Source organism: Vibrio mytili (assembly GCF_000830505.1).
GTDB classification, from domain to species: Bacteria; Pseudomonadota; Gammaproteobacteria; order Enterobacterales; family Vibrionaceae; genus Vibrio; species Vibrio mytili.
In genome coordinates, this window is the sequence record NZ_JXOK01000019.1 from 1 (window position 1) to 57671 (window position 57671).

At 44.7% G+C, this 57671-nt stretch carries 49 protein-coding genes, 3 pseudogenes and 1 riboswitch (1 of these 53 running past the window's edge); of the genes and pseudogenes, 18 read left to right on the plus strand and 34 right to left on the minus strand.

Annotated features, from left to right (window positions below; genetic code table 11):
• Positions 1 to 218: 218 nt before the first annotated feature.
• Positions 219 to 668 carry an L-alanine exporter AlaE gene (locus SU60_RS06670; protein WP_041154830.1) on the minus strand — a complete coding sequence of 150 codons (450 nt, stop codon included), beginning with the start codon at positions 666 to 668 and terminating at the stop codon, positions 219 to 221.
• A gap of 566 nt (positions 669 to 1234) precedes the next feature.
• Here SU60_RS06670 and SU60_RS06675 point away from each other — a divergent pair.
• The gene (locus SU60_RS06675; protein ID WP_041154933.1) at positions 1235 to 1804 is read left to right on the plus strand and encodes a YecA/YgfB family protein; all 570 of its coding nucleotides are present in this window, start codon (positions 1235 to 1237) and stop codon (positions 1802 to 1804) included.
• 133 nt (positions 1805 to 1937) lie between these two features.
• Here the strand turns inward: SU60_RS06675 and SU60_RS06680 are convergent, their stop codons facing one another.
• From SU60_RS06680 to aspS, 20 genes and pseudogenes are all read right to left on the minus strand, one after another.
• Complete coding sequence (locus tag SU60_RS06680) at positions 1938 to 2984, minus strand: potassium channel family protein (RefSeq protein ID WP_041154831.1); 1047 nt, start codon at positions 2982 to 2984, stop codon at positions 1938 to 1940.
• A 128-nt stretch (positions 2985 to 3112) separates the two neighbouring features.
• Positions 3113 to 4174: a quinolinate synthase NadA gene (gene nadA / locus SU60_RS06685; protein ID WP_041154832.1), complete on the minus strand. Its 1062-nt coding sequence runs from the start codon at positions 4172 to 4174 to the stop codon at positions 3113 to 3115.
• 221 nt (positions 4175 to 4395) lie between these two features.
• Positions 4396 to 5148 carry a tol-pal system protein YbgF gene (gene ybgF / locus SU60_RS06690; RefSeq protein WP_041154833.1) on the minus strand — a complete coding sequence of 251 codons (753 nt, stop codon included), beginning with the start codon at positions 5146 to 5148 and terminating at the stop codon, positions 4396 to 4398.
• 15 nt (positions 5149 to 5163) lie between these two features.
• On the minus strand, positions 5164 to 5691 hold the full coding sequence (pal, locus tag SU60_RS06695; RefSeq protein WP_041154834.1) for a peptidoglycan-associated lipoprotein Pal: 528 nt from the start codon (positions 5689 to 5691) through the stop codon (positions 5164 to 5166).
• A gap of 30 nt (positions 5692 to 5721) precedes the next feature.
• Positions 5722 to 7074, minus strand: coding sequence for a Tol-Pal system beta propeller repeat protein TolB (gene tolB / locus SU60_RS06700; protein ID WP_041154835.1), 1353 nt, complete (start codon positions 7072 to 7074; stop codon positions 5722 to 5724).
• A gap of 12 nt (positions 7075 to 7086) precedes the next feature.
• Positions 7087 to 8112, minus strand: coding sequence for a cell envelope integrity protein TolA (gene tolA / locus SU60_RS06705; protein WP_041154836.1), 1026 nt, complete (start codon positions 8110 to 8112; stop codon positions 7087 to 7089).
• Between the two features lie 13 nt (positions 8113 to 8125).
• Entirely contained in the window at positions 8126 to 8569 is a 444-nt protein-coding gene (locus SU60_RS06710) for an ExbD/TolR family protein (RefSeq protein WP_041154837.1), read from the minus strand.
• Between the two features lie 3 nt (positions 8570 to 8572).
• Complete coding sequence (tolQ, locus tag SU60_RS06715; protein ID WP_041154838.1) at positions 8573 to 9271, minus strand: protein TolQ; 699 nt, start codon at positions 9269 to 9271, stop codon at positions 8573 to 8575.
• The gene (gene ybgC / locus SU60_RS06720; RefSeq protein ID WP_041154839.1) at positions 9261 to 9680 is read right to left on the minus strand and encodes a tol-pal system-associated acyl-CoA thioesterase; all 420 of its coding nucleotides are present in this window, start codon (positions 9678 to 9680) and stop codon (positions 9261 to 9263) included. The genes tolQ and ybgC overlap by 11 nt, the downstream gene beginning before the upstream one ends.
• A gap of 193 nt (positions 9681 to 9873) precedes the next feature.
• Positions 9874 to 10176: a cyd operon protein YbgE gene (gene ybgE / locus SU60_RS06725; RefSeq protein ID WP_041154840.1), complete on the minus strand. Its 303-nt coding sequence runs from the start codon at positions 10174 to 10176 to the stop codon at positions 9874 to 9876.
• On the minus strand, positions 10169 to 10276 hold the full coding sequence (gene cydX, locus SU60_RS21275; protein ID WP_006075291.1) for a cytochrome bd-I oxidase subunit CydX: 108 nt from the start codon (positions 10274 to 10276) through the stop codon (positions 10169 to 10171). Before cydX ends, ybgE begins: the two co-directional genes overlap by 8 nt.
• Before the next feature lie 12 nt (positions 10277 to 10288).
• Positions 10289 to 11425 (minus strand): cytochrome d ubiquinol oxidase subunit II, encoded by a 1137-nt coding sequence (gene cydB / locus SU60_RS06735; RefSeq protein WP_041154841.1) that lies wholly within the window; start codon positions 11423 to 11425, stop codon positions 10289 to 10291.
• Positions 11426 to 11442: 17 nt separating this feature from the next.
• Entirely contained in the window at positions 11443 to 13029 is a 1587-nt protein-coding gene (gene cydA / locus SU60_RS06740; protein ID WP_041154842.1) for a cytochrome ubiquinol oxidase subunit I, read from the minus strand.
• A 548-nt stretch (positions 13030 to 13577) separates the two neighbouring features.
• Positions 13578 to 14582 (minus strand): Holliday junction branch migration DNA helicase RuvB, encoded by a 1005-nt coding sequence (gene ruvB, locus SU60_RS06745; RefSeq protein WP_041154843.1) that lies wholly within the window; start codon positions 14580 to 14582, stop codon positions 13578 to 13580.
• Positions 14583 to 14683: 101 nt separating this feature from the next.
• Entirely contained in the window at positions 14684 to 15298 is a 615-nt protein-coding gene (gene ruvA, locus SU60_RS06750; protein ID WP_041154844.1) for a Holliday junction branch migration protein RuvA, read from the minus strand.
• Positions 15299 to 15365: 67 nt separating this feature from the next.
• Positions 15366 to 15886: pseudogene (ruvC, locus tag SU60_RS06755) on the minus strand (crossover junction endodeoxyribonuclease RuvC).
• A gap of 177 nt (positions 15887 to 16063) precedes the next feature.
• A complete protein-coding gene (locus SU60_RS06760) occupies positions 16064 to 16966 on the minus strand; it encodes a hypothetical protein (protein ID WP_041154845.1) in 903 nt (300 codons plus the stop codon).
• Positions 16963 to 18048 carry a hypothetical protein gene (locus SU60_RS06765; RefSeq protein ID WP_041154846.1) on the minus strand — a complete coding sequence of 362 codons (1086 nt, stop codon included), beginning with the start codon at positions 18046 to 18048 and terminating at the stop codon, positions 16963 to 16965. Before SU60_RS06765 ends, SU60_RS06760 begins: the two co-directional genes overlap by 4 nt.
• A 26-nt stretch (positions 18049 to 18074) precedes the next feature.
• On the minus strand, positions 18075 to 20633 hold the full coding sequence (locus SU60_RS06770; RefSeq protein WP_041154847.1) for a WD40 repeat domain-containing protein: 2559 nt from the start codon (positions 20631 to 20633) through the stop codon (positions 18075 to 18077).
• 318 nt (positions 20634 to 20951) lie between these two features.
• A pseudogene (gene aspS, locus SU60_RS06775) lies at positions 20952 to 22741 on the minus strand (aspartate--tRNA ligase).
• Positions 22742 to 23139: 398 nt separating this feature from the next.
• Between aspS and SU60_RS06780 the strand changes: the two are divergent.
• From SU60_RS06780 to SU60_RS21970, 7 genes are all read left to right on the plus strand, one after another.
• A complete protein-coding gene (locus SU60_RS06780; RefSeq protein WP_245228384.1) occupies positions 23140 to 23973 on the plus strand; it encodes a DUF72 domain-containing protein in 834 nt (277 codons plus the stop codon).
• A 115-nt stretch (positions 23974 to 24088) separates the two neighbouring features.
• The gene (gene cmoA, locus SU60_RS06785; RefSeq protein ID WP_041154849.1) at positions 24089 to 24826 is read left to right on the plus strand and encodes a carboxy-S-adenosyl-L-methionine synthase CmoA; all 738 of its coding nucleotides are present in this window, start codon (positions 24089 to 24091) and stop codon (positions 24824 to 24826) included.
• A gap of 62 nt (positions 24827 to 24888) precedes the next feature.
• Positions 24889 to 25860: a tRNA 5-methoxyuridine(34)/uridine 5-oxyacetic acid(34) synthase CmoB gene (cmoB, locus tag SU60_RS06790; protein ID WP_041154850.1), complete on the plus strand. Its 972-nt coding sequence runs from the start codon at positions 24889 to 24891 to the stop codon at positions 25858 to 25860.
• Positions 25861 to 26189: 329 nt separating this feature from the next.
• The gene (locus SU60_RS06795; protein ID WP_041154851.1) at positions 26190 to 26954 is read left to right on the plus strand and encodes an ATP-dependent zinc protease family protein; all 765 of its coding nucleotides are present in this window, start codon (positions 26190 to 26192) and stop codon (positions 26952 to 26954) included.
• Positions 26955 to 26962: 8 nt separating this feature from the next.
• Positions 26963 to 28468: an inactive transglutaminase family protein gene (locus SU60_RS06800; RefSeq protein ID WP_041154852.1), complete on the plus strand. Its 1506-nt coding sequence runs from the start codon at positions 26963 to 26965 to the stop codon at positions 28466 to 28468.
• 3 nt (positions 28469 to 28471) lie between these two features.
• Positions 28472 to 29440: an alpha-L-glutamate ligase-like protein gene (locus tag SU60_RS06805; RefSeq protein ID WP_041154853.1), complete on the plus strand. Its 969-nt coding sequence runs from the start codon at positions 28472 to 28474 to the stop codon at positions 29438 to 29440.
• 266 nt (positions 29441 to 29706) lie between these two features.
• The gene (locus tag SU60_RS21970) at positions 29707 to 29877 is read left to right on the plus strand and encodes a hypothetical protein (protein WP_164833038.1); all 171 of its coding nucleotides are present in this window, start codon (positions 29707 to 29709) and stop codon (positions 29875 to 29877) included.
• 188 nt (positions 29878 to 30065) lie between these two features.
• Here SU60_RS21970 and SU60_RS06810 read toward each other — a convergent pair whose 3' ends face one another.
• The 5 genes and pseudogenes from SU60_RS06810 to cmoM form a co-directional block, all read right to left on the minus strand.
• Entirely contained in the window at positions 30066 to 31538 is a 1473-nt protein-coding gene (locus SU60_RS06810; RefSeq protein WP_041154854.1) for a coniferyl aldehyde dehydrogenase, read from the minus strand.
• Between the two features lie 297 nt (positions 31539 to 31835).
• Positions 31836 to 36298: pseudogene (mukB, locus tag SU60_RS06815) on the minus strand (chromosome partition protein MukB).
• Positions 36299 to 36300: 2 nt separating this feature from the next.
• Entirely contained in the window at positions 36301 to 37032 is a 732-nt protein-coding gene (gene mukE, locus SU60_RS06820) for a chromosome partition protein MukE (protein ID WP_041154855.1), read from the minus strand.
• Entirely contained in the window at positions 37013 to 38350 is a 1338-nt protein-coding gene (gene mukF, locus SU60_RS06825) for a chromosome partition protein MukF (RefSeq protein WP_041154856.1), read from the minus strand. The genes mukE and mukF overlap by 20 nt, the downstream gene beginning before the upstream one ends.
• Positions 38351 to 38352: 2 nt before the next feature.
• Positions 38353 to 39144 carry a tRNA uridine 5-oxyacetic acid(34) methyltransferase CmoM gene (gene cmoM / locus SU60_RS06830; protein ID WP_041154934.1) on the minus strand — a complete coding sequence of 264 codons (792 nt, stop codon included), beginning with the start codon at positions 39142 to 39144 and terminating at the stop codon, positions 38353 to 38355.
• A 114-nt stretch (positions 39145 to 39258) separates the two neighbouring features.
• On the opposite strand from cmoM, the gene elyC reads away from it, so the two are divergent.
• Positions 39259 to 40059: an envelope biogenesis factor ElyC gene (gene elyC, locus SU60_RS06835; protein ID WP_041154857.1), complete on the plus strand. Its 801-nt coding sequence runs from the start codon at positions 39259 to 39261 to the stop codon at positions 40057 to 40059.
• A 107-nt stretch (positions 40060 to 40166) separates the two neighbouring features.
• On the opposite strand, the gene torR is transcribed toward elyC, so the two are convergent.
• Positions 40167 to 40883 carry a two-component system response regulator TorR gene (gene torR, locus SU60_RS06840; protein WP_041154858.1) on the minus strand — a complete coding sequence of 239 codons (717 nt, stop codon included), beginning with the start codon at positions 40881 to 40883 and terminating at the stop codon, positions 40167 to 40169.
• 264 nt (positions 40884 to 41147) lie between these two features.
• On the opposite strand from torR, the gene torD reads away from it, so the two are divergent.
• The 5 genes from torD to SU60_RS06865 all read left to right on the plus strand — a co-directional run bounded on the left by torD (position 41148) and on the right by SU60_RS06865 (position 45380).
• Entirely contained in the window at positions 41148 to 41795 is a 648-nt protein-coding gene (torD, locus tag SU60_RS06845) for a molecular chaperone TorD (protein WP_041154859.1), read from the plus strand.
• Between the two features lie 378 nt (positions 41796 to 42173).
• Entirely contained in the window at positions 42174 to 43178 is a 1005-nt protein-coding gene (gene purR, locus SU60_RS06850; RefSeq protein ID WP_041154860.1) for an HTH-type transcriptional repressor PurR, read from the plus strand.
• A gap of 278 nt (positions 43179 to 43456) precedes the next feature.
• Positions 43457 to 43546: riboswitch (cyclic di-GMP riboswitch) on the plus strand.
• Between the two features lie 116 nt (positions 43547 to 43662).
• Positions 43663 to 44253, plus strand: a complete 591-nt coding sequence (locus tag SU60_RS06855; protein ID WP_041154861.1) for a TfoX/Sxy family DNA transformation protein — start codon at positions 43663 to 43665, stop codon at positions 44251 to 44253.
• A gap of 114 nt (positions 44254 to 44367) precedes the next feature.
• Positions 44368 to 45057 carry a TVP38/TMEM64 family protein gene (locus SU60_RS06860; RefSeq protein WP_041154862.1) on the plus strand — a complete coding sequence of 230 codons (690 nt, stop codon included), beginning with the start codon at positions 44368 to 44370 and terminating at the stop codon, positions 45055 to 45057.
• A complete protein-coding gene (locus SU60_RS06865; protein ID WP_041154863.1) occupies positions 45057 to 45380 on the plus strand; it encodes a putative signal transducing protein in 324 nt (107 codons plus the stop codon). Before SU60_RS06860 ends, SU60_RS06865 begins: the two co-directional genes overlap by 1 nt.
• A gap of 316 nt (positions 45381 to 45696) precedes the next feature.
• Here the strand turns inward: SU60_RS06865 and SU60_RS06870 are convergent, their stop codons facing one another.
• The 4 genes from SU60_RS06870 to topA all read right to left on the minus strand — a co-directional run bounded on the left by SU60_RS06870 (position 45697) and on the right by topA (position 52899).
• Positions 45697 to 46500: an alpha/beta fold hydrolase gene (locus tag SU60_RS06870; RefSeq protein ID WP_041154864.1), complete on the minus strand. Its 804-nt coding sequence runs from the start codon at positions 46498 to 46500 to the stop codon at positions 45697 to 45699.
• Positions 46501 to 46630: 130 nt separating this feature from the next.
• Complete coding sequence (gene glgA, locus SU60_RS06875) at positions 46631 to 48103, minus strand: glycogen synthase GlgA (protein WP_041154865.1); 1473 nt, start codon at positions 48101 to 48103, stop codon at positions 46631 to 46633.
• Positions 48093 to 49310, minus strand: coding sequence for a glucose-1-phosphate adenylyltransferase (gene glgC, locus SU60_RS06880; protein WP_041154866.1), 1218 nt, complete (start codon positions 49308 to 49310; stop codon positions 48093 to 48095). The genes glgA and glgC overlap by 11 nt, the downstream gene beginning before the upstream one ends.
• A gap of 958 nt (positions 49311 to 50268) precedes the next feature.
• Positions 50269 to 52899, minus strand: a complete 2631-nt coding sequence (topA, locus tag SU60_RS06885; RefSeq protein ID WP_041154867.1) for a type I DNA topoisomerase — start codon at positions 52897 to 52899, stop codon at positions 50269 to 50271.
• A 556-nt stretch (positions 52900 to 53455) separates the two neighbouring features.
• Between topA and SU60_RS06890 the strand changes: the two genes are divergently transcribed.
• The gene (locus SU60_RS06890) at positions 53456 to 53704 is read left to right on the plus strand and encodes a YciN family protein (RefSeq protein WP_041154868.1); all 249 of its coding nucleotides are present in this window, start codon (positions 53456 to 53458) and stop codon (positions 53702 to 53704) included.
• A 79-nt stretch (positions 53705 to 53783) separates the two neighbouring features.
• Here the strand turns inward: SU60_RS06890 and aroA are convergent, their stop codons facing one another.
• Together aroA and SU60_RS06900 are read right to left on the minus strand one after the other, a co-directional pair.
• Positions 53784 to 55064: a 3-phosphoshikimate 1-carboxyvinyltransferase gene (gene aroA / locus SU60_RS06895; RefSeq protein ID WP_041154869.1), complete on the minus strand. Its 1281-nt coding sequence runs from the start codon at positions 55062 to 55064 to the stop codon at positions 53784 to 53786.
• A 149-nt stretch (positions 55065 to 55213) separates the two neighbouring features.
• A complete protein-coding gene (locus tag SU60_RS06900) occupies positions 55214 to 55690 on the minus strand; it encodes an outer membrane lipoprotein (protein ID WP_041154870.1) in 477 nt (158 codons plus the stop codon).
• 57 nt (positions 55691 to 55747) lie between these two features.
• Here SU60_RS06900 and aat point away from each other — a divergent pair, with 57 nt between their 5' ends.
• The 3 genes from aat to infA all read left to right on the plus strand — a co-directional run bounded on the left by aat (position 55748) and on the right by infA (position 57456).
• The gene (gene aat, locus SU60_RS06905) at positions 55748 to 56458 is read left to right on the plus strand and encodes a leucyl/phenylalanyl-tRNA--protein transferase (RefSeq protein ID WP_041154871.1); all 711 of its coding nucleotides are present in this window, start codon (positions 55748 to 55750) and stop codon (positions 56456 to 56458) included.
• Complete coding sequence (locus tag SU60_RS06910) at positions 56455 to 57156, plus strand: arginyltransferase (protein WP_041154872.1); 702 nt, start codon at positions 56455 to 56457, stop codon at positions 57154 to 57156. The genes aat and SU60_RS06910 overlap by 4 nt, the downstream gene beginning before the upstream one ends.
• Positions 57157 to 57237: 81 nt before the next feature.
• On the plus strand, positions 57238 to 57456 hold the full coding sequence (gene infA / locus SU60_RS06915) for a translation initiation factor IF-1 (protein WP_001040192.1): 219 nt from the start codon (positions 57238 to 57240) through the stop codon (positions 57454 to 57456).
• Positions 57457 to 57646: 190 nt separating this feature from the next.
• Here the strand turns inward: infA and clpA are convergent, their stop codons facing one another.
• Positions 57647 to 57671 carry the 3' end of an ATP-dependent Clp protease ATP-binding subunit ClpA gene (gene clpA, locus SU60_RS06920; RefSeq protein WP_041154873.1) on the minus strand. Its footprint extends 2246 nt past the window's final position, so only the last 25 of its 2271 coding nucleotides appear in the window; the start codon falls outside the window, past its right edge — the gene reads right to left on this strand; the stop codon is at positions 57647 to 57649.

Here is a 57671-nt window from a genome sequence, read left to right on the forward strand (position 1 = left end):
AGATTCGAACTCTCGATACGTTGCCGTATACACACTTTCCAGGCGTGCTCCTTCAGCCACTCGGACAACTCACCGAATCAAATTGTGGTTAGCATCATTGGCTAACGAGGCGCTAATTTAATGATTATGCGCCCTGTGGTCAAGGCTAAACATAAAAAAAAGCCCTGTTTTTCTGTTGTTTGCTCACTAAGTAACTAAATTGAACAAAACAGGGTCAATTATGCCCCTTGGTAATAACCCGGAACACGGAACCAACGGCGACACATGTCTAGGAAGTAACCATATAAAACGCCCATCCCACACGATACGACTGCGTTACTCGCAACCGCAGTGATGATTTGGTCAGTTGATGCGCCGACGGCCAGCAAAATGCCTGCGTAAACGGGTGATTGGAAAAGCACGTAAGCCAATAAGTCAGAGACATTCTTCATAAACGAAGAAGATGAAACTTTATTACCTTGACGCAGGACCCAGTCGCGGAACAGGCCGTAAGGAAAGGCGATAGCAATATTCACGGGGATCGATAAAGTTCGCGACGCCAGAGACTGCTCAAACGTCATTCCAGAAACGACGATCTCGATGATCATGCCAGTAACAAAACAAAACACTACCATAGCAAACGTATCCGCTGCGGCATTACGAATACAAAACGGTCCGCGAGACTTCATTGACTGCTCTCCAACATCAAACACCACGGTTAATAAATAATTAAATACGTTCAACTGGACTATGGAATACAACCAGTTAATGTCGCTATTAGAACATATTTTATATAGTTTAATATTTCATTTTTAAATTAAGAGTGTAAATTAACCACTACTTTTTAAAATAAAACTAGTGAAATTCACCTATTAGTCAGAATTCGTCCTTTTATTCGTCTAAACTTGTTGATATTACCGGAAGTTTCTTACTTTTTAGACAGTTACAAAATAAGCAACACCAGAAAAGCAGAAGAATATTTGGATATGCAAATGAACAATTAGAGGTTTATGCTAGTAACACCCTAAAATTCGGACTAATAGAAAATGCATAGTTATGCAGTCACTATCTAGCACCGCACTGAATAAGGGGAGTCTGCGTTATAAACCAATAGAGATTGCGTAAATGAATGCTGATTTATGGCTTTATATAAAAAAGGCGCACAAGTAACACTGTGATTTGAGAATCATTCCCTAATGCTGATTATTCCCGTAAGATGGGCGCCGAACCACCCATCAACAATTGGTATTCTATTTTGAAACTACAAGACATTCTTTCTCTTCCAGAACTTGACGGAAAACTACTCAATTTAGCGAAAACTCAAGGCTTTGTAACGGCAATGGCGTCTGCGCCAAATGTTTTAATGCCTCAAGAATGGTTACCTTTCCTTTGGGGTGGTGAAGAGACAGCACCTTTTACCGATGGTGAGCAATTAGAACTTTATATTGATGAAATCGTGAAGATGTGGAACCAAACGCGACCAGACCTCATCAAAGGTACTTGGGAATGGCCGGTCGGCTGTGCGTTAGATGAACAAGATATCGTGACAACGGCAACTCGTGATTTTAGTGAGGGAGTACTACAAGGCTGGCAACTGGCACGTGATGATTGGGAAACCTTGATGCCTGAAGACAGCGAAGACAGCGCTTTACTGGGTGGCGTGTTGCTTTCTCTTACGATGCTCTACGATCCAGAAACCACTATCGAGACGCTGGCAGAACAAGGTATTGAAGGGCTTGAGCAGTTTGAAGAAATCTTTAATGCGATGCCTATGATGCTGTGTGTTTTGACTCAGCGCGGTATTACGCTAGCTGAAGAGCAGTAATCTTCCCCTATCCTCTTTAGCTGAATAATTCCGTTGCTGAAAAACAAAGCTCTCCAACACCGGAGAGCTTTTTGATCGTACTTTATCTCGAGTTTATGGCAAGAAAACTAACCTAAGACCGCTCACCAATGCCTTAACCCTGCACTTTATTGAGTTCATCCCAAGCAAAACCTTCCACTCGCTCGTCCGCGATATAAAACAGTTTGGTGTTAGGTGGGACAACTGCGTTTAAGTCCGGGTTCAGTTCAATACCATTGCCAAAATCAAACGCGATCAAAGTGGCTTGATGATGTTTTTTTATGAAGCCGAATATGTGCTCGACCTTAGTGGTTGGCTGATTACTTGGATAGACGACCGAATACTGAGTCATACCACGTGTCGATGCCAATAACTCTTGGTGCAACGCGCTCGAACCAGGGTCTACTGCCGCTTTGGCTAGCATCTCGGCCCCCACTGCGGGTATACATTCTGCTTTTGGACAATGCTGACTTAATAGGCGGCCTAACGCTTCATCCTTAAAGTAAGCGAGCAAATGGGCATTGGGGTTGACAGAAGCGCAATAGAGAGAAGCAGACAAGGTAATATCGTCGGATAGGTTATCGACAATGATACAGCTTGCGCCTGTGATGTTGGCGTTTTTCATCTCTTGTGCATCGGTGTAACTGGTTACTCTCACAAAATGAATCTCACCAGGTAAAGGGTTTTCTATATCGGATCGGCTGCAGAGCACAATTGGGCGTTTACCAGCTTCTTCATGTTGCAGCATCCTTATCAAGTTCATGGTTCGTTGGCCATTCCAGCCCAATAAAACTATATGATTTTCCACCCGTATTCTCCGTTTACCTAAAATGCCCGCTCGCCAATAATCAATCGCTGTTCCTGCTACCCGCCCTAACAAAGCCGCAAATAAACTTAACCCGCCCGGAATGACAAACAATACCACGACCCATTTACCCAAGTCGGTCACAGGTGAATGATCGCCATACCCAACCGTGCTTGCCGTTACCATGAGGTAGTAGATAAAACTGGAAAAGTTCTCAGTGAGCTCGTTTTCTCCTGCCAGGGTGAGTAGCCCCCAAGACAGGGTGATGTACAACACGCTAATAATGAGCAAGTTACGATTGCTCAATTTAAACAGGTGCGAATTGAGCCACTTTTTTACTACCAGCCATACAGCCATTCGTTTCCATTCCTTAGCTTTGTTTGTTGACGTTAATTGTAATCTATTGATTCTAAGAAACAAAAAAACCAGCCGATTATGACTGGTTTTTGAGATTGTATCTGCTGTTTTGAGATAGCGTCGCTGTTTTATGCGTTGCCTTTGACTTGCAGATTAAGCTGCTCGGCAAAGTCTAACATGCGATTGAGCGGGATAAGCGATTTCACACGTAATGCTTCGTCAACGAAGATTTCGTGCTCTTCTCCGCCTTCGCTCAAGGCTTTTTCGATTGCTTTAAGGCCATTCATCGCCATCCAAGGGCAATGCGCACAGCTGCGGCATGTTGCGCCCGCACCTGCGGTTGGCGCCTCGATCAACTCTTTCTCTGGAACAAGTTGTTGCATCTTGAAGAAGATACCTTTGTCGGTTGCAACAATCATTTGCTTATGTGGGAGCGCTTTCGCTGCTTTGATTAGCTGACTGGTTGAACCAACCGCATCCGCTAACTCAACAACGCTCGCAGGAGACTCGGGGTGAACAAGAACCGCAGCGTCAGGATAAACGCTCTTCATTTTACGCAATGCGTCAGCAGAGAATTCATCGTGCACCACGCATTCACCTTGCCATAACAGCATATCTGCGCCTGTTTTGTTCGCAATGTAAGAGCCAAGGTGACGATCAGGACCCCAGATGATAGGTTTATCTTCTGAATCTAGGTGCTCAACGATTTCTAGTGCGATACTCGATGTAACGACCCAATCCGCACGCGCTTTAACCGCAGCCGAGGTGTTGGCATAAACGACGACGGTATGGTCAGGATGCGCATCGCAGAACTCACTAAATTTGTCAGCGGGACAACCTAGATCCAGCGAGCACTCCGCTTCCAATGTTGGCATCAGAATGCGTTTTTCTGGAGTCAGAATCTTCGCGGATTCTCCCATGAAACGCACACCACCGATAATCAGGGTGCTGGCTGGATGACGATTACCAAACTTCGCCATTTCTAGTGAATCACCCACGAACCCGCCGGTTTCTTCCGCCAAAGCCTGAATTTCAGGGTCGGTATAGTAGTGCGCGATCAGTACCGCGTCTTTTTCTTTGAGCAGTGCTTTGATGCGCTCAATATAAGACGCTTTTTCATCTGCGCTTAACGGAACAGGTTTCGGAGGGAATGGGTAAACAGTGTCGATTTTATCTAGTATGTGGCTCATTGCTCTTGCTCTACGCAACTTCCTTTAATCCGAGTATTGTAACCTCGTTAAATTTTAAAAACCAATATCTATACCCAAATAACCTAAAGCCCGTGATATCAGGAGCGATAGGCAATTGTTAACCAACGATTTAATTGATGACGAAAGGAAAGAAGAAGCGTTGAAGCTAAAAAGAAAAAGGAGCCAAAGGCCCCTTTTCAAAAGTCATATCGTCAAGCGTGTTATTGAAGCTTAGAACCCGCCAATTTAGCAGACGAACTATTTGGATATTCATCAACCACTTGCTGATAGTATTTAGTCGCTTGTTTCGCGTTGTTGTTACGCTCGGCAATATCGCCCAACTTAACCAAGGCGTCAGCACGTTTGTTGGAGTCTTTGTAAGACACCACCGCTGCAAAGCTCTTCGCTGCTTCTTTATCCTGCTTCTTAGCAAAGTACAGTTGACCTAGCCAGTAGTGTGAATTGGCAGAATACGTGGAGTCTGGGTAATCTTTTTGGAACTGCTGGAAAGCAGCAATTGCCCCCGCGTAATCGCGCTTTTTAAGAATAAGATCGACCGCATCTTGGTAAGCAGTTTGTTCATCCGCATTAGAAGTGTACTTACCTTCTGGTGCTTCTGGTTGCGCCTCTTCTACAGCAGGTTTGGCTGTTTTAGCTTCGCTGCGCATACGATCAAGTTCGACAAATAATTCACGCTGACGCGTCATCATTTGTTTCATTTCGTAGTTGCTGCGTTCCAATTTACCGCGCAAGTCATTAATCTCTTGCGACATTTGGTCGATTTGCTCCTGCATACGAAGCTGGACATGATTACGGCTTTGTAACAAGCGCTCTAAGCGTTGTACGTCGCTTTCAGATGCGCTGCGACTTGATGTGCTGCTGAGATCGGATACTGGAGCTGGTGCAGCGAACGAAAGGCTCGCTGCACTTGCCAGTAACGCAAGCGTAACAGCACGCTTGGTGTTACTGAACATGAGGTTTACCTCGAATTAGTATGCTAGAACCGCACGACGGTTTTTCGCGTAGACGTCGTCAGATTGGCCTAGAACAAGTGGTTTTTCTTCACCGTAACTAACGATTGAGATTTGGTCAGCCTGTACACCCAACGCTTGTAGGTAGTTAGAAACCGCTTGTGCACGGCGTTCACCAAGTGCGATGTTGTACTCTGGCGTACCACGCTCGTCCGCGTGTCCCTCGATAGTTACGCTAAATGCTGGGTTCTTAGTTAAGTAAGCAGCATGAGCGGCTAGCATTTCTTCGTAGTCACCTGCAATTGTGGAGTTATCAAATGCGAAGTAAATAGTATTGGTTTCACGAAGAGCTTGCTCTTTAAGCTCTTGCTCTGTCATTTGATCTTGTTGATCAATTGTACTTGCTACCGTTGACTCAACGTAAGCGCCATCGTTCGTTTCAGTAGAACCAGCACCAGACGCTGCATCATCGCTCGAACTACATGCAGTCATTGCCATTACAGGCAGTGCAATCATTAGCCCTTTCAGAACCTTGTTCAGTTGCATTTTATTTTCCTTCATTAATCAAATTTATAACTACAAAAACGGTGACCAAGCAGGCGCTCTTACTCGCCCGTTTGTTGCCGGTAATCTAGCTTTAAATCGTCCATCAATTGACACCATCGATAGTACGTTTTTCTTGTTGTACATGGAGCTATAGATAACCATACCGCCATTTGGGGCTATACTTGGTGATTCATCAAGTAGGGTATTTGTTAACACCTGTAGCGCCCCTGTTTCCAAGTCTTGCTTGGCGAGGTGAAAACCTGCATCACTGCGATTCACCATGACCAGGAATCGGCCATCTGGAGTGACTTGCGCACTCAAATTTTGACTGCCTTGCCAAGTCAAGCGAGTGGTTTCACCGTCGCCCAAATTTACTCGATAAATCTGTGGGTTACCACCCCTATCAGAGGTAAATGCCAGTGATTTACCATCTGGGTACCAAGATGGCTCAGTGTTATTTGATCTGCCACGCGTAATCTGAGTAAGCTGTTTGGTTTTTAGATCAAACGTGTAAACCTGCAACGATCCGGTTTTAGACAACACCAACGCTAACTTACTGCCATCAGGCGAGAAAACTGGCGCCCCGTTATGACGAGGGAAAGCGGTGATTTTTTCTCGTTTACCGGTATAGATGTTAATTGTATGAATTTCGGAGTTTTGATTCTCAAAGGTTACATACGCTAAGGTTTGACCATCTGGTGACCAAGAAGGTGACATTAGTGGCTGTCGAGAACGCAGCACCAATTGCTCATCATGACCATCGTAATCTGCGACACGTAACTGGTACGGGAAACGGTCTTGTTCGTTCACCACGACGTACGCAATTCTTGTCATGAACGCGCCGCGATCACCTGTCAATTCTTGATAAACAAGATCGGAAATCCGATGCGCGTAGTGACGCATACGCGGTGCACGTACTGTAGCAACCTTGTTGAATAACACATGATCTTTCGAAACAACAACCTGACCATCACTGCCCAAGCCTTGACTCTGACCTGCGGTAAGCTGACCACGTACAACATCAATCAGTTGGTAGTTCACCACATAATCATTTTGGTCGTTTTTAGTCACGGTTCCGGTTAGCAACGCATCCACACCTAAATTCGTCCAAGCGTCAAAATTAACTTCAGACTCATTAAATGGCGTTTGTGGCATCTTACTCGTCGGCACAGGGCTGAATTTACCACTGCGTTGCAAATCAGAGGCAATAACCGCCGAAATATCCGTAGGAAGCGGTTTCGTCCCTTCCCATTTAAACGGAACAACAGCAATAGGTCGTGCTGACTCAATACCATCGGTAATCACCAGCTCTAATGCAGCATGGGCTACATTCGTTACACTGCCGAGCAGTACAAACATTCCTAGTAAAAGGCGTCTAATCACGTTTTATTCCTTTTAGTCCAAAGCAACCGTTAAGTTGATGTCTTTTAATTTCTCATTGACTGCAGCTTCTGACGATTTCGGGAAGGTCCCTACTTGAGTAATCGCACTTTTCGCCGCAGCACATACTCGCGAGTCCCCACCAAGCACAGTAACACCAGCGACCATCATGTCGGTTCCAGTAGGAATCAGTTTGATGTTCACTCTACACTCCTTTCCCAGCAAGTAGTCATCCTTAATCAACTTTTGCTGGATATTCTGCTTGTATATGGACGACATACGACCGAGCTCACTGTCAATATATTGATTACGAGCCGCAGAGTTTTGCGCCGCTTCTGTCTCTAACCCAGAAAAGATGTCGTCGAGTGCCGCTTCCTGCGCTTTACGTTCTTTTTCAGCTCGTTCAGCGGCTTCTTTCGCTTTACGTTCGCGTTCTGCTGCCTCCTTGGCCGCTTTTTCTTTCGCGATACGTTCTTGTTCTGCTTTGGCAGCCGCTTCTTTTTCACGACGCGCTTTTTCTTCCGCCTCTTTTGCAGCTTGTTCACGAGCTAAACGCGCTTGCTCCGCTTTACGCACGGCCTCTTCTTTGGCCTTACGTTCTTCTTCAAGCTTAGCAGCTCGCGCTTTTTCTTTGCGAACGCGCTCTTCTTCCGCTTTGCGCTCTTGCTCTTTTTGCTTACGCGCAATTTCTGCTTCTCGAGCGGCTTTTGCATCCTTCGCTTGTTGCTCTTTCAACTTGCGAATTTGTTCTTCTTCAGCTTTGCGGTTTTTCTCTAGCTGTTCAGCTTCACGTCTGAGCTTATCAAGACGATCTTGCTCTTTTTTTGCAGCCCGCTCTCGCTGTTGGCGGATTTCGTTCGCCTGCTTCTTTACCAGATTCGGATCAATTACCACCGCCTGGACCATCTGTCCGCTTGGTTCAGGCTCTGACATATTGAAGTCTGTCCCCCAAAGCAGGGCAGCAACAAGAACCGCGTGCAAACCCACCGATATCGCTATCGGTTTGGCGTATTGGTTGGATTTCTTCTTTTTCTCTTTCATAGATATATGATGTCTATTCCCTGATATCGGTCATTAAACCCACTTTAGGGATGCCAGCACGGCTTAATTCATCCAGTAGCAGGACGATGTCCGCGTATGGCGTTGCAGCATCTCCCCCCACCGCAACTGGTGAATCCGGTTTGATGGAACGTTCTGCTTTCACTCGGACGATCACGTCTTGCAAAGAAAGACCACGTTGCACTTCTTCGTCGTTCACGCTCAATCCCAAATTACCATCACGATCCACTTCGATAATGATAAAGCTGCTGTCGCTTTCACCCGCTAGCTCTTGCATGGATTCAGCCGTAGACGTTTTTGGTAGATCGACGTCTACGCCTTGCGTTACAAAAGGTGCTGTTGCCATAAAAATGATCAGCAGTACTAACATCACGTCGATATACGGGACGACGTTAATCTCTGCGGTCATTTTGCGCTTTTTAGGTTGATAACCCGCCATGCTTTATTCCTTATCCGCTATGTCTCGGCCTGCCATCGCTTGGCGGTGAAGGATGCTGTGGAATTCTTCAGAGAATGTGGCGTAAGTATGCTCAAGCTTACTGACTTTGTTGCTGAGGCGGTTGTATGCCATTACCGCAGGGATAGCAGCAAAAAGGCCCATCGCCGTTGCGATAAGGGCTTCTGCAATACCCGGTGCAACCATAGATAATGTCGCTTGCTTCACTTCGCCCAAAGCGATGAACGCGTGCATAATACCCCAGACTGTACCAAACAGGCCGATGTAAGGGCTGATAGAACCGACTGTCGCCAAGAAAGGCAGACTGGTTTCTAATTCGTCAACTTCACGAGCGACCGAAACGCGCATTGCACGACCGGTACCTTCCATAATGTAAGCTGGCGAGTTAGCGTTACTTTTACGCAGGCGTGCAAATTCCGTGAAACCAGAGTAAAAAATTTCTTCTGTCCCTGCGATTTCGTCTTTACGTACTTTCACCTTTTGGTACAACTGAGAAAGATCCGTACCTGACCAGAATTTATCTTCAAATGATTCAGCGTCTTTGGATGCTTTAGACAATACTTTACTGCGCTTGATGATCATCGCCCATGACGCGATCGACATGCCAAGTAGTGTCAACATCACCAGTTTTACCAACAGGCTGGCCTGAAGAAAAAGGTCTAAAATGGAAATATCAGCAGTCACTGTTTGCTAGCTCCGAATTAATAAAAGTTGGAATGGCTATTGGTTTCATTTTCTTATTATCGATACATGCTACCTTAACAAGTGCCTTGCACAATAACACCCCTTCATCATTGACCAACTCCTGACAGAATTGTAAAGAAGCACGTTTTTGCTCTGACACTCGGGTCAATACTGTCAACTGTTCGTCCAGCTTTGCGCCTTGTTTGAAATCGATATCCATGTGTCGGACAACAAAGCCTATGTTTTGTTCCAACAACACGTGTTGCGAAATCCCTTTTGCACGCAGCATTTCAGTGCGCGCGCGCTCAAAGAATTTTAAATAATTTGAATGATATACAACGCCGCCCGCGTCGGTGTCTTCATAGTACACGGTGATCGGCCAACGGAAGGAATTTGATGTGCCTTGCAAGAGAATACCAATATGTTCAGTTTGTTAAGTTCGTCAGCCATTACTATAACTTAAGCAGTAATAATTGGTACTGAGTGAGCAGAATATTTTTGATTTTTGTAGAAAAAATTAAAGCCAGACAAAATGTCTGGCTTTTATTTGATGACTTGACCGTCAACTCTCATTCATGTTGTTTCGTTGAGTAAGTTTCGCTCTACGAGAAATAAAGTACCGTCAAGTAAAGTAAGATAGCGAGTGAAATGTAAGGGCTAAACAGAACTTGCCAGACCCAATATCTCGGTTTAAAGCCAACGCCAAAGACCATGCTGGAACAGATCGCCCAAATCAGAGCTGGCGCGATCAAGGCATTAAAGCCACCAATTGCCTGGCTATACGCCTCTGGCTCCCACATCACTAATCCTACATGCATAAAGCCGAGGATGAGGGATAAGACTCTCAACAGAGTCTTATCCATAGGTTGGTGTATTGCCGCTATCTTGTCAGCGAGATTACTCACTGTCTTCGTCCATCATTTCTGAATGCTCTAGCCAAAGAGCGTTGATGATACCGAATGCACAAGCAAGTAGTACACCTAGAATCCATGCGAAATACCACATAGTAAATGCTCCTTAGTAAAGTGAGTTTTTGTTGTCTTCAATGTACTGGTCATCCAAGCGACCAAACATCTTGTAGTATGTCCAAGATGTGTAACCCAGGATGATTGGCACCATGACAATGGCAACCCCCGTCATTAGGTTTAGCGTCAGCTCTGATGACGTTGAATCCCACATTGTCAGGCTGTGGCTAGGCACTAAGTCTGAAGGCATAATGAATGGGAACATCGCAATACCTGCAGTGAAGATAACACCAGCAACCGCAAAGCTTGAGAAAATGAACGAGAATGCGCATTTTTCAAAGCGAGATGCTAAGACAGCAAGCAATGGCATAACCACACCTAGCAAAGGGGCAGCCCATAACATTGGGTAGGTTTCAAAGTTCTTCATCCAAGCACCCGCTTCACGAATCACTTCTTTGTTTAATGGGTTCGATGCTGCACTTGTATCGATGCCACCGACGATGACGTAACCATCAATATTCTGAATCCAGAAACCAGCAGCAACAAATGTCGCGATAGTCAGCAAACCTGTCAACTGAGCCACGTTACGTGCACGAGTATGTACCTCACCCGTCGTCTTCATTTGTAGCCATGTTGAACCTTGCATCAAGATCATGAACAAGCTAACCAAACCACATAACAATGCAAATGGGTTAAGTAGACCAAAGAATGAACCGTGGTACGTTGGCATCAGGAATTCGCTCAATTGGAATGGTACGCCTTGAAGCAGGTTACCAAACGCAACACCAAAGATAATTGGTGGAACAAAGCCACTGATAGAGATACAAATATCCCAGTTGCGACGCCATTTTGGCTCTTCAATTTTCGAACGGTAATCCAGCCCCAGTGGACGTAACCATAGCGCAGCAAGCGTCACAATCATCGCGAGGTAGAAGCCCGAGAATGACGTTGCGTATACAAGTGGCCACGCCGCAAACAGCGCGCCACCAGCGGTGATAAGCCAAACTTGGTTACCGTCCCAGTGCGGCGCAATGGAGTTAATCATCACACGACGCTGCGTGTCGTTTTTGCCGATAATAGGTACAAGCGCACCCACACCCATATCGAATCCATCTGTTACTGCAAAACCAACTAGTAGAACACCGATCAGTACCCACCAGATGAATCGCAAGATTTCGTAATCAAACATTTTGTTGTCTCCTTGTCTTACGCTTCTACTTGGCGGCTAACTTTATCTGCAACAGAGTCAGCGTTTTGCTCGAAGTGGTAGCGACCTGTTTTCAGGCTGCTTGGTCCTTTACGAGCGAATTTCACCATGAGGTAAACTTCTGCGATCAGGAATGCAGTGTAAAGCGCCAAAATAGCGAATAGTGAAGTCAAGATTTCGCCAGCGGTCAAAGCCGAGGCGGCGACATGTACTGGTAGAATTTCACCTACCGCCCATGGTTGACGACCGAACTCTGCAACAAACCAACCTGCTTCGATAGCAATCCACGGAAGCGGAATACTGAATAGCGCGGCTTTAAGTAGCCATGGTTTTTGCGTAATTTTTTGACGACAGGTTTGGATGAATGCCAAGCCGAAAACAAACAGCATGATGAAACCACATGCCACCATGATACGGAACGACCAGAACAGCGGCCACACAGTTGGGATAGAGTCATCTGCGGCGGCTTGAATCTGCTCTTCTGTCGCATCAACCACATTGTCTGTGTAGCGTTTTAGAAGTAGACCATAACCAAGATCGCCTTTCACTTCATCGAACGCCGCCATGTTTTCTTCAGATTTATCACCCGCACGAAGCTTCTCTAGCAGCTCGTAAGCATACATACCTGTACGGATACGCTCTAAGTGTTGTTCGTGCAGATCACGCAGACCGGTGACTTCTTTATCAATCGAGCGCGTTGCAATAATACCCATTACGTAAGGGATCTTAATCGCGTAGTCTGTGTGCATCTCTTCTTGGTTTGGAATACCGAACAAGGTGAATGCGGCTGGCGCTGGTTCAGTGTGCCATTCAGCTTCTACCGCTGCGAGCTTCACTTTTTGAACTTCACCAAGCTCATAACCTGATTCATCACCCAGAACGATGGTAGAAAGAATAGCGGCCATACCGAAAGAAGCCGCAATAGCAAATGAACGACGAGCGAACGCAACATCACGACCTTTTAATAGGTAGTATGAACTGATGCCTAGAACAAACATTGCGCCACAGGTGTAGCCAGATGCCACTGTGTGTACGAATTTAACCTGAGCAACTGGGTTGAATACCACCTCAGCAAAGCTCACCATTTCCATTCGCATGGTTTCGAAGTTGAATTCTGCCCCAACTGGGTTTTGCATCCAGCCATTGGCAATCAGAATCCACAGTGCGGAGAAGTTTGAGCCCAAAGCGACTAACCAAGTCACGGCTAAGTGCTGGCGCTTTGATAGACGATCCCACCCGAAGAAGAACAGACCAACAAAAGTTGACTCCAGGAAGAACGCAACCAGAGCTTCAATCGCGAGCGGTGCACCGAAGATGTCACCGACATAGTGGGAGTAATATGACCAGTTCGTACCAAACTGGAATTCCATGGTAAGGCCGGTTGCCACACCAAGTGCAAAGTTAATACCGAACAGCTTACCCCAGAACTTGGTCATGTCCTTGTAGATTTGCTTGTTTGTCATTACGTACAACGACTCCATAATGGCCAAAAGGAAGGCCATACCAAGGGTCAATGGTACGAATAGGAAGTGATACATCGCGGTAAGCGCAAATTGCAACCGCGATAGATCAACTACGTCAATCATGGTAACTCCTATGTGTCGGCTGAATGACACTCTCTACATATTGCAATCCATAGTCAGGTGTTATTCACACTTGAAATATGTTGAATTGTCACAACTTTTTGTTGCGAAAATGTACTTCGTTGGTTAGTTAATTGTTAAGCATCAGCTAATATAGCTGGGGCTAATATTACTGGTAAAATAGGATTGTTTCAAAAGGTTTATAGGCAAATGTCGCTTTGATATAGATCAATGTCGCAACGTGAAATCTGAACAAAAATCCATCATATTGATCCAGATCAATAGTTGCTGGTTGGTGATGTTACGATATGGTAATCAGAAGCGAAATCAACCAGTCTCAAGTAAACAATGAATTAACAAGCCTTGTTTTTTTATTACTTCTTAAGTGGTAGATAATTTTTAAGGAAACGTGATATCAATCACTAAAACTAAAAAACTGAGCTAAAATGCTCAGTTTTTCTGGAGAAAACCTATAACAAATCGAACAAATAATAAACGATCCGTGTGTTGCTTTTCAATTGCACGTTGTAACTTTTCTCAATACTCTGTTTTTACTTTTCAATACCAAAGTGAAGATAAGCTCGATCGGTGGCAATTCGTCCGCGTGGTGTCCGTTGCAAGTAGCCTTGCTGAATAAGATACGGCTCAAGAACGTCTTCAATGGTGTCTTTCTCTTCACCTATTGCAGCGGCCATGTTGTCTAAGCCCACAGGGCCTCCGCCAAACTTCTCCATAATGGCAAGAAGAAGCTTTCGGTCCATATAGTCAAAACCCTGAGCATCGACATCCAGCATGTTAAGTGCTTTATCGGCCATATCCGCACAGATATGTCCATTGCCTTTCACTTCCGCGTAATCTCGTACACGACGCAACAAGCGGTTTGCAATACGCGGCGTTCCGCGAGCACGACGAGCCACTTCTAAAGCGCCTTCTGATTCCATAGACAAACCTAAGCAATCGGCGCTTCGCTTGACGATGTCTTGTAAGTCTTTAACTTTGTAGTACTCAAGTCTCTGGGTAATGCCAAAACGGTCACGCAATGGTGACGTTAACGAGCCTGCTCTTGTTGTGGCTCCAATTAAAGTAAACGGTGGTAAGTCAATTTTAATCGAGCGAGCCGCTGGTCCTTCCCCAATCATAATATCTAGCTGGTAGTCTTCCATCGCAGGATACAACACCTCTTCAACCATTGGGCTTAAGCGGTGAATCTCATCGATAAAGAGCACGTCGTTTTCTTCTAAGTTGGTAAGCAACGCCGCCAAATCACCCGCTTTTTCTAACACTGGGCCTGAGGTGGTACGAATATTCACTTCCATCTCGTTTGCCACGATATTTGCTAACGTTGTTTTACCTAACCCTGGAGGGCCAAAAATTAGCAGATGATCTAATGCTTCATTACGTAACTGCGCCGCTTTAATAAAAATTTCCATCTGATCACGCACGTGATCCTGACCTTGATAATCGGCGAGTTTCTTGGGACGAATGGCGCGATCAATAACCTCTTCGTCTTGGAATGTTGGGTTTTCTGGAGCGATTAAACGATCGGCTTCAATCATCTTGTTACCTGAGAGAATGGTTAACTTAAAAAATGGTTACATTGGGCATGTTACTATCTAAGCCACATGACTACTTAAGTCATGGTTACCTTAGACAGGCATCACACCATTGATTTTAACGCATCACGGATCATCTCTTCACTGCTCATATCCGGTTTGGCAATTTGAGAAACCACTTTTGAAGCTTGTGTTGGTTTATAACCCAACGCGAGTAAAGCGCTTATGGCTTCTTCTTCCGCATTATTGGATGAAGAAGAGGCGGAATCTGCTGGAGCAGCATCCGTAAATGGCGTAAATAGGTCACCTGCGCCCCACCCTTTCAGGCGGTCTTTCATTTCGACAACCAAACGCTCCGCCGTTTTCTTTCCGACACCCGGAAGTTTTACTAATGTTGATACGTCTTCACGTTCAACACAATTCACAAACTGGCTAGCTGTCATGCCCGAAAGGATGCCCAAACCCAATTTCGGACCCACGCCGTTGGCTTTGATCACTTCACGGAACAGAGCGCGCTCGTTTACGGTGTTAAAGCCATAAAGTAGCTGAGCATCTTCGCGGACAACAAAATGAGTATATATGATCGCTTCTTCACCGATATTTGGCAGCTCGTAGAAACAGCTCATTGGCATTTGAACTTCATAACCAATGCCATTAACTTCAATTAAAACTTCTGGTGGTTGCTTTTCAAGCAAGATGCCGCGAAGACGTCCAATCACAATAGATACTCTTATGAAATAAATTTTCGACAGGATAATAAATAACTGGATAGACATCCAGTTAATTTTATCGGTAACGCCCTTTTCGGGCACTGGTGGCTTTACCCGCTAACGCCACTAAAGTTTTGTTGGTATTCGCATGACAAATAGCTACACCGAGGGCATCCGCCGCGTCAGCTTGTGGTTTTGCTGGCAACTTTAGCATTTGCTGCACCATGTGCTGAACTTGAGCTTTGTCTGCCCCACCCGTTCCGACCACCGCTTGTTTAATCAAACGCGCAGCGTACTCATAGACGGGTAAGTCCGCATTGACTGCTGCGACAATTGCACTACCCCGCGCCTGCCCCAATTTAAGAGCAGAGTCGGCGTTCTTCGCATGAAGACTTGTTCAATCGCGAACACATCCGGTTGAAACTGGGTAATGATTTCCGTAACACCGGCGTAGATTTGCTTGAGTCGACCGGGTAGTTCTTTTTCTGAAGTACGAATACAGCCGCTGCCGAGGTACTGTAGGTGACGACCTTGCTGACGGATGACGCCGTAGCCGGTTATACGAGAGCCTGGGTCGATACCAAGAATAATAGACATGTAATAATGATCAAATTTGTGTTTTCTATACGGCCATTGTATTGACTGAAAAGCGGATAGAACACCCATTTCTCTGCTAATCACGAAAACAAGACACGAATCGAGTAATAAACCAGCACAGCCACAGGCGCTATTGACTGTGACTTGCCTCTATTAATCTTATCTATTCAACTAACCTTATGTATTCAACGCAGCCTGCTTAAACGGCTGGTAAAGATCCCGAATACGCTCTGTCTCTTCCGAATCACCAAACAAAGGTTGGATATATCGTTCAACGTAATGTTCCGCCTCAACAATGTGGAAATCAAAACACCATTGCTCAAGTGCGATCTGGTAGTGTTTAATCAACGTGTTAACATCCGTAGGATCATTGATATCAATCTGAGCCGCCTTGCTTGACCAACGCTCATCTGGATAACAAATAAAACTCGCCAGATGATGAGCAAGTATACGACTGACCTGCGGATATTGCTTTTGCTGACGATACAAATTGGTCAGCACCCGAGAGCTAAAGCGATCGGAATAAGAACCATCTTTATACTTGCCCAACCCATTAAACAGAGCAATGGCAGATTGAAGGTATTGTGGCGCATACATAGCGATTGCAACCGCGGCCATAAAACCCAGGTTGACGAGGTCTGAGTAGCTCATCAGTTTGCTGTCAGGCAGTGATACAAAAATCGTCACCCTGTCAACAAAGTCGACTAACTGGGGAGCCAGTTCCGGGTGAGATAATGCCGCCCGAGCAAGGATAAACTCTGACGTGCCATGGTCTTTACTGTTCAAATTAACCGCGAGAGCGTTGAGATCTTTTTTTACCTGCTCGGCCCAAGGGACATTCAGCATTCCGGACACTAACTGCTTACTCAACAATCTGTTGTTTTGCGTGAAGCGTAACTTAAGTAGTTTATTTCTATCGGTGTCCTGTAAACATAATGCTTCGGTCGCCGCAATGTCCTTAAGCAGCTCTTGATTAAGGTGAGTCAATGCTTGCTCAATCGATGACGGGTTTGCGACATCAACTTCTAGGTTAAATACTTTTTTATGCGATGCAAGGTGGCGAACAAGCTTTGTAATCATGCCACTACCTCCTTTTGTGCATGGAAGTCATGCATCATAACGAGTGCTGACGAGCCATGGCGCACGAGGACTCGGCTCATATCAGAGAAAATCTCATGTTTTGCCGCAATCGTCCAACTGGCCATATTCAATTCACCTTTTTGTATCGTCGTCCAGTGGGTTTTATATCTGTCGTTACCATCATCCGCACCTATCCACTGTTGACCGGACGCCCATTGTTCGATACATACGCGATAAACCGCATCAGGGCAGGCATCATTCACCTTAAATTTATAGCCGTACATCAACTCGGTTTGCTGTGGCAAATTGTTAGTTTGTTTAACGAGAACAGCCTGCGCAGTATCGACGACCCGACGCTGCCGATAATCATATGAGTCACCTGGATCATAGATCCCATATTCCACCAGATCCAACACCAGAACTTTGTCTTCAGTATGATGGTGGTCTTGTTCATAGATGGTCAGTGTCTCGCTGAACAAAACCTCATCACTGAATGCGTCAAGCAATTCAAATCGCCAAATACCATTAATGTAGCCATTGCTTTCCTTACCCTGAATGACCAGCTCGACCGTTTGTCCATCGACAACATTGATTTCTCGCTGAACAGAGAAAGGTTTAAACAATCTATCCTGCTCTACATTTTCTGCACCGTGTTCACGATAAATGCGACTTTTTAGCTTAATACTCGGTTTAATATTCGTCCTCGACTTAACGCCCTGACTCAACTTAACACACTGATTCAACTTAATATCTGGGCATCTAACGACTAAATGATATCCGATTGTCGTGTCATCATAGTTAATAACGGCTTTCTTATCAGCGGGATGATGCGTACCAAAGAAGCCACCAAAAGCCGCGACATTGATCTGACAAGGTTGAACTTGTGCAAAGCCGATATGAATCATCTGTCTGGCGAGTAACAACCTTTGGTCGAGGCTGTATACTTCAAACTCATATAAACCTTCTCGGCGTTGCAGCGCGGTAAACGGGTCTCGTAGCATTAAAGTCTGACCATGCTTACCTATCGCCTGCCACTCTGTTTGGGTCTTCCCGTCAATGTCAGGATGTTTAAGTTTAACCACAAATCCTTGAACGGTACGTATTCCTTTCACACGCAGAATAAAATCCACCCCGACGACGGGTAAGGATTCATCTTGGTGATACCACTGGGCGGGACAAGTATTCCCTTTTCTCCTTGAACCCCGAATTGCTGTATCTCAAGTAAGGTGCCATATTCGTCATTGCTAAAGCTGCCCTTACGGCGGTTTACTTTTGGCCCAATCGCCGTATCCCGAACTCTGCCCGATTGATATTCTGGTTCTCCAAGCGGTTCTCTGTCTAAACCCAGCTCAGAACCGACATCGTGCATGCTGATTGAGTAGTCATCAAAGCTGTAGAAAATGCCTTTCTCTGCATCGAGATAGTTCTGAGTCAACAGTGGGCCATCCGAACCGTAAATTCGGACCAAGTGCTCGCCAGTGCTGACTCTGTAGATGTCGCGGACATTATCTTCACTAATAGTCGCAATCACATACTCATCACACTGAGAAAACTCATAGGCATACACAAAATCATCGTTACTCAATCGAACCAGACATTCTCCCGTTCGGAGATCCACCACGGATTGCTTGTAAACCAGCCTTTGACCATCAAACGAGATGGCAAATTCATCACTGCCGATTCCAAAGCGATATGGCAACTGAACCGTTTTTTCTGCGCCTGTGGTTAAATCGACAGAGATGAGTCGATCAGTGCTATCCAAATCGATAACCTGAGAGTAAAGCGCAAAATTACCCGTCGGACTTAACTTCAGCGTCTGGCCTGGTATGTGCTCAAACCGGCATCGCTCCCGTCCTGAAGCAAGATCGATCGCAACAACGGCATCTTTACCCTCGACCTTCACATCAAATAAATCCGCGTTTAAGTCTGCATCTTCGTCCAACTCTTGCGTAATGCCAATCAGTAAAGTACGCCCATCCGCAGAAAGCTCAAACGGGAGGTGAGATTGAAACGCATTTAAACGAAATGTAATGACAGGCAGAGATTGCCCTAAGTGCCAGCCTTGCAACAATCCCTGCTTCCAATCAAGCGTCGCAAAATGGACTGGGCTGTGCTCTTTAGGTCTTAAGGCATAAGCAACAGCATACAAACCATCGTCTGGGATTGGCCGAAACGATACGGGGGTCATGGTGTCGGATTGGGTGATCGTCACATCATCATCCGATTGGCTAATCAGATAAGAGACTCCGAGATAATTCACATAGGCAAAACTGTTCACGTCATGCAGCGAAAACAAAGGCTGCGTGACCCGGACTAGTTGTGCCTGGTCACGCAATTCGCAAAACGATGAATAGCCGTAACAAACCTCAAATGCCGGCTCAATAATCCCTTCTAGGATGCCACGCAGATTATTTGCTACCCGAACCTTCAATTCACGGCGCTTAGTCAAAAATTCAGCGGCATTTTCTACTGATAGCTCTTCACCAATCAGAGCGAGAGCTAAGCGATCATAAAAGTCATTGTTGCAGTATATGTACAGATCATCTTGGCTAATTTCTTCCAGCGGTTCTTCTTGCTCTGTACATTCTTTAATACAACCGTGCAGTAAATGCATGAAGTCATCATCTTGCTGAATATCGGTCAGTGTGGAGAAGCTCGCAGAGCTATAGCAAACTTGCTCTGCACGAATGATATCGCTGGCGCAAATCAGAAGCTGCTCTTCAATAAAATCGGGATCTGATAGCTGTGACAAATACCATTTACTAAACGGCGGACAATCGTTAGAGTTGCCAGACATGCGATGCGCAGTCGCTGGATACAAGTATTTGAGATAAGGAGAATCGGGATAACGCTCTAATAAGTGATTGACCAACTTTATCTCTGGTAAATGGTTATACCAACGATAGGTGAGACTATAACTGTCAATATAATCAATAATATACTTGTCACTGATTTCCAACAGCGCAATGTACGGAGCGTCAAACAGCTGAACTTGGTCCGAGTAATAGCGTAGGTCGCTCTCGCTCCCCAAGTTCATGTTGTACTCGTCGATCAGCTTTACGTACTTCAGTACTAACGCTATTAGTGCTTCGTCCTGTACCGCACAGCGGAATAATTGGCTGCGACGCTTTTGTTGCCACTCATCGTAAAAGTAGCGTGGCGCATATTCACTGTTTAGAGACTGAAAGTAATGTTGTTCGGTTTTGCCCGCAAAGTCATCAACCGAGTCCTCGGCTAAATCAAAGAAGGTATAAAGAATCGAACGCTTGGCGCAGACTTGGCGTACATCCCCACTTTCTATATCCGCAATGAGTTTTTGTAGGGCCAGAATCACGCTATTGCGGTCTTGTGAATGGTAGACGACTTTATGGACACTATTGCGCCCGTAATGCCGCTCAAGAAAATCAACCGCTTGCTTGCAAATCGGCTGCATCACCGGATCTTGCTGTAGCAGCGTGACTGCCTGGTCATAATATTTTTTGACTTGTTTTAATGATTCGCAAAATTCAAAGAAGCACTGCCATAGTTGATTATTATTTTGGCCACCTTCAATTTGGCTTTTTTGCTGATGAAACTGATAAAGCTGAGTGAAAGTGTCTGATAGATACTCTCTACTCTCTTGAAGCTCGAATATACAAGCCTTAATGTTGACTGTGTAATCTGTCACCTGATACCTACTGATGATGCGAGTAATGATAGTTATAAAGTTAGGAATATGCTTTGTAAGCATTTGATTTAAAATGCACTTAAGCTAGCACCGAACGTTAAATTATACAACTCAGGTCAACCGGAAACTGATGTGTGACGCGGAACAAACAATCGTCTAGTAAACAATCGGTTAGTAAGCAATCCGTTTGTAGGCAATCCGTTTGTACACAATCCGCTAGATAGGGTGAATAGACATTGATGGAAGGACGGCAGTTTTTACTGAGTAAAAAACAAAAACTCCCGCAGTTGCGGGAGTTTTTCTTTCAATGTTTTGTGCTTATTCTGCGTCTTGTTCTTTTGCCGCGCCTTTCGCTGCTGTCACGGCAATTGCCAGCTCTTCTAGCGATGCTGGGTTCGCAAGGCTTGGAGCGTCTGTTAGTAGACACGCCGCTGCGGTTGTTTTCGGGAATGCAATAACGTCACGGATATTCTCAGTGCCACATAGCAGCATCACTAGACGGTCAAGACCGAATGCAAGACCTGCGTGCGGAGGCGTGCCGAATTTCAGAGCATCAAGCAGGAAGCCAAACTTAAGCTGTTGCTCTTCAGGCGTGATACCTAGAATATCAAATACCGCTTCTTGCATGTCAGCATTGTGGATACGAACAGAACCGCCACCCACTTCGTAGCCGTTCAGTACCATGTCGTACGCGTTTGAGTTTGCCGCTGCTGGATTCGCTTTTAGCTCTTCTGCTGTCACACCAAGTGGTGATGTGAATGGGTGGTGCATTGCATGTAGTTGCCTTCGTCGTCTTCTTCGAACATTGGGAAGTCAACCACCCATAGTGGCGCCCATGCAGATTCGTCAGTGAGTTCTAGATCTTTACCCAGTTTCAAGCGCAGTGCACCCATAGCTTCTGCAACGATGCCCGCTTTATCAGCGCCAAATAGGATAATGTCACCAGATTCCGCTTGAGTGCGATCAAGGATGCCGTTGATTACGTCTTCGTTTAGGAACTTCGCTACTGGCGATTGGATACCTTCCATGCCTGCTGCGCGGTCGTTAACCTTCATCCACGCCAAGCCTTTCGCACCGTAGATTCCAACGAACTCTCCGTAACCGTCAATTTGCTTACGAGTCAAAGACGCACCACCTGGTACTCGGATAACCGCAACGCGACCTTTCTCGTCGTTTGCAGGGCCTGAGAAGACTTTGAACTCAACGTCTTTAACTAGGTCAGAAACGTCCACAAGCTCGAGTGGGTTACGTAGGTCTGGTTTGTCAGAACCGAAACGACGGATTGCTTCGCTAAATGGCATCACTGGGAACTGACCTAGATCTACGTTTAATAGCTCTTGCCACATATCGCGAACCATGTTCTCAGTCACTTCACGTACTTGGTCAGCCGTCATGAATGACGTTTCGATATCGATCTGAGTGAATTCTGGTTGGCGGTCAGCACGTAAGTCTTCATCACGGAAACACTTAACGATTTGGTAGTAACGGTCAAAACCAGACATCATTAGCAGCTGTTTGAATAGCTGTGGAGATTGAGGAAGTGCGTAGAAACTACCTTTATGTACACGGCTTGGTACCAAGTAGTCACGCGCGCCTTCTGGCGTTGCTTTGGTTAGTACTGGCGTTTCGATATCTAGGAAACCATTGTCATCAAGGAAACGACGAACAAAGCTTGATGCTTTCGCACGCAGTTTGATGCGATCACTCATTTCTGGACGACGAAGATCTAAGTAACGGTACTTAAGACGCTGCTCTTCTGAGTTCTTCTGGTTGAAGTCCAGAGGTAAAGCGTCACTGCGGTTGATAATTTCAAGGCCAGTAGCCAGAATCTCAACTTCACCCGTCGCCATATCTTTGTTTGCTTGGCTTTCTGGACGAACGCGAACTTCACCCGTCAATTTGATACAAAATTCATTACGAAGTGTATTCGCCACTTCATACGCATCCGCCATATCTGGATCAACTACTACCTGAACGATGCCTTCACGATCTCGCATATCGATAAAAATAAGACCGCCTAAATCACGGCGACGGTTAACCCAGCCGCAAAGTTCTACAGTTTGTCCTGCAAGGGACTTGTTCAGGTGACCACAGTAATGGGTACGCATAATGAAATTCCCAATCTCTCAAAGTTTGTTGACTACGCTCTGTCGGCCTCATTACCAAGCAGAGTAAAGATTCCGTTATACGCTGAAAATCGTTGAAAATCGACTACTCAGCATACGATTAAGTGTGTTTTATCATTCATTGATGATTTTTAGAACAACAAGTGTTCAAAACCGCACCAAAGCAAAAAAATTGTTGGTGATTGAAGCGTGAAATTATACCTAAATAACCTCGATATGCTAGGTTCAGCAAGAATGACTTGGCTCACAGCCGTGATAACGATTTAACGCTCCAGTCATCATGTAGGTCTGTATGTTTCAGTCAAACTCTCGTAAAGTGAACACAGTAATAAATGTAAAGAAGAATGATGGATAACTTACCCCTTCGCCTTGGATTAACTATGTGGTCGCATAACCTGTGGCAACAGAGCTTTTATGGTAGTGGCACCAAACCTGCCGAGCGTTTAGAGAAGTACGCGCAGGTGTTTCATACTGTGGAAGGCAATACCACGTTTTACGCCACTCCCTCAGTCAGTACAGTGCAAAATTGGAGAGCGGCGACACACGACGAATTTAAGTTTACGTTTAAGCTACCCAAAGCCATTACTCATGAACAAATGCTGAGAGGCTGTGACGTGCAGTTGCGGGATTTTATGAAAGTCATGGAACCATTGCACGACCGGGTCGGTCAATGGACGATCCAACTCCCCGCGGCCTTTGGTCCACAGCACCTCGAACAGTTGAAGAAGTTCTGCTCCAGTTTCCCACCTAATTTTCCTCTTGGGGTTGAAGTGCGCCATATGGATTTTTTCTCTAAAGGAGCAGAAGAACGAGCACTTAACCAATGGTTAGTAGAAAATAATATTGACCGCATTATTATGGATAGCCGCCCTGTCTTTGCCGCTAAGTCCGACAATGAGGCGATCATTGATGCACAAATGAAAAAACCCAAAGTGCCCGTTCATGCGATCGCGACAGCTTCTAACCCGATGATTCGTTTCATTGGTCATCCTCAAGAACAACAAAATTACGAGTTTTTTACCCCTTGGTTGAATAAGCTACCGCAATGGATTGCCGAAGGTAAAAAGCCATATGTCATGATCCATACAGCCGACAACATTATTGCGCCTGAGCTGGCGGCAAACCTATACAAGAACTTGCAAAAGCGCGTTAATTTACCCGATTTAGCCGCGTTTCCTGCGAACAGAGGCAATGCACAAATAACCATGTTTTAAAGTGCATGTTTTGCCGTAATCAAAAGCAATGCATGACAGGGGCTCGAATTTCTCATAAAATACGCGCCTTTTTTGACGCCTGACGCATAAGTCAGCTTGTAGCAGAGACTTGGTTATGAACCCGAAGAGCAATCCAGATACTATTTTTTCGGCTCCAATCGATAAAATTGGGGATTTCACGTTTGATGAACGCGTAGCGGAAGTGTTTCCGGATATGATTCAGCGTTCCGTTCCGGGTTACAGTAACATCATATCTGCCATTGGCATGCTGTCTGAACGATTCGTAAAGCCTCACAGTAACATTTATGATCTTGGGTGCTCACTAGGCGCCTCTACGCTGTCTATGCGCCGCCATATCAAACAAGAAGGCTGCAAAATCATCGCGGTTGATAATTCTCCAGCGATGGTTGAACGCTGTAAGCTGCATGTAAACGCGTACCGCAGTGATACACCTGTTGATGTGGTAGAGGCCGACATTCGTAATATCGAAATCGAAAATGCTTCCGTAGTGGTTCTCAACTTCACGCTGCAATTCCTGTCACCGGAAGATCGCTATACATTATTAGAGAAAATTTATGCGGGTCTGCGCCCAGGTGGCATCCTGATTCTTTCTGAGAAATTCGTCTTCGAAGACGAAGTATCCAACGAGCTATTGATTGACCTACATCACGACTTTAAACGCGCGAATGGCTACAGCGAGCTGGAAATCAGTCAAAAACGCAGTGCCATTGAAAATGTGATGCGCCCCGATTCTAAAAAAGAACACAAAGAGCGATTTGCCAAAATTGGCTTCTCTAGCTTCGACGTTTGGTTCCAGTGCTTTAACTTTGGGTCTATGTTTGCCATCAAATAACGTATCGCAAACAAATTACTCAGATTTATTTTTTATACCACCAACTCAGCGATTAACTAACTATGTTTAACTTTGCAAATTTCTATCAATTGATTGCCCAAGACACACGTCTTCAACCTTGGCTAAACGTATTACCACAACAGCTAACGGACTGGCAAAATGCAGAGCACGGTGACTTTGGACGCTGGTTGAAAGCTTTAAATAAGATACCGGAAGGTTCACCGAACCAGATTGATATTCAGCACTCAGTCACCATCAGCAATGACACACCGTTTCATGAAGGTGAGCTGAAGAAACTGGAAAACTTGTTACGTACTTTCCACCCATGGCGTAAAGGTCCATACACCGTTCATGGTATTCATATTGATACCGAATGGCGCAGTGACTGGAAATGGGATCGCGTACTCCCACATATTTCTCCCCTGAAAAACCGTAGTGTGCTTGATGTAGGTTGTGGCAATGGCTATCACATGTGGCGCATGCTGGGTGAAGGCGCGCGCCTTTGTGTTGGTATTGACCCATCTCATCTGTTTCTAATCCAGTTCGAAGCCATTCGTAAGCTGATGGGTGACGATCAGCGTGCACATCTTTTGCCACTGGGTATTGAACAGTTACCAAAATTAGAGGCATTCGACACGGTATTTAGCATGGGGGTTCTATACCACCGTCGCTCCCCACTCGACCATTTGATTCAGTTGAAAGATCAGCTTGTATCCGGTGGCGAATTGGTTTTGGAAACCCTTGTCATTGAAGGGGATGAAAATGCGGTCTTAGTGCCAACGTCTCGCTACGCCCAAATGCGAAATGTGTATTTCTTCCCTTCAGCAAAAGCACTCAAAGTGTGGTTGGAGTTAGTTGGTTTCGAGAATGTCCGTATCGTCGATGAAAGCATCACGACAACCGGCGAGCAACGTACTACAGACTGGATGACACACAACTCATTACCAGATTACTTAGATCCAAACGATCCAAGTAAGACAGTAGAAGGCTATCCGGCTCCAAGACGAGCAGTTTTGATTGCGGATAAGCCGTAAAACTATTAAACCGTTAATCACTACTCGTCAAAAAAGAACGAGCCAACGCTCACTTCTGACATAGTTTTAACCATCTAAAACGGCGAAACCATTACCCTTCCTTCAGTCTTTATCAAGGACTTGTTTTATTCGCTCTTATACTGCGTTACTGATTTTCTACGTAGAATGTTCATGTCTAATTGGAATTTAACTTAGAATGACCGTGTATTCGAATCAGTACCTTGCTTAAGAGCGGATCAATTCTTGCTGAACAAGCTTCTTGATGTGACTTGAGTATATAAGCTAAACTCCTAAAAAACATACAACTTAATCTGACCCCAAGGTTTTCAATGTTAATACGATTGACTCCGGTTATTGCTATTGCCTTATTGTCTGGGTGTTCACTCACCAAAGGCGAGCAGTACCATCAAGAAACGCTAGCCGCCATAGAATCCTCTGAAGCAAATGTTAATAATCGCATTACTAATCTAGAGCTGCAGCTAAGCAATCAATCTGACTATATCGATAGCCTTGAAGTGCAAGTCGATACATTACAGGGGGAGCTTCGTTCTTTTCGACGTGAAGCGATGGCTGAAGTGAAAAAACCAAAACCCCAAGTCGTTGTCCCACCAACACCAGAGGTAGAACAAACACCGACGCATGAGATCCTCCTTGGTTCCATTGAAAAAGTGACGATTGAATCAACCAAGCAAATATTTGACGCCAGAGTCGACACTGGTGCTGCCACCTCTTCATTGAATGCAGTTGATATTGAAGAGTTCGAACGAAATGGCGAAAACTGGGTGCGATTCCATCTGGCCGATAGTACGAAGTCAGACGAGGAAAAACGTACATGGATTGAAGCCCCTGTTGTTCGCTATGCAAAAATCCGTCAAGCCATGAACGAAGAGGCTAAACGTCGACCTGTCGTAGAGCTTTGGGTACGAGTCGGAAAAATTCATGAAAAAGCGCAATTTACGTTGGCAGATCGTTCACAGATGAACCATCCTATTTTACTGGGCAGAGAGTTTATGCGCGACATAGCATTAGTTGATGTCAGTCGTACGTACATCCAAACAGAAAAAGATACTAAGAAAAACAAAACGAATAATTAAGGTAGATTATGACGTCAAAAATACCGTTTTACCTTTCAATCTTCTTGTTGTTGATTGCAGGGATTGCTCTGAGTGTTTTCCGACACCAAACCTATGGCGTACCATGGACTCCAGGTGAAACCAGTCAAGTATGGGATGTAGAGGCACGAATTGAATTCAACGCCAACGGAAACGAAGTAAAAGCTTCATTGGCTGCGCCACATACCCAAAGCGGCTATACCCTCATTGGTGAGTCCGCATCCTCTTCAGGCTATGGTGTTTCTTACATCAGTTCAGATTCAGGCCGACGTGCTGAATGGTCTATTCGTCAAGCAACCGGCCCACAAACGATTTATTACAAAGCGCAATTTTTGGTAGACCCGCAAGCAAAGGTAACACCACTTCCGCCCTCTGAAGATATCACGCCTCCTACGCTTTCAGCTCCCCAACAAGCAGCAGCAAATGCATTGATCGAAAGAGCAATGAGCCGCTCAGCGGATAACATTACGTTTACTCGTGAGCTGATTAAAGCGCTGAATGATCCTGACAGCCAAAATACTGCTTTGTTGCTTAACGACTTTGATCGTACTGACGCATTACAAGCGATTCTCCTCACCGCAAATGTTCAGAGCAAAGTAGTCGGAGTGATTGAGTTAGAAGACGGACGTCGACGTCAAACCATACAACCTATGGTGCAAGTATGGTCAGGTGAAGAGTGGGTATTATTCTCACCAAACTCGGTACAAAAAGCTGAACAACCAAACTTGCTAGTTTGGGATGAATCCAATGTTTCTTTACTTGACCTAGTGGGCGGACAAAATAGTCAGGTTCACTTCTCCATGATCAAGCAAGATGTAACACCGCAGCAGGCAACCAATAATAAGATTGAAGCTGACGGCTTGTTGAACATCTCGATTCATAGTTTGCCTCTTGAAGAACAAGCCATGTTTAAAACGATAATGCTGATACCTATTGGTGCGCTCATCGTTGTCTTCCTGCGGGTAATTATCGGCCTTAAAACTTCAGGTACGTTCATGCCAGTTTTGATTGCTGTTGCCTTTGTTCAAACGCAACTGGTCACTGGTATCGTAGGCTTCTTGCTGATTGTTGGTACGGGTTTGATTATCCGAAGTTATTTATCGAGGCTGAACTTGCTTCTGGTTGCACGGATATCCGCCGTTATCATTACGGTAATCATGATTATTTCTGTATTTACCGTTGTCGCGTTTAAGATTGGCCTAACGGAAGGTCTAACCATCACTTTCTTCCCGATGATCATCTTGTCATGGACCATCGAACGTATGTCGATTCTGTGGGAAGAAGAAGGGGCAAAAGAAGTGGCGTTGCAAGGTGGCGGCTCGCTGCTTACCGCTGTACTGGTTTATTTAGCAATGACGAACTCGTATATCCAACACTTAACCTTTAACTTTATTGGCCTACAGTTGATTGTTCTGGCAGGTATTCTCCTACTCGGTACCTACACGGGCTACCGCTTGACAGAGCTTCGTCGCTTCAAACCGTTAGCGGAGGACTAAACGATGTTAGAACGTTTTACTACGCCATCGAAACTCCGCCATAAGGGTATTATGGGGATGAACAAACGTAACCATAGCTATATTGGCCGTTACAATGATCGTTCTAAATACCCACTGGTTGATGACAAGTTAAAAACCAAGATCATCGCTCAGGCGGCAGGGGCAACCGTCCCAGCTCTCATTGGCGTGATTCATAACCAGGCAGAAGTGAGAACCATCCACAAGATGGTTGAGCAATGGCCAGGTTTTGTTATCAAACCAGCGCAAGGCAGTGGTGGTAAAGGAATTTTGGTCGTGACTTCGCACAAAGACGGGGTGTATACCAAGCCTTCGGGCGCAACCATCGGTAAAGAAGACGTAGAACGTCACATCAGTAACGCACTTGCCGGACTGTTTTCTTTAGGTGGTAAGAACGATGTTGCCGTTGTGGAAAACCTGATCAAGTTTGATGACTGTTTTGATGGCTTTAGTTATGAAGGCGTGCCAGATGTACGAATTATCGTCTTCAAAGGCTACCCAGTAATGGCGATGATGCGTTGCTCAACGGCAGCTTCAGATGGTAAAGCGAACCTTCACCAAGGTGCAGTAGGCGTCGGGATCGATATCGCAACAGGCAAAGCAATTCGCGCCGTGCAATTCGATCAACCCGTTACCCATCACCCTGATACGGGTAAAGATCTCTCTACGCTACAAGTCCCCCACTGGGAACGATTACTCGAACTGGCTTCAAGCGCTTGGGAAATGACCGGGCTGGGTTACATGGGGACTGACATGGTGCTGGATAAAGAAGAAGGCCCGATGGTACTTGAGCTGAATGCCCGACCAGGCTTAGCGATACAAATTGCTAACGGCGCAGGCTTACTGCCACGTTTGAAACATATTGAGAGTATTGGAACCCCAGCCGAATACCCTAAGCCCGCGGAACGTGTTGCATACGCTGCTAAACAGTTTGGCGCAAAACCGCTATTTTAAATTATTTTGTGATACACAGACCTGTTTTTAGCTGCTCTATATTTTAAGCAGGTCTGTTTTCAGCAACTGATAGCCCGCATTCCTTAACGTGATTGTTAGCGACTCATTATTTGTGGTGAGTAATACTTCACAGTTAATACAGAAACCTTCTGTTGTTCCCTACCAATAAATGATCAATCTAACATATTCAATATCAATAGGTTCTTTTTTAGGCAGTGTTTTGCGTAAGATAAGTACTCCCCTAACCCAACTTGTGAGGTTGAGGTGTGATAAAACAAGATACAGAGAACAACCCGCTCGTACTTAACAACCAAACCGTGCTGAGTAAGCATGAAACGTTAGAACAGCAATTACAACGCTTATCAGATGTATCAACCCAAGCGCTTGAAGAGCTCGCTGAAATGCTCGAAGTGGAAAAAGAAATTCCACACGGTTAGTTGCCCCTTTAGTGCGATACCAAAACCGAGTCGGTATCCCCTACCGTCTCGGTTTTTAGTTCTACCGAAGAAAACAGAACAAATCTACGTTAGTGATACCATTACCCTACCGCCTGTGTATAACCCTCATGCAAACTGCATCTCACTTTCCAAGTGCATGGTTGGGCAATTTCCCTTATATGCTGGCACTACTTTTTCAATTTTGGATCGGGTTTTCCAACAAAAAAACGTAAAACGAGTTTTTGCACGATATTGCCATATGGCGGTGTAAAAAGTTGGATTGGAAACCAATCGCGCATTTGAAAAACGGTACGTGCATGGCTCAACTCACGAAAGCCCTCTTTACCGTGATAGTTACCAAACCCTGAGTGACCGACGCCACCAAACGGGACTGAATGATTAATAACATGCCAGCCCCAATCGTTTATCGTCACCCCACCACTGTGAGTTTGTGTCAGAACAGCATGTCGCTGAATGTTGTCATGACTAAATAGATAGCATGCAAGCGGTCTTGGTCGGTCGATAATGTATTGGATCACCTGCTCAATTGAGCAGTAACTATGGACAGGTAGAAGTGGGCCAAAGATCTCTTCTTGGCAAATACGCATCTCAGGGGTCAAGTTTGTCGCAATATACAGGGGCGTTTTACGGCCTTCACCAGCTTCAAGGCATTTCACAATGCTTGCCCCCTTTGCTTTGGCATCGTCAAGCAGTTGATGAAAACGTTGATGCTGAGAGTCATCCACCAGCGACGTATAATCCTGGTTCCCTTGAATCGATTTGTACATCCCTTTATGCGCCGCTAGAACTGCGTCGACAAATAGCTGTTCTTTGCCTTTTGGGACAAACGCGTAATCCGGTGCGATACAGATTTGTCCCGAGTTAAACCCTTTTCCGTGCGCAATGCGTTGCGCCGCTTTGGTAATGTCGTAGTCATCAAATACAATAGCTGGCGACTTACCGCCTAACTCGAGTGTCAAAGGAGTGAGGTTTTTTGCTGCATTTTCCATTATTTGTTTGCCGCTCGCAGGCGAACCGGTGAAAACAAGATGGTCAAAAGGCAAGTGAGAGATGTCCATCGCCTCTGGATGGGTTCCATCCACAACACGAACCAAATCATCAGGGTAAATTTCCGCTAACATTTGGCGTAACAACTTTGCGGTTGCTGGACAGTTAGGCGGCATTTTGATCATGCAACGATTCCCCGCAGCCAACGCGGTAATTAATGGGCCAATAGATAGATAAATAGGGAAATTCCATGGGCAAATGATCCCAACAACCCCTTTAGGCTGATATCTAACTTCAAGCTTATTGCCTTTAAATAGCCATTCAGTTGGTCGCTTGCTTGGTTTCATCCAGCGTTTTAAATGCCCAACCACGTGATTGATATCGAGGATTGGTGCAAGTACGTCAGACATCATCGACTCAGTATGACAACGTCCTCCGAAGTCTTCGCTGATTGTCTCTGCTAACACACTCTGATACCGCTGAAGCTGAGTTTTAAGCGCGACTAAACGCTGCTTTCTTACTTCAAACGTTGCGAAAGGCTCTGCTTGATAAGCCACTTTTAACTCAGTTAACCAAACAGATAGCTCACTTTTAGGAAAAGCATTTTGGTTGCTATGTTGATCTTTCTTATTGTCATCGGTTGATATGGTCATTGCGCTCTCTCACGTTGAATTTTTTGATTACATCACTTTGACAACTTCATGCAAAGGTAGCACACAGATAAACGCACTGATATTCCGATAAAATTTTATATGCGCGACTCAATCATATCCGTTACTTTCAACTTTGCCATCTACAACTTTGCCATCAACAACTTCGTAACCTCCAAGATAGAATCACACTACTCTTGGTGGGAAACACCTATTCATCGGGAAACTCGTCAGTATCAAACAAAAATGCCCGCTGAAGCTAGCGGGCATTTTTATATCAGGTTTTAGAATCTGTTGAGCCTAGGATTCAAGTTCTTCAACTAATTCCTGAGCTTCGCTTTTTGGTTTTTCACTCTGACCAAAACCACGTAAACCAACGACATGTACGTGTTCGTGATCTTTAAACACTTTACGTACCAGTTTATAGGTTGTGCCTTTCTCTGGACTGATGTTTTCCGGTGCCGCGATTAGAAGCTGCATATCCAGACGATCACAGAGCTCAAATAACGTCGAGATAGATTTCGCATCAAGACGCGCGGCTTCATCGAGGAACAACAAGCGACATGGGATAATGTCTTTACTGCGTAGTCGACGTGATTCTTCTTCCCAGCTTTGTACCACCATCAATAGAATCGACTGACCTGTACCAATCGCTTCACCCGTTGACAGCGCGCCGGACTCGGCTTGCAACCAACCGTCGGTACCACGGTTTACTTCCACACTCAACTCTAGGTAGTTACGGTAATCCAGCAATTCTTCCCCGAGAACCTGAGGAGAACGCTGTCCCATATCAATGTGCGGGTTTACACGTTGGAAGAGCTTTGCCATCGCTTCAGAGAAGGTGTAACGTGGCGATTCAAACAAGTCTTTATGCTGCTCTTGCTGAGAAGCCAAACCATTTAGCAGCACTTCATGACTCTCACGAATCTTGACGTTTAGACGAACGCCCTTCACCTGACCAAACGAGATATTAGATAACCCTTGGTTGAGCATGCGGATACGATTCTGCTCACGCTGAATGGTTTTGTTGATGATACTTGCCACAGATTCAGAACTGATAGCCAGACGATTTTCACGTTGGGTCAGTTCTTCAGTCAGACGTGCCAGTTCCACTTCCATCTCTTCAATCGCTTCGACCGGATCATCGGTGCGGATGATGTCCTGACGAATACGCTCACGAAGGTGTTGGTAGACAGCAATATAGAACAGGACTTTGCGCTCTGGTCTTGCATTGTCTTCCGATAAACGTAACGCATCGCGCAAATCATCGTTGTTGGCGACCGCTAAACGTAGCGCACCTAATGACTTATCCGACATTGAACGCAACTCGTCTGCAGACAGGTAAGCTAATTCACGCTTGTGTAGGCGGCGTTCTACATCGTTTTCGCGCGCGAGTCGAAGCACCGAGCACCACCCTGCTTTGGCTGCAACCACGAAGGTACGCAGTTCGGCATATTCTTTCTGAACTTTCTTAAGGCGCTTCGCTAAAGCTTTCATTTCAAGCTCTGTCGAGGTAATCGTGCGCTCGTGTTCACTCTTACGACTACGCGAAGTATGGAGGCGTTCTTGCAATTCGTCTCGACGACGCATTGCTCGCTCTTCTGCGCCCTCATCCGCGTTCACACCAAATTCTTGCAGCTCTTGCTTGAACTCCTGAACCGTTTCCAGTTTCGCTTGGTAAGAACTTTTCAGCGAGGCCAGTACTTGGTTGTACTGGTTCATCTGACCCTGCGCCTGTTTCATTTCTTCACGAGATCGCGTGCGTACTTGTTCTGCTTGAACCAACTTCGCTTTTAGCTGTTCGCTCAGTTCGCTGCTCTTGTTCAGCAGATCAACAGAATCTGAGTAGGCAAAGTAGTGACGACGTTCTACCAAATCCGACAAAGCAAAAATCTGCTTTTTGAGATTTTGCAATTGCTCATCGGCCGCTTTGTACTCGGCTTCTAACGCATCAAATTGCTCTGGATCGGCATCCAGTGCTGAAACGATATTTTCAAGTTCGGCAACCGCTTTGGAGTGCTGATTAAGGAAGGCTTTTGCTTCGGAAAGTTGTCCGATTCTCTCTTCTAATTCATCAAAACGGACCTGAAGCGTCTCGTCTTCAATTAACACCATTGTCGACGCTAGCTTATCAAGCGATGACAATGCTTGCTTGCTGGTTTGAAGCTGCGAACGTTGCTGTTGTTCTTTCGCTTCCAAATCAGCGAGTACGCGAGTCACTTGGCTACGCTTATCTCGTAAATTCGCTAAGGCTTGTTCTGGATCCGGTTCGAATGCGACTTGGATGTGGTTAGCTACAAAGTGGTTAAACGCTTGATATAAGCGTTGCATTTTTTGTGCGTCAAATGCCGCTTTTGCATGCTTCTCGACCACTTCTTCGCGCTCATTACGCAAAAGCTCTAGACGCTGTTCGCGTGCTGCACGACCGAACAGCGGAATTTCTGGTAAACGTGAGTAGCGCATCTGACGATCGTTCATACGAACGCAGACTGCGCCTTCTAATTCTTCCGCATCGAATGAGCTATCATCAAAGGCATCAATATCACCTTCAATGATGTACAAATCTTCCGGACAGTCATCCAGTTCAACCAACTTCTCTTCGATGTCCGTCAGATCAGAGACAACGATCGCGTGACGTGAAGGACCATACATGGCACTGAAGTAAGGCGCGTCATCAATCGTAATGTCATCGTAGATTTCAGAGAGCAGTACACCGCCTAACGTATCAGCGAGACCTTTCAAGCGAGGGTCATTAGAACCACCAGGAGAGGCCAAGCGCTCAATTTCACTGTCGAGCTGATTACGTCGCTGGGAAAGCTGCTCCTTTTCGATCGACAAGGTCTTTTCTTGCTCAAGCGCGACTTGCATTTGATCCATGACCGACTGACGATCATTCAGCTCGGCACCACTTTGTTCACGCAGTTTTTCTAGTGCATCGTTAGCGGCAATCCACGTTGGCGCAATCGCTTCCAGCTTTTTGATTTCTGAGCTGGCATCTTGCTCGAAACGGCGCTGCTCACCACGTTGTTCACGCAACTCTTCTTGCGCGATTTCAAGTGAATCTAACAGCATCACATGACGTTCACGTTCCTGTTCAAACGTGATCTCATCGGTTAACTCAACGTGGAATTGCTTTTGGTATGCAGTGACTAACTCACGAGCTTGACGCTGCTGATTTAAGCTGCGTTCGAGATCACGATGCTGAGCACGCCACTGCTGCTCATTTTGAGCAATTTGCTGCGACTCCCGCGCTTTCTTGATGACCTGTCTCGCTTGTGAAGCCGCGTCTTTTCGCTCGATTTGACCGACAATGCTTTGTACCAGTTTCAGTGCGGTTTCAAATTGCTCGGCCGCGGCTGACGACATGTCCAATTTGTGCTTGACTGACAATAGCGCGTTGGTGCTGTTCGATTCTTTACTTTTCAGTTCAGAAACCAGCGCTTGTGCAGATTCTGAAGTTAGGGTGTCGTCATCAAGTAACTGCTTGGCTTTTTCAAGTGCATGAACCGCTTGTTGATACTGAAGTGCTCGGGTTTGCTGTACGTCCAGCGCTTGTTGGTAATCCGCAAGTTGAGTCTTGAGACTATCAACTTCTTCTTCAGAGACCGTCGCTTGCTCTTCCGCCATCATGACGCGTTCTTGGGCTTCTTCCACTACCATCATTTGCTCTTCAAGACGCTCGTTAAGCTCTTCAAGATCTTCTTGGTAACGTTCAATTTTCTCTTGCTGACGCAGCGCGTTTTGCACTAGCTGTAAATGATCCGAAGCCGCTTGGTAGTCTTGCTCTAATGCCGTCTCAGATTCGACCAAAAGCTCAAGTTCTTCTTGCACGCGGTTAAGCAAATTATTTTGCTCAATCAGTGTTTCACGCGAGCCAAATAGTTCAGAACGCAGAGAAAGTGTTTGCTCCAACTTATTACGACGATCATTCGCATGACGCATGTAGTCCGCTGCCACATAGTTGGTTGACTCTGTAATTAAGTGCTTAAATAAATCTCGGTCAGCCTGAGTGGTTTTGATCGCTTCCAACGTCATACGGTTTTCGCGCAGTGCCGATTCCATGTCTTGGAAGCTTTTTTCACGCCACCGTTTTGCGGTAGAAGGTAGTCACGTAACGAGCGAGTAATCGCACTAGAAATACCACCGTATAGCGAGGCTTCAATCAGACGGTAGAATTTAGAACGATCACCAGAGTTTCGGAGTTTCTTCGGAATGACACCGAATTCAAACATTTGCGCGTGGTAATCGACGATAGACGAAAACGCTTTAAATTGAACACCTTCGAAATCAGCGAGTACATCTTTTACTTCATTGATCTGGCGCACACGAGCTTGGGTCGCCGACACACTCTCAACAAGTACATCCGTTGGTTTGACATGACTCGGAAGTCCTTGAATGACAAACGGCTTGATGTCTACTTTCTTATCACGGCCTGCAACTTGCTGTAGCTTTACCGCAAATAGCAGACGTTGATTACGCGAGTTCACTACGTCTAATGCTGCGTAACAAGCCCCAGGCTGGAGTTTACCGTAAAGACCTTTGTCTCGAGACGATTGGCTACTGCCCGCTTCAGTGGTGTTACGGAAATGCAGCAAAGTTTGGTCCGGGATCAAAGCGGTAATGAATGCCGCCATAGTGGTGGACTTACCCGCACCATTACCACCAGACAAAGTGGTCACCAAACCATCGATATCAAAGGTTCGGGCAAAAAAACCGTTCCAGTTGACCATGGTCAGTGATTGATATTTACCACGTTCAATCATGCTCATGCTTCACCCTCTTCTATCATGTCTTCGTGCCCTTTTTCTTCTTGATCTTGGTCTTCTTCAGATAGCAGGCTACCTTGGCTTGGTTCTTTGGTGTGAACGACGGCTTCGCCATCGCGGATTAGACGCAACTGCGCTTCACGCATGTCATCGCCTACACGAACGTCAGCACCAAAACGAAATACCGCTTCACTGATACTAAATTTGCCGGTTTCACCAATATTGATCACCATTCCCAATCGGCGTAAACGGCGCAGAGAGGTGCGGACTTTCTCGAACAGTTTTTCTTTATCAAGGTCAGAACCGGTTGCTCGGTTGGTGACTAACTTCATGAGTTTTTTCTCGTCAGCGAGAGCCAACAACTCTTCATAAAGCTCTTGATTGGTAAAAATACCTTCGTGCGCTAAGCGCTCTGGACTCAGATACAGAAAACACAGTACCTTGCCCACCAACATGTCCAGTTCAGACAGAACACTGCAGCCAATTAAAGACGTCGAGCGAGGACGAAGATAAAAGAAACCTTCAGGCGCTTTGACCAACTCGGTGTTGTAACGTTGATAAAAAGAAGAAAGCTCAACTTCAAAGTCCGACAACAACGCATGATTGTCGAGATCTTCGCTTGAGATGTGACGCCCTGCTCGTAGCATGCTGTCTAGTGCTGGGAACAGAGGATTAGAAATTGCTTTTGCCAGTTTGTCTGACATGTATTCATTAGTATCGGTCGATGACATTCGCTTGTACCTTTGCGCCGAATTCGTTGATTGCTTTCCAGTCTGGTTGAATGGCTTGATAATCCGACTCTGAATATCCGAGTCGAACCGCTTGGTCAACGATGATTCGAGCTAAATCAAAGTGATGAGTATGTGGGTGTTGTGCAAGGTAGTCTCGCAACACCACGCTTAAGTCGATAGCGGTGCCTTGTTCTTTGTGCGCTTTTAGCATGGAACCAATACGCTCAGACAACTCATCATTGACTTGTTGAAACTCTTCATATTCCACTTCCATCGGAACTTGGCCGGTCACTTCGTCATCACGGAGCACCAATGCCTCATCACGAAGGTCAGATAATCGCTCAGCATCTGCATAGGTCAGATACCAAGGCATATCAAAGTATTCTTTTACGGACTGACGTAAACGCGAGCTGAAAGCACGGTTTTTATCCATATCAATGGCGGTACGAATAAACTTGTGTACGTGCCTATCGTAGCCAATCCAGAGATCGATGGCTTGCTGCCCCCAACTGGTGATTCGGTCAAGCTTCATTTGCAAACCAAACAGTGCTTCTTCGATGAATTCCAATTCCGGCTCACCATAAACAAGCTCTTGAATATCTAAGATTTGCGTTTGAAGCTCATCACTGGCCGCTTGCAGCGTATCTTGAAGCTCTCTTAACGTACTGGACGTTTCCGACAGTAAAGCTTCACAGTTATTGATCGCTTCACGCCAGTCTTTGTTCAACAGTTCAGCAATCTGTTGCTTCACTGACTGTTGTTGTTCGTCCATGACACGTTGGTTAAGATCAATTTGATCGAAAATTTCGCCTACAGAATACTTGAGCACTCCGTACACGTTTTTCTTCCAGTGGCCCGGTGTACCACCTTTTTGTGCGGCCTCAATCGCTTTTTCCATTTCATCTGCCACCATTGACAACTGAATGGAAAGACGCAATTTAGAGAACTCACGGTGGCGAACGTAGTAATCGGTAATGCCCATCGCAAGAGGCGACAAGCGATAGATGCTCGCACCATCGGTAATTTCACTGACAAAACGGCTGATAAGGCGCTGCTTAACCATCTCGTTGATGGCATTGTTAGCCCGAAACGCGGAAGCTTCGCCCGTATCATCAAAAAGCCGAGTGACGATGGCGAACGCATCATGCAATTCACCTTCACCCAATTCTTCGTCAAACCTTTCATTACTCAATACCGCAATGGCGATCAAAAACGCCAAGCGTTCTGTGGTCAGGTTCAACGAGAAATCTTGCTGCTTAACCCAGCCAACCAGTTCGTCTATTGGTTGCTCTGCAGCATCGAGAGTCATCTCACTCATTGTTATTCCTGTTTATCATTCTTCTTGGCCCACACATGAATGTAGCGGCCCAATGAGAGGTATGGCTCTTGTCGACAAAGTTGTTTTTCTAGCGCCAACACATCTTCAAACTGGTAGTCTCCCATGTATTGCATATTTCCTATGTAATCACTAAAGGATCGAATACCAGACTTGCCACAAATACGAAAACCCGCGTCTTCAATCCACTGATAGACGTCTTCTGGCTTCAAGCCTTTTTGTGGTTGTAGTTTAAATCTTTTTCGGTGAGGCATGCCGTCTAAAATGTGAGGAATGTTGCCACAAACCACGTTTTTGTAGACTAAACCATGATGGTTATAGAACATCACCGATGCAATGCCCCCGGGTTTAACTTGTTCCAACACTTTATCCAGTGCAGTTTTTGGTTCAACCAACCACTCCATCACCGCGTGGAACATAACAAGATCCACCGGCTTTTCCATATGTTCGTTAATGGACTGAACCGGTGAATGAATCAATCGATACTGCTCAAGCAAACCGTTTTTTTCAATCTCCTGTTTGGCTAGTTGCAGCATTTCCGAAGATAGATCACATAACGCGACTTGATGTCCGAGCTTAGCAAGCTTTTGCGACAATTGGGCCAATCCTCCACCAGCGTCAAGTACGCTTAGGGGTTGCTGGTCTGCGCCTAATTCACTTAGAATCGTTAGAAAATCTTCCCACACAATGATTTGACGGATCTCTCCTTTGTCGGAGCCGTATATATTTTTTGCAAATTTGTGGGCGATATCGTCGAAATTGCGGTCTTCTGTCACTTCTGCTGAGTTATCATAACGGATTGTGCCGCTATTCTGGCACAAGGAAAGCAGGAATAAAGAGGGATATCCTCATTTTTATTATCAATTGATGTTTTTTCGGACTATTTATGTATGTTTGAGCTGAAAAAAGTAATGTCCGCCTTGCTGATGCCCCTACCGGCACTGCTATTGATAGGTTTATTCGGACTTGCTCTCATTAGTTTTACCCGTAAACGTAAAACGGGTTGTTTCGTTGTTTTATTCTCTTTTGTTGGTCTCTTCTTGGTTGCGTTTCAACCCGTTTCAACTAGCCTACTAATGCCATTAGAACGTCAACACAAAGCGTTTTTACCCGTATCCGACTCCGTTGATTACGTCATGGTTTTAGGTAATGGCCATGTGGTCGATGACGAGATTCCACCGACCTCCCAATTAAGTCGAGCAGCATTGATGCGCCTTACCGAGGGCATACGTATTTTGCGCATGTACCCAGGTGCCAAGCTTATTTTGTCTGGTTATGCGGGTGGTTCAGAAGTCAGCCACGCACGTATGATGGCCAACGTCGCACTAGCACTTGGTGTCGCAAAATCGGACATTATTTTATTAGAGGATGCGAAAGACACCTGGGAAGAAGCAAGACAAGCAGCAGCATTTGTACAGCAAAAAGGCATTGTGTTGGTCACATCAGCAAGCCATATGAGCCGCGCTTTATATGAGTTCAACGCAGCAGGCATTAAACCCTTCCCTGCGCCAACCAACTTCTTAGCGACAGATGAAATTAATCAAGCATGGGATAAATACGCTCCAAAAGCCCGTTATTTAGAGCAAACCGAAATATTTTGGCATGAGTTTTTAGGCAGTATATGGCAACGACTGCGTGATACCGTTGGACAAACTCCGATGGTCGATCCAGAGCCATCAACCACCAATTAAAGCATGGTTAAAACCGTAAAAAATAAAAAAGGAGAGCAACGTTGCTCTCCTTTTTTATTTTATTAGATTTGTCTAGATTTTGGTTTGAACGAAATGGAACGCAAAAACTAGTCGCCTGCGAACATATACCCCTCACCATGAACCGTAACAAAAATTTGTGGGTTCTTAGGATCAAACTCCATTTTTGCGCGCATGCGTCGAATAAGTACATCGATGGTGCGGTCGTTTGGCGCATCAACACGATGGCTGATCATGTTTAATATACGCTCTCGACTCAACACTTGATTTGGGTAAGAAGACAACGCTACCAACAACTCATACTCGGCTTTGGTCAGTTTAACGGGCTCATCATTGCGACTTAAAGCTCGACGCTGAATATCAAACGTCCACTCCCCAAAACGAACGATATGCTGTTCGTCTTTCGCGTTTGCCGTCTTGTTCGATCCTTGTCGAGCCGTTGAAATCCGCCACAGCAGGTTTTTGACTCGAACTAATAACTCTCTTAATTCAAAAGGCTTTGTTACGTAATCGTCAGCCCCCATTTCTAGGCCAACGATTTTATCTATGCTATCCGTGCGTCCTGTTACTAATATAATGCCAATATCTGATTGACTGCGTAACTCCCGGGTCAACATTAATCCATCTTCTCCCGGTAAGTTGATATCCAACATAATAAGATCGACACCATCATTTGATTGAAGCACTTCACGCATTTGTGCGCCACTCTCTGCTTCGCTGACGGTGTAGCCTTCATGTTGAAAGTAACCCACTAGTTTACTGCGGGTTACGACATCATCTTCTACGACTAATACGTGATAGCTCATTTACACCACTTTCTTTTGTGATTTACCGGATCGTATTCTATTCATAATCATTAACATTTCTAGTCATTGTTCGCCAAAAAAGCAAGATTTAACGTTTTTCTTGATTCAAAACAATCTAACGAACACCTATTAACAACTGCATATATTTCAGCATAAATCGTCACAAACATAGTTACTGCTATTCATTTTAATTGATTACACTTATACCCATAACCTCAAACGAATTTATGATGCTCAAGAGAGTGCATTAGCAGGAGCCAAATAATGCAAGAACTTAAGGCTTTCAACGAAAAACGCGCTGAAATTTACTGGTGGTTTTCCAGTCTGTTTGCCAAAGAGTTGACAGAGAAAGAACTAGAGGCGTATCACAGCGTGGAGATAAGAGGCTTTCTATCTGGTTTGGGCGAGAACCCAGCCCTGAAGCCCGCAGTCGATACATTGACTGATGCTCTGAATCGGTTGCAAGTGCGTCACGATGCTCAGTTGGAGCTAGCCGCAGATTTCTGTGAGCTGTTTTTGAAAACACACAAGCACGGTGCACTTCCCTACGCTTCTATGTACATCGGTAGCTCTGGATTACTTAATGATAAACCAGCAGAAGAGATGGAAAGATTAATGGCAGAATTTGGCGTACAGGTGGATGCTAACTTAAATGAACCCGCAGATCACTTGGCCGTAGAGCTCGACTTTTTAGGCAATATGATCATTCGTTCCAACGAGTTTGAACAAGAAAAGCACATGGAAGAAGCTTTCCTAAAACAAAATGACTTTATTCAAAACCAGTTGATGACATGGCTACCCCAATTCGGTAAAAAGTGCTACCAGCTTGATGAGTTCGGCTTTTATTCCAGTGTGACTCAGTTGCTCATTGCATTTTGTAAACTGGACAGTGGTTATCTGATTGGGGAATAATTATAGCTAATCGTTGTTCTCTGCAAAATTGTGACTTCAAATACACTAAACTGTTGTCCAAAGCATTGCCTGACTGGTGACATCGGGATAAAATGTGAGCGCAAACGATTACATATATTATTTACATGCAAACCGCTCATTTCAGCGGTTTTTGTGTTTTTTGGTTCAATGACTTTCCGTAAATGAAAACAGACAAGGATCATTGAACTCCGCTACTAAAAGCCTTTACCAATAATAGAATAACCAATAGTAGTCAACGCGATCTACTCGCTCGTGGTGCGTATTTATTACATGCAATAAAGTGAATGCAAGCACTTTCGCACAGCCGGTTTTCTCCACTAAGGTATAATCATAGTAGCTCGATACAGGACACTATTTATGGCCACTATAAAAGACGTCGCTCGCTTAGCCGGCGTTTCAACCACTACAGTTTCGCACGTTATCAATAAAACGCGCTTTGTTGCAGAAGCAACTCAAGAAAAAGTCATGAAAGCGGTTGATGAGTTAAATTATGCCCCTAGTGCGGTAGCTCGTAGCTTAAAATGTAATTCAACCAGAACCATCGGTATGTTGGTGACTCAGTCAACCAACTTATTCTTCTCTGAAGTCATTGATGGTGTTGAGAGTTACTGTTACCGACAAGGTTATACTCTGATTCTATGTAACACAGGTGGCATATACGAAAAACAACGTGACTATATTCGTATGTTGGCAGAAAAGCGTGTTGATGGCATCTTGGTTATGTGCTCCGATTTAACCGAAGAGCTAAAAGAGATGCTTGACCGTCATGCTGATATTCCAAAGGTGGTCATGGATTGGGGGCCAGAGAGCTCTCAAGCAGATAAAATCATGGATAACTCAGAGGAAGGTGGTTACATAGCAACTAAGTACCTAATCGATAATGGTCATACTGATATTGCGTGCTTAAGTGGTCACTTTGAAAAACTGGCTTGTAAGGAACGTATTCTAGGTTTCCGTCGTGCTATGGCTGAAGCTGATCTCCCTGTAAACGAGGATTGGATTCTAGAAGGTAACTTTGAATGTGACACTGCCGTATTGGTTGCCGATCAGATCACCGCTATGAAAAAGCGTCCAACAGCGGTCTTTTGCTTCAACGATACAATGGCACTTGGTTTAATGAGCCGATTACAACAAAATGGCATTTCAGTGCCAGATGATATTTCTGTTGTGGGCTATGACAATATTGAGCTGGCAGAGTATTTCTCACCACCACTTACAACCATTCACCAGCCTAAGCGCCGTGTTGGTAAAAATGCGTTCGAAATTCTGCTTGAGCGAATTAAAGATAAAGAGCATGAGAAGCGAATTTTTGAAATGCAGCCTGAGCTGGTCATCCGCAATACGGTTAAAAAACTCAACTGAGTAAAATAGTCTAACAAATAAGCACCTGCGCAAGGTGCTTATTTTTTTCTTAAAAATAACATTTATTAAACCCCCATCTAACTTTTCACAAAACCTCACAAAATAACTCTTTGTTTTATTGTCACTTAATGCAATAAAAGCGTTCTCTTGCTGTGTTAATTGACCACATCAGATAATAAGAATCACAATGCATAGTTACGCATTATTTACTGAACGAACATCACACTTTATGAGCTGAAATGTGATATTGATTCAATATCCACAGTATTCTGAAAATGTCACGCACAGGGCAAACCATTTGAAAGAATGGGACGCAAAGCTTCCGGCCTGAACCCTATTTTTTAGTGGAAGGTAGCGGGGTTGCCGATGGCAAATATGCATATAATGAGTTTACCCTTTAATGACATTGTTACTACATGCATTTGCTAATCTCTCGGACCTGATTTTTGGTGGCGTAATATGAATTACACCGAGATAAGACATCATGGATAAACCAATACTCAAAGACTCAATGAAGCTGTTTGAGGCACTTGGCACGATCAAATCGCGCTCAATGTTTGGCGGCTTCGGGCTGTTCGCAGATGAGACTATGTTTGCTCTAGTAGTGAACAATCAGCTTCATATACGAGCAGACCAGCAGTCCTGTTCTCAGTTCGAGAAACAAGGACTAAAACCGTACGTGTATAAAAAGCGCGGCTTTCCCGTTGTTACTAAATACTATGCTATTTCTAGTGATTTATGGGAATCTCGTGAACGTTTATTGGACGTTGCACAACAATCTCTTAAATGCGCAAAGTTGGAAAAAGTCGAGCAAGCCAATACAAAACCAACGCGGTTAAAAGACTTACCTAACCTTCGGTTAGCAACAGAGCGAATGTTGAAAAAAGCCGGAATTGAATCCGTAGAACAGCTCGAAGAAGAAGGCGCATTAAACGCATACAAAGCAATCCAAGATACGCACAGCACCTCTGTAAGTATCGAACTACTCTGGGCTTTAGAAGGCGCGATTAATGGTACTCACTGGAGCGTGGTTCCGCAAACTCGTCGGGATGAACTAAAAAGCCAACTTCAGTAACATCCGTTTTCAAGTATCATCAAACCGCAGTTTTATCTGCGGTTTTTTTTGAAATTTTTTCCTCTCTTAACCTGTCTATACATTTTGTGATATCTAAGTGGAACTGCATAATGGATAAAAAAAAAGATCGTCGGGTTAATCCTTGTTACTGTCATCGTAATCTTAGCGACATACTTTAGCCCCTATTTGACCTTAGAAAATGCCAAAGCCCAGCAAGCCGATTTAAACGCTTATATTGATAAAAACTTCATCTTGGCAGCGGCGGTGTACTTCTTCACCTATATTGTCGTTACTGCTTTATCGATTCCTGGCGCCGCGGTGGTCACCTTACTCGGTGCAGCACTTTTTGGGTTTTGGTCAAGTTTGTTGCTAGTCTCTTTTGCCAGTACGATTGGAGCGACAGTGGCGTTTCTAAGTAGCCGCTATTTGTTGCAAGAGTGGGTACAAAATAAATTCGGCAAAAAACTCGAGGCCATTAACAATGGTGTCAAAAAAGACGGTTCGTTCTATCTGTTGTCGCTGCGTTTGATCCCGGTATTTCCTTTTTTCTTAATCAACCTTTTAATGGGGCTAACGCCGATGTCAGTCGGCCGATTCTACCTGATAAGCCAAATAGGTATGCTACCTGGAACCGCCGTATACCTAAATGCAGGTACCCAATTAGCTAGCATTGAAAGCCTCTCCGATGCCGCGTCGCCCTCCATATTAGCCTCTTTGGCTTTACTTGGGTTGTTTCCTATCATCATTAAGTGGGTAATGATGAGGTTCATGCCCAACATTCAAAGCAAGAGAAATAATACTTAATGAAGATATTTATCGCTAAGAATCCAGCTGAAGCCCATATTGTCTGCGAGTTGCTAAAAGCAGAGCAGGTATGTTGTGAGGTACGTGGAGAGGGGATCTTTGGGTTAAAGGGTGAATTGCCCTTTGGGGAAGACACGGATCCTTATGTTTGGTTGTTGAATCCAGAGCAACACCGCCAGGCAGCGATAATTATTGAAGGCTATGAAAAGCAAACGCAACCAAACGTATTTCCGGATTGGCAATGCCCTCATTGCTTAGAGAACAATGAAGGGCAATTCGGTGCTTGTTGGCGGTGTGGGTATCACATTGATGGAAGGGACTAGGTATTAGGGTTCTAGGGTCCTAGGTTCTAGGCCCTAGAAAAAGATTACTGATTACTGATTACTGATTACTGATTACTGATTACTGATTACTGATTACTGATTACTGATTACTGATTACTGATTACTGAAATTTATCCCATGCATTCAGCTTGTCAACGTCATGCCAGCGAGCTCAATCGTGACGCTATTCTGTATTCTGTATTCTGTATTCTGTATTCCCTAAAATACAACACACCAATCCCAATACGAGAATACTGAAGCTTCGAGTATCTCCCCCTCTAGGATCCTAGGACCTATAACCCTAGGACCTTACTAGTTAAGCCATTAAGCTTTGTCGCTTTATGAATTCAATGGAATGTTGATTAAAATCGTCCGGTCGCTCAACATTACAAACATGCCCACAGTTAGGAATTTCACGAAGTACGCTTAACTTATGTGCCGCAACCATTTCTTTAACAGGTTTAATGAACATATAGTCCCTATCCCCCATCAAGTATAGTGTTGGTATTGGCAACTCTCTGTCTTTGAAATACTTCATTAATGGGTTCACATCCGCCGCTAATACAAACCAACGTTTGAACTCTTTTTGACAAAGTTTCTTAGCTTCTCGAATAAATAGATGCCTCGATTCACGTTGATTCCTCTGTGGCATCACAACATAAGCAAATAACTTATATAACCACATATAAGGTAAGATGTGCTTGCAGAAGTTTCCTGACTTCACCAGAATTTGTGAGCGTGTATTCAACCGAGTCACCGCACCACCTAACACCATTGAGCTGACCCTTTCTGTCGCAAGCTCTGCTAGGTTGCGCACAATGATGGTGCCCAATGACATACCAACAAAATGCGCCGACTGGATCTTTAAGTGGTCCAACACCTGTAAAATATCTTGCGTCACTTCAGTAAAGGTATAGCGGCTGGTAATCAACTCTTTAAGCAGCTTATTTGACTTTCCATGCCCTCTTAGATCGATAAGTAACAAATTAAAGTGCTGCTTATACGCCTTAATTTGCTTAAACCATATCGAAGAGCTGCCTCCTGCACCGTGCACAAATACAACCCACTCATTGCTGGTAGGATGTAAATAGGTTTTATGAAAGAGTAGCGCTTGAGTCATATTCCAACATGAAATGTAATGTTACTAAGTACGGTCGGCAATCCTACCACACTCCGGTGAGCCGACATAATCAAGGCACCAACTTTGGTGCCTTAGTTACCATTTAATTACGATTGCGCTTGGGTAACGCCTAAGTAAGTCTAGACGAATGTAACGCAGAGTGATAGAGCAGCAAATATTGTTCTGCGGCTTTTCGCCAACAAAAATCTTTTTGCATCGCGTAAAGCTGCACACGTTTCATCTCTTCGTGATCTTGTACATATAGTAACAAGGCTCTTAACATCGTAAGTAACAGAGCTTGTGGGGTAGGATCATAGAAGACAAAACCCGTCGCTTCTGCACGATTGACATCATAGTCAACCACACTGTCTTTTAGACCACCGACACCACGTACGATTGGCAACGTCCCATAAGCCATGCTGTAAATCTGGTTCAGTCCACAAGGCTCAAATTCAGACGGCATTAAGAAGAAGTCAATGCCGGCTTCAACCAAGTGAGAAAGCTCATTATCATACGCTTCGACAAAGACGAACTTATCGGAATGTTTCGCTGCCGCCTCGTCCAATTGCGCGGCCAGTACGGGATCGCCTGTACCGACGATAACCAACTGCACATCGTGCTTAAGAAAGTCTTCCAAAGCCGGGAGTAGATAGTGAACACCTTTTTGCGTCGTCAGACGACATACCATGCCGAACATGGCACAGTCTCGCTCTTCTAACCCAAGGCGTTGCTGTAATACCCTTTTGGAAGCAAGTTTGCCATCACTCATACTTTGGTGGTTCGCTTGATAATTCAGCGGTAGAAAGCCATCGGTTTCAGGATTCCACGCACTATAATCACAACCATTGAGAATCCCCACCAAGTCATTCGCGCGATGTTGGAATTCCCAAGCCATGCCATGACTGCCAAGTTCCGTTTTCAACTCTTCAGCGTATGTTGGACTTACTGCGTTGATCTTATCCGCATTCATCACACCCGCTTTCAGCATAGTGATGTGTGTGGCGCTAATCGCAGCGTCTGGAACATTTCGACTATGAAACTCAGGCAAACATTGAACATCATCGTAGCTAAACACGCCTTTGAATACCGCATTATGTATTGAAAGCACGCTGTGCGTATTGATGAAAAATGGATCCGCGTCATAACGATGTTTGAGAAGAAAAGGGACCAACCCTGTATGCCAATCGTTGGCATGAACAATATCTGGACGAAAATCCAATTTTGGCAGCATATCCAAGCAAGCAGCACTAAAAAACGCAAAGCGCTCGCCGTTATCAGGATAAGCTTGATTATTTTCCGCGTACATAGACGGGCGATTGAAATACGGCTCACAGTCTATTAAATAAACAGGTACGTCACCCAAAAACAACCTCAGTACACGATATTCTGTGTGTGGCCATGAGGTGAGCTTTGTTTCTAACATCACCTCTGCATCACCTAGCCTTTCGATACCTTTGTACGCTGGAATAGTAATACGTACGTCTTGCTGAAGACCGTGAAGCGCTTCTGGCAGTGCCTTGGCTACATCAGCCAAGCCACCACTTTTAATCAATCCTTCGACTTCAGACGCTACGAACAGTATAGACAAGTCGTTAGTAGCCAACTTTTGCTCCTTTAGGAACGACTACGATACCGTCATCTGACACATGGAAGTGTTTTTTATCTTCTTGAAGATTCACTCCAATTTGTGTGCCAGGTGCAATATCAGCGTTCTTATCCACTATGACACGACGTAAAACGCAGCCTTCACCGACTTTCACGTCTCCTAGGAGTATACATTCGCTGATATCGCAAGCAGATGCAATATTACTACGGAAACCAAGCACAGATTTTTCGATACGAGAACCACGCACATAGCTGCCGTTACATACTAAGCTATCGATGATTTGTACTCTTCCATTATCCGAATCTGTAAATGTCGCTGGTGGCAGCGGCGGATAATAAGTATGCAGAGGCCACTTACGGTTGTAGAGTGAAAAAGGCGCATCTTTCTCTAGCAGATCCATGTGGGCTTCCCAGTACGCATCGATGGTACCGACATCTCGCCAATAAACTTCTTCTCTTTCACCGGTGATTTTGTTGGTACTGAAGTCATAAACGAACACATCGCCACGAGGGAACATTTTAGGAATAATGTCTTTACCGAAGTCGTGCGATGAGTCTTCGTTGTCCGCATCTTCCTCGAGTTCAGAAAACAGGGCGTTCGCTTCGAAGACATAGTTACCCATAGATACCAGTGCAAACTCTGGATCGCCTGGGATCGATTTTGGGTTGGCTGGTTTTTCTTCAAAGCCAATCATTCGACCTTCACTGTCCACTTCAATCACACCAAACTGAGAGGCTTCTCGTAGCGGCATGCGTAAAGCAGATACCGTTAGTGATGCGCCTTTGTCAGTATGGAAATCGATCATCTGCTTAATATCCATCTTATAGATATGGTCTGAACCAAAGATGCACACTTGATCCGGCTCTTCGAGTTGCATAAATCGAAGGTTCTGATAGATGGCGTCAGCCGTTCCTTCGTACCATCGTTTGCCAGTACGCATTTGAGCAGGAATTGGATCGATAAATCGGTCAGTAATACCGTTAATATTCCAACCTTTTTTTAAGTGGTGGAAAAGCGATTGGGATTTAAATTGAGTGAGGACATAAATGCGCATTAAATCAGCATTTACAAAGTTGTTAAGAGCGAAATCAATCAGTCGATAACTTCCGCCAAAGGGAACCGAGGGTTTACTGCGAGATTCCGTTAAAGGTCTCAATCGAGAACCTTCACCGCCAGCAAGAATCATACCCAATACACCAGCCATTTGTTGTCTCCATGTCATTATAGCTTGTCATTGATATTCACCATATGAGTACTGCTTTGGGGAGTAAGGTGAATACCCTGTTATTATTGCGATTGCTATTGTTATTGTTATTGCTATTACAACAACGTTGAACGTACCTCAGCAGGCACCTAAACGCATGTTGCTTATTCTCTGAATCAACATCCAAATTTTTTATTGTCGATTATTGGCTTTTTAGATGTCGGAAAATGTGTTTTATTGCATCCTTTGTGTAACAAACTATCCAAAATGTACAATAATTACAATTTATGATGGGCAAATTTGTACGCTAAATAGAATATTATCACCCAACACGATATGCAGGTCACATAAGATGAGCCGAGGTATCACAACGTGAAAACAATCTACAAACCGAATGACTACACTTTAGATTCAACTTGCAACCAAACAAAATTAGAGCTTTAATTCGGTTCTCAAAAAAACACATCTTTGCCAACCTTTACTGCTTTTTTTCTTTATCTATATATAAGATTAGCACTGATAGCGATTGATACACCTCAAACATGTTAAAACATTATGATGCCTTAACTTTCAAAAAGTATATTTATAAATTTTAATAATAATAAAAGCATTAAATATCATATCGTTATACACATAAATCACTTAAGCACTATCGAAACGCTAAGCAAAGCCACTTATTTTATTTTTAGAATTAATCTCCCAAAATGTGATGGATACCCACCTTCAAAGATAAGAGTTGATCACTTTAAGACTAGCGCTTGGATATGACTATTAAATGACTGAGGACAATCTAAAGGTTTGAAGGTGATTCAAAAAATGGTTTCCACCCGCAGCAGTCATCTTCTGGTGAGGATAGGATTTGAACATCATCGCTTAGACAACAACGATAAAAAATAGGGCAGCGATATCGCTGCCCTAATAATTGGGCGTTCAAATAGCCTAATATTGAATGTAGTGTTTACGCTTTCGCTTTTTTACGCTTATCGGTAATTTCCCATTTACCTTCAACGTACAGAGCAGTCCAACCACTTGGCTTACCGTCTTCCTCTGAGCGAACATAGTTTTCTTTCGTCTTGCGGCTAAAGCGGACGACAGTCGGACGACCATCTGGATCTTCTTGCGGCGCAGTAGCGAGGTATTTGAACTTCTCAGGAAGACGTTCTTCATATTGTGCTAATTCAGCGACCAAAGGAGCACGAGTTTCACGAGATTTCGGGAAGTTACTCGCAGCCATAAACAGCCCAGATGCGCCATCGCGCAGAACGAAGTACGCGTCCGAGTTTTCGCAAGGTAACTCAGGGAAATGTACCGGATCTTCTTTTGGTGGCGCGACTTCACCGTTTCTTAGGATTTTACGCGTGTTTTTACAGGTTTCGCTGGTGCAGTCCATGTATTTACCAAACCGACCATTCTTAAGCACCATATCTGAACCACATTTGTCACATTCGACAACAGGTCCATCGTAACCTTTGACTTTGAACTCGCCATATTCGACAACATAGCCTTCACAGTTCGGGTTATTACCACAAACGTGCATCTTACGTTTATCATCGATTAAGTAGGCGTCCATCGCTGTTTCACAAATTGGACAACGCTTTTTCGCACGTAGCGCAGCCGTTTCAACATCTTCCTCGAGGACATTAATAACACCCTCTTCGTCACCTAAGTTGATGGTGGTTTTACAACGCTCTTTCGGTGGTAGTGCATAGCCAGAACAGCCAAGGAACACTCCAGTAGAGGCCGTACGAATTCCCATTGGGCGACCACATGTCGGACATTCGATATCCGTCATGACAATATGGTTGAGTTTCATGCCGCCTTCAGATTCATCAAGCTCGGCTTTTTCAAGGTCACCGGTAAAGTCACTGAAGAAATTATCCAGTACCGCTTTCCAATTCACCTCACCTTCTGCGATTTGGTCGAGTTTTTGTTCCATTCGCGCAGTAAAGTCGTAGTTCATTAAATCATTGAAACTGCTGTCGAGACGATCGGTGACGATTTCACCCATTTTCTCAGCATAGAATCGACGTTGATCGACTTTTACGTAACCGCGATCCTGAATTGTGGAAATGATAGACGCGTAAGTTGACGGACGGCCAATCCCTCGTTTTTCCAACTCTTTAACCAATGCCGCTTCAGTAAAACGCGCTGGAGGCTTGGTAAAGTGCTGTTTTGGTTCGAGTGATTCTAGGTTCAACTTATCACCTAATTGCACTGCAGGAAGGATTGTATCTTCGTTTTTACCCATTGGACGTTGTACTCGCGTCCAACCATCAAATTTAAGGATACGGCCTTTTGCCTTAAGCGTATACTCATCGGCTTTTACGCTGATGGTTGTAGAATCATATTCCGCTGGCGTCATCTGACAGGCCACAAATTGATTCCAAATTAACGCATACAGTTTGTGCGCATCTGAATCAACACCTTGAAGATCTTCTGCTTTCACATCAACACTTGAAGGACGAATCGCTTCGTGCGCTTCTTGAGCCCCTTCTTTACTACCGTACGTCAAGGGTTTCGCGGGCAGGTACTTACCACCAAACTCGGAACCGATAAAATCACGTACAGCGTCAACAGCCTCAGAACTTAAGTTTGTTGAGTCTGTACGCATATAGGTAATGTAACCCGCTTCGTACAAGCGCTGTGCCAGCATCATGGTCTTTTTAACGCCATAGCCTAAACGCGTACTCGCGGCTTGCTGCAACGTAGATGTTATATAAGGCGCGGATGGCTTACTTTTTGTTGGGCGGTCTTCGCGTTTACAAACTTCGTAGCTCGCGTTTTCCAACACAGACATCGCGGCTTTAGTTTCGGTTTCGTTAACAGGCTTGAACGCCACTCCGTCTTTTTGTGCGACAAGAAGTTTGAAGTCCGATTTATCTTTAGTCTTAGTATTGGCGTGAATGTCCCAAAACTCTTCTGGTACAAACGCATTGATTTCGCGCTCACGCTCGACCAGCAATTTTACTGCAACCGACTGCACACGACCTGCTGAGAGTCCGCGTGCGACTTTTTTCCATAACAGTGGAGACACCATGAAGCCCACCACTCGGTCCATAAATCGGCGCGCTTGCTGGGCATTAACCCCATCCATATTCAACTCACCAGGGGTCTGGAAAGCTTGTTGGATAGCATTTTTCGTAATTTCGTTAAATACGACTCGCTTGTATCGCTCTTCATCGCCACCGATGATCTCACGAAGGTGCCATGCGATTGCTTCCCCTTCGCGGTCCAAATCGGTTGCGAGATAAACGCAATCAGCGTCTTTGGCGAGTTTTTGTAGTTCATTGACGACTTTTTCTTTACCCGGAAGGATTTGGTAGTTCGCTTCCCAGTCATGATATGGGTTAATCCCCATTTTTTTGATCAGTGCTTTACGGTCTTTTTCTTTTTTAACACGTGCTTTTTCTTCAGCGCTCATCCCTTTTGTCGAGATGGCAGGCGCTTTTTTCTCACCAGTGCTTTGACCAGCCGTAGGCAGATCACGAACATGACCAACACTAGACTTAACAATAAAGTCTTTACCAAGGTACTTATTTATTGTCTTTGCCTTGGCCGGTGACTCCACTATAACGAGTGATTTACCCATAACTGACTCTAACGTCCTTCATAAAAATGCAGGTAAAAACCCCAACTAAAGAGTTTTCCGCATGCTGTTCTATTACATTGCTTCTTTTTTTACTATTGTGCGAGATGAAAAGAAGATCAACTGGTTTTTTTGAAATTAAGCTCCAATTGGTTGACAATTCATCGTCTCTATATACCTAAATAACCTCAAAACACACGGTTTGACAGGGGTGACGTGGTTTAAGTCGCAAACTGACCCAAATTGGAATTTTCTTCGAGCTGACGCAAGATTGCTGCACTAACACCAATACCTGAGGTCACTGGCACTTTGAAGTCACTTAGGTATCTCTGAAAGACATATTGTGAAAGGTACTGATGCTGCCATCTAAACAGGCAAAGTTTATCACTGCTAATCCAATGCGATAAAGTTTGTTATGCATCACAAAATATTTTCCTGTCCTATAACGCCAAATAGATTTAAAGTGCTCACCTCAGCGAAAATGACTTAGCTTGCTTAGATATTGGCAACCATTGAGAGTCATTCGGGTGTAGACATTATAATCAATGACGGGGAAGTTATGTCCGAGAAAAAGTTTATTGAAGAGTTTGATCTTCTGCTAATCGCGAACCAAATCATTCAAGAACACGATGATTATATCGAAGGAATGCGTGCAACGAGTGTTGAGGAAAAAGATGACGTTCTTGTTTTTAAAGGGGAATACTTCCTTGATGAAAAAGGACTGCCAACAACCAACACAACGGCTGTATTCAACATGTTTAAGTATCTAGCCCATCATCTGTCAAAAGAGTTTACGCTCACGCGTTGACATAAAACAAAGACAACCAATAAAAAAGCCAGAACGTTCTTTACACTCTGGCTTTTTTTACTTTTTCCAATTTCAACAATTAGCAGCTGAGTGATTGCAATTTATCGAAGAAGTCTGGAAAAGTTTTCGAGGTACATTTAGGGTCGTTAATGGTCACAGGCGTATCGCTTAACGCGATCAGTGCAAAGCACATCGCCATACGGTGATCATCATAAGTGTCAATGGCCGCGTGTTTTAACTGAGACACTGGCTTCACGATGATATAGTCTTCACCTTCTTCCACTTCTGCACCGATTTTGCGTAATTCTGTCGCCATCGCCGACAAACGATCAGTTTCTTTTACTCGCCAGTTATACACATTTCTGATCGCCGTTGTACCTTGTGCAAACACGGCGGTGGTCGCAATGGTCATTGCAGCATCAGGAATGTGGTTGTAGTCCATATCAATGCCTTTGAGCTGACCAGCACGTGCGATAACGTAGTCATCACCCCACTCAATTTCTGCGCCCATTTTTTCTAAAGCATCCGCAAACTGAATATCGCCTTGAATACTGTTTTTGCCAATACCAGTGACTTTTACTTCGCCACCTTTAATCGCACCAGCGGCCAAAAAGTAGGAAGCAGAAGAAGCATCACCTTCCACCAAAAAATCACCAGGAGCAATATAGTGCTGACCAGAAGGAATGACAAACTCTTGGTAGTCGTTGTTAATCACATTGACACCAAATTGCTTCATAATATGCAGCGTAATATCAATGTAAGGTTTAGAAACTAACTCACCTTCGATATGAATTCTAACTTCACCTTCCGCCAGTGGTGCAGACATCAAAAACGCGGTTAGGAATTGACTAGAAATCGAGCCATCAATAGATACACTTCCCGACTTTAAGCCAGTGCCGACTATTTTCAATGGTGGGTAATTTTCATTTTCTAGGTATTCAATATGAGCACCCGCTTGCTTTAGAGCTGTGACCAAATGACCGATTGGGCGCTCTTTCATTCGAGGCTCACCAGTCAGAACATACTCTCCTTCACCTAAACAAAGTGCTGCGGCTAATGGACGCATTGCCGTTCCGGCATTGCCTAAAAATAGCTCAACAGGTTCAGAAACCGAAAACGCTCGTCCTAGCCCTTCCACAACACACTCGGTTTTATCTTCCGAGAGTTGATACTGAACACCCAATGCGGATAGTGCGTTTAACATGTGGCGGATGTCATCACTATCCAATAGGTTGGTCAGGCGAGTCGTACCTTTTGCAAGAGCAGCAAGTAACAGAGCTCGGTTAGAGACACTTTTTGATCCAGGAAGGTTTACTTCCCCGTTGATTTTACTGATAGGTTGTAACGTTAGGCTTTCCATTGAAAGTAGATAATCCTTTGTGCTCTCACACAGCATGTTTGTTGAGAGCTAAACAATTCTTCGTGAATTCAGACTAACCAAAAAGCGTAGACAAAACCAGAGTAAATCTGTGCTAATTTTTGGATAATTTCTTTCAACCCAATATTCTCTCAATACGCTAGATCAACCCTTACTCCATCATCGAAATACAAGATACGCACGTCATCGCCTTGGCTAAACAACATGTTTTTATCCACGTCTTGAATGACGTTGATAAGTTTATCCCCCTTTACTCGAATCAGCAGTTCCACCAGCTTGTACTCTATTGTATGTTGTTGCTGTCCTTGGTTTTGCGCAACAGCGGCCCCCGCTAATGCGCCAACAGCAGTGGCGACCTCTCTCCCTGTCCCACCGCCAAACTGGTTACCGACTAATCCTCCTATAGTGGCACCCAATAAGGTTTTCCAGCCATTTGCTTTGGATTGGACCACTTGTTGCTGAGTGATGTAACGGATCGTCTCAACTTTCCCATACACGACTTGATTCACTGGCTTAGCCACATTTCTTTCATAGGCTGCATTGGCGTGGAACGATAAAAACAGTATGATCACAAGACAAACGTTGAAAATATTTTTTACTTGGGTCATCAGATTTTCCTCTGGCTCTAATTTTGGTACGACTTCGTTGATGGTGTTCACTTCTTTATGGCAATTTATTTGACGGAACTTGATGCCTCGTTCAACTTCCCTTCACCGTATGACGCACTGAATGAGCCCAACGGCTTGCTGGCGTTTGGTGGTGACCTCAACCCGATGAGGATTCTAAAAGGTTATCAACAAGGGATATTTCCTTGGTATGGCCCTGGTGAACCTATATTATGGTGGAGCCCTTCTCCTCGAGCGGTATTTGATCCACTCACTTTTAGTCCCTCTAAAAGTCTTAAAAAGTTTCAACGCAAACATCAATATACTGTCACGTTGAATCAAGCTACAGAAAAGGTTATCCAGTTGTGCTCGTCGACACGTCCAATCGAAGAGACCTGGTTGAACGAAGCAATGCAAGCCTCCTACATCAAACTGGGACAACTCAACCATTGTCACTCAGTAGAAGTATGGCATGACAATGCTCTCATTGGTGGCTTATACGGTATAAGCGTGGGGCAACTATTTTGCGGCGAGTCGATGTTTAGTTTAAAGGACAATGCTTCTAAAATTGCATTGTGGTATTTGTGTGACCATTTAGCGTCAAACCACGGTCAATTAATCGATTGCCAGGTAATGAACCCTCATTTAGCATCCTTAGGCGCATTTGAGATTGAACGAGATGAGTTCATGCAAAAGCTACTATCTTTAAGAGAAAAGCAGACATTGCCCAATACGTTTAAACCACAAATATTGCGGAACTTGACCCTATGAGTACGGATCTTAAGCACATTCGCATCGGATTAACTAATCAACATCCTTGCAGCTACCTACAAAACCAACAAGAACGTGTGGCCGTAGCACTGGATGACGAGTTGCACAACAGTCAAAATTACCAAATTTTGCTGGCAAATGGTTTCCGTCGAAGTGGCAACACCATATACAAACCGCACTGTGAGCACTGTTCCGCATGTCAACCAATTCGAATTGCGATTCAAGACTTCTCACCGACGAAAAGTCAGAAGCGGCTAATCAACAAAGCCAAGCACTTACATTGGGAAATGAAACCTCAAATGGATGATGACTGGTTTGATCTTTACAGCCGCTATATCTGCCAGCGCCATAAAAACGGCACAATGTATCCACCCAAGCGTGACGATTTTGCTCGTTTCGCCCAAACAGACTGGCTAACCACGCAATACTTACACGGTTACACTGAGGCAGGGCAATTAGTGGCAGTCGCAGTGACGGATTGCATGGATCTGTGTTCCAGTGCGTTTTACACCTTTTATGACCCCGATTTGCCAATTTCTCTGGGGACATTAGCCGTTCTTGAACAGATCAAAAACTGTCGAATCAACCAGCAGCAGTGGCTCTATTTGGGTTATCAGATTGATGAATGTCCAGCAATGAATTACAAAACACGTTTTCAGCGCCACCAAAGGCTAGTAAATCAGCGTTGGCAAGGGTAGAATACGCCACAACTTTACATAATTACTATTTAGCGGCAAAATAGCGCCCGCTAATATTGCCTAATTTCTAAAGAGGATTAAATGGCTAAAGAAGACGTAATTGAGATGCAAGGTACGGTCCTTGACACTCTACCAAACACTATGTTCCGTGTTGAACTTGAAAACGGTCACGTTGTGACTGCTCACATCTCTGGCAAGATGCGTAAGAACTACATCCGTATCTTAACGGGTGACAAAGTAACTGTAGAGATGACTCCATACGACCTGTCAAAAGGCCGCATCGTCTTCCGCGCTCGTTAATCTCTGATTTTCGGATGCAATAAAAAACGGAGCCATTGGCTCCGTTTTTTATTATCCATATTCTATACGAATCAAAATCTGCAACCTGCTCCCCTACCGAAGCACGAATAACCATTACAAATTCCAACTTTAACTCAATAAAAAAGATGCGAGTAATCGCATCTTTTTATCATGATTAAAGACCTAGAGCTTAGTGCATGGCTGCTTCTTTTTCG

Bases quoted from the DNA above. Each gene is read 5' to 3' on its own strand.
- SU60_RS06680 (WP_041154831.1), bottom strand. From the start codon at position 2,984: ATGGCTGTATGGCTGGTAGTAAAAAAGTGGCTCAATTCGCACCTGTTT.
- cmoB (WP_041154850.1), top strand. From the start codon at position 24,889: ATGTTTAACTTTGCAAATTTCTATCAATTGATTGCCCAAGACACACGT.
- ruvB (WP_041154843.1), bottom strand. From the start codon at position 14,582: ATGATTGAAGCCGATCGTTTAATCGCTCCAGAAAACCCAACATTCCAA.
- cmoA (WP_041154849.1), top strand. From the start codon at position 24,089: ATGAACCCGAAGAGCAATCCAGATACTATTTTTTCGGCTCCAATCGAT.
- infA (WP_001040192.1), top strand. From the start codon at position 57,238: ATGGCTAAAGAAGACGTAATTGAGATGCAAGGTACGGTCCTTGACACT.
- SU60_RS06910 (WP_041154872.1), top strand. From the start codon at position 56,455: ATGAGTACGGATCTTAAGCACATTCGCATCGGATTAACTAATCAACAT.
- SU60_RS06855 (WP_041154861.1), top strand. From the start codon at position 43,663: ATGGATAAACCAATACTCAAAGACTCAATGAAGCTGTTTGAGGCACTT.
- tolA (WP_041154836.1), bottom strand. From the start codon at position 8,112: ATGAAAGAGAAAAAGAAGAAATCCAACCAATACGCCAAACCGATAGCG.
- torD (WP_041154859.1), top strand. From the start codon at position 41,148: ATGCAAGAACTTAAGGCTTTCAACGAAAAACGCGCTGAAATTTACTGG.
- SU60_RS06890 (WP_041154868.1), top strand. From the start codon at position 53,456: ATGTCCGAGAAAAAGTTTATTGAAGAGTTTGATCTTCTGCTAATCGCG.
- topA (WP_041154867.1), bottom strand. From the start codon at position 52,899: ATGGGTAAATCACTCGTTATAGTGGAGTCACCGGCCAAGGCAAAGACA.
- SU60_RS06900 (WP_041154870.1), bottom strand. From the start codon at position 55,690: ATGACCCAAGTAAAAAATATTTTCAACGTTTGTCTTGTGATCATACTG.
- aroA (WP_041154869.1), bottom strand. From the start codon at position 55,064: ATGGAAAGCCTAACGTTACAACCTATCAGTAAAATCAACGGGGAAGTA.
- ybgF (WP_041154833.1), bottom strand. From the start codon at position 5,148: ATGTTCAGTAACACCAAGCGTGCTGTTACGCTTGCGTTACTGGCAAGT.
- torR (WP_041154858.1), bottom strand. From the start codon at position 40,883: ATGAGCTATCACGTATTAGTCGTAGAAGATGATGTCGTAACCCGCAGT.
- cydA (WP_041154842.1), bottom strand. From the start codon at position 13,029: ATGATTGACGTAGTTGATCTATCGCGGTTGCAATTTGCGCTTACCGCG.
- cydX (WP_006075291.1), bottom strand. From the start codon at position 10,276: ATGTGGTATTTCGCATGGATTCTAGGTGTACTACTTGCTTGTGCATTC.
- pal (WP_041154834.1), bottom strand. From the start codon at position 5,691: ATGCAACTGAACAAGGTTCTGAAAGGGCTAATGATTGCACTGCCTGTA.
- SU60_RS06810 (WP_041154854.1), bottom strand. From the start codon at position 31,538: ATGACCATATCAACCGATGACAATAAGAAAGATCAACATAGCAACCAA.
- nadA (WP_041154832.1), bottom strand. From the start codon at position 4,174: ATGAGCCACATACTAGATAAAATCGACACTGTTTACCCATTCCCTCCG.
- aat (WP_041154871.1), top strand. From the start codon at position 55,748: ATGGCAATTTATTTGACGGAACTTGATGCCTCGTTCAACTTCCCTTCA.
- SU60_RS06780 (WP_245228384.1), top strand. From the start codon at position 23,140: ATGTGGTCGCATAACCTGTGGCAACAGAGCTTTTATGGTAGTGGCACC.
- SU60_RS06710 (WP_041154837.1), bottom strand. From the start codon at position 8,569: ATGGCGGGTTATCAACCTAAAAAGCGCAAAATGACCGCAGAGATTAAC.
- SU60_RS06795 (WP_041154851.1), top strand. From the start codon at position 26,190: ATGTTAATACGATTGACTCCGGTTATTGCTATTGCCTTATTGTCTGGG.
- elyC (WP_041154857.1), top strand. From the start codon at position 39,259: ATGTTTGAGCTGAAAAAAGTAATGTCCGCCTTGCTGATGCCCCTACCG.
- SU60_RS06870 (WP_041154864.1), bottom strand. From the start codon at position 46,500: ATGACTCAAGCGCTACTCTTTCATAAAACCTATTTACATCCTACCAGC.
- SU60_RS06805 (WP_041154853.1), top strand. From the start codon at position 28,472: ATGTTAGAACGTTTTACTACGCCATCGAAACTCCGCCATAAGGGTATT.
- purR (WP_041154860.1), top strand. From the start codon at position 42,174: ATGGCCACTATAAAAGACGTCGCTCGCTTAGCCGGCGTTTCAACCACT.
- SU60_RS06670 (WP_041154830.1), bottom strand. From the start codon at position 668: ATGAAGTCTCGCGGACCGTTTTGTATTCGTAATGCCGCAGCGGATACG.
- SU60_RS06760 (WP_041154845.1), bottom strand. From the start codon at position 16,966: ATGATTACAAAGCTTGTTCGCCACCTTGCATCGCATAAAAAAGTATTT.
- cydB (WP_041154841.1), bottom strand. From the start codon at position 11,425: ATGTTTGATTACGAAATCTTGCGATTCATCTGGTGGGTACTGATCGGT.
- glgC (WP_041154866.1), bottom strand. From the start codon at position 49,310: ATGGCTGGTGTATTGGGTATGATTCTTGCTGGCGGTGAAGGTTCTCGA.
- mukF (WP_041154856.1), bottom strand. From the start codon at position 38,350: ATGAGTGAGATGACTCTCGATGCTGCAGAGCAACCAATAGACGAACTG.
- SU60_RS06865 (WP_041154863.1), top strand. From the start codon at position 45,057: ATGAAGATATTTATCGCTAAGAATCCAGCTGAAGCCCATATTGTCTGC.
- SU60_RS06800 (WP_041154852.1), top strand. From the start codon at position 26,963: ATGACGTCAAAAATACCGTTTTACCTTTCAATCTTCTTGTTGTTGATT.
- mukE (WP_041154855.1), bottom strand. From the start codon at position 37,032: ATGTCATCGACCGATACTAATGAATACATGTCAGACAAACTGGCAAAA.